The organism is Planctomycetia bacterium, assembly GCA_016795155.1.
Classification (GTDB): Bacteria; Planctomycetota; Planctomycetia; order Gemmatales; family HRBIN36; genus JAEUIE01.
On sequence record JAEUIE010000057.1, the window covers coordinates 1 to 54,080 of the forward strand.

Sequence of the window (54,080 nt, forward strand, 5' to 3'; positions counted from 1 at the left end):
GGGAGGCGGACTAACCTGCCTCCCCGCCTGGGTACGCGGCCACCGACGCGTCCATCGTTTTGTGCAAGCCAAACTTGTCCTTACAGCACTCAAACGGCACGGACAATTAAGGACTTACGTTGCATGACGCAAAAAGCTCTGAAGTCCTGGGCTGTAGCCGGTAATCCTTTCAGGATCATCTTCGCTATGGAAGCTCACGATAACCCTTCCAAATCACCTTTTAGTTCTTTTTGCGATCAACAGTTTGCTTGCCTGACACCCCCAAGTATGGCAACATAGAATAGATGCATCTCTCAATGGGTAATCTTCCATGAAATCTGCCTCGTTAACCTTAGTCGTGTGCCTGATGAGCATATCCGGTGAACTTTCCGCTCAACAGCCTCCAGCAGCAAACACGGGGGTTATTTCGGTGCAGGGCACAGCGGAGATAACCAAGGTTCCCGAAGTCATTCGCGTGATGATCAAGCAATATGGTAGAGGCAACGATCAGGAATCAGCCAAGGCTGCTCTGGTTGCTGCAGAGAAAAAGCTGATGACCAGGTTGAACGAAGCTGGTGTCGAAGTCATCGTCTCCCATGCCGGGCTTGCCATGTCGTCACAGAATCTGATGAACCGGTATCGCAACATGGCCAGCATGCTCATGCAGCGGCAGATGGCTGCAGGGGGCGGAAATGGTGTTCCAGCGGAAAAGCAGAACCTCAGTTACCTGGAACGCTATCTGACTATTGATCTGAAACCCAAGAACAAAACCAAGGAACCACTCGCACTTCTGGCGGACTTGCAGGAACGGTTCCGCAAAGATTATCAGGACGTCAGTGGCATGACCGATGCCTTGCCTAAGGATGACAACAACGATAACCGCAATGACATGAATCACTATCGCAATGACATGTCCATGTTCAGTAATGATGTCAGGTTCCAGATTGCAGCCCGCATCACCCGCGAAGACCGCATCAAACTGTATGCGGAAGCCATGAAGAAGGGAAAGTCGCTGGCACAGGATCTGGCCCAGGCAGCGGAAATGCAACTGGGTGGCATTCAGACCATCAGCAGCAACTTCAGTTCGGTCAATAACGTTTACTACACCGGTGGCGGTTCCATGCGCTATGTCAACTCCAGTGGTGAAACTGCCCGGTTCCCGTTCAATCTCAAGGAAGATGGATCGGAATCGGTAGCAGTGCGTGATGCCACCTCCAATTATCAGAATGCAACACTGGAACCACTGATCTATCAGATTTCGCTGAACATCAGTTTCAAGCTGGAGCCTTCGAAATAAGCTGCTGCAGGGCTTGTGAAGGTGTCAGGTTGAGCAGCAGTTTGCCTTCCGTTTGCCAGACTTGGTTGAGATAGAAAAACACGGCAGTTCCCATTTGTGTCTGCACTTCGCCTGGCTCGCACTCTACATCATCAAGCAGACAGTACCTGGCTGTCACTCCCACCAGAGCCATGGGAGGAGCGTTGCCAACTTCCGGCACATGCAAGACAGGTTCAGTAAGCCAATCGACATTCAGCCATTCACGGGCCTGGTGCAGATTTCCCGTCATGAGATGTGAAGTAAACAACTGATAGAGCAGCACTTCCTGTTGCATGAACTGTTCCCGCAGGCGTGACCGGAACAGATGCAGTCGAAATCGCGTCCATAGGTTCATGCTGGTTTATCTCGGAACTGCTTCAGTTCGTAAAATAGGTTCGTTCATTTGATCTGCCAAGGCGATAGAGAATGATACCACACAGTACGGAAAAGAAGCAGTTGATTGATATTAGTGCATTGTTCTACCAGAGGAACTGGTCGGTAGGCACTAGCAGCAATTACAGTTTGAAATTGCGTGACAAGCCACTTCGCATCCTGATTACTGCCAGTGGAAAAGATAAACGGGCTTTAACGATAGATGATTTTGTGGAAGTGAATGAATCCGGACAACCGGTGCAGGATGGCGCAGCCCGGCCTTCGGCAGAAACCATGCTGCATGTGGTTGCACTGCAACAGCCTAACATCCAGGCTGTGTTGCATACCCATTCAGTCTGGTCAACCATTCTGAGCACTCGATCTTTGAAGCAGGGCTTTGTTGAAATATCCGGCTTCGAAATGCTCAAAGGCTTGGAAGGAATTGCTACGCATGAAACATCAGTCCGCATCAGAATCTTTGAAAATACACAGGATATGAAAGCTCTTTCGGCTGAAGTGCAGAAGATACTGCTCGAATGTCCGGAGGAGTTGCGTTATGGATTTCTCCTTCATGGCCATGGTTTATATACTTGGGGTAAGGACCTCTTCAGTGCACGCAGGCACGTCGAGATACTGGAATTCCTCTTTGAAGTGCAAGGCCGCATGCTCTCGATGCAGTGAGGTGAACCTTGGCGGTGATAACCGTACCAGCACAATCCCGACGCATTGAAGGTGAAGACGCCGTTGCTTCATTCCTGATGCCTTACGGCATTCGTTATGAACGCTGGCCTCTGGAAGATCGCTGCGATCCCGATGCGAGTAGCGAAGATATCCTGGCAGCTTATCAGCCTGAGATCGACCGCCTAAAAACTGAGGGTGGTTTCGTGACAGCGGATGTCATCAATGTTACGCCCGATACACCGCACCTTGAAGAAATGATCAACAAGTTCAACAAGGAACACACGCATTCGGAAGATGAAGTGCGGTTCGTTGTCAAGGGCAGGGGGTTGTTTCACATCCATCCTCAGGATGGGAACGATGTATTCAGTATTGAAATGATTGCAGGCGACTGGATCAGTGTGCCTGCAGGTACGAGGCACTGGTTTGATTTCTGCAACGAGCGAACCATTCGTGCCATCAGGCTGTTTCAGGATAAATCAGGCTGGACGCCTCACTATGTTGAATCGGGCGTGCATGAGGCATATCTGCCTGTCTGCTGGGGACCACAGTTCGTTCCTTCCGAACAAACCAAGGTAAAATCTGTTCTAAGCTTATGATTTCATTTTCAGGCCGTGGAATTCTGCTCGACATTGAAGGAACGATCTCCTCGCTTTCTTTTGTACGGGATGTTCTCTTTCCCTATGCCCGAAAAAGGCTCGCATCATCGTTGCGCAATCTCTGGAACGATCCAGCCATGGAGCGCATCCGCCAGGAATTGGCAACACATTATGGGGCAACCGATTTCGATACGTGGACGGGTGGCCCCGGCATGCCGCCTGAGCATCGACTGGCTCATATGCGTTCTGCTATCTATGCACTGATGGATGCTGATGCCAAAGTCGGCCCCCTCAAAGAGTTGCAGGGCTTGATCTGGCGTTATGGCTACGTGGATGGAACTCTGCGATCCCATGTCTATGGCGAAGTGCCGCGTGTCCTGAAAGAATGGAAACAGCGGGGTATGGATGTTCGAATCTATTCTTCGGGTTCAATCGAAGCCCAGAAGGTCTTTTTTGAGCATGTTGATATCGGCAGAACGGAACCTGCAGATTTTACGGGCTATTTTTCCGGCTTTTACGATACCAGCACTGGTCCCAAAAAAGAAGCGGCCAGTTATTCCAGAATCGCTGCTGCCTTTGACTTGCCTGCCGCGCAGATTCTTTTTCTGAGTGATGTGACTGCTGAACTCGATGCAGCGCGTGAAGCAGGCATGAAAACCGCCTTGATGCTCAGACCTGAAAACGAGCCGGTTACCAGTACTCATGATCATCCGGTTTTGAATTCTTTCGATGATGTCAATCTTCTCTGATGCATGCTTACTCCGATTCAAGAAAGACTGAATCAGCCATGTCAGCATGTTTGGGCTTAAGTTCCTCGCAGGTTCATGTTTCTGCATCCCTGGGGCAGGATCTGGTACTGATCGACCAACTACTCGGTCAGGTAATAGCCCAGCAGCATGGCCGCGAACTGGTTCAACTCGCTCAGGCTCTCTACCAGGATCAGGGTGACCCTGCATCGATGGTGTCACGTTATCCCCAATTGGCTGATCCGCTAATAGTTCAGCGGATTCTGCGCCTCTATGCCTTGCTCTTTCAACTCTTTAATACCGCAGAACTGAAAGAGATTATCCGCGTTAACCGCGAACGCGAACTGCAGTCCTGCACCAAGCCTCGTGCTGAATCGATTCGTGATGCTGTCCAGCGGCTTAAAGCTGCCGGGCTATCAGCTCAACAAGTTCAGGAATTGCTCTTCAAGATCGAACTGGGCCTGACCCTGACGGCTCACCCAACCGAAGCTCGCCGCAGAGCCGTTCTCGATAAGCTGCACACCATTGCCGGTTGGTTGCTCGAACATGGTCAGCAGCACGCACCGCTCAATCGTCTCGATCTGCCCATGAACACTACCGGCCTGGCAGAGCGCGAAGTGCTGCGAAACCTCATGGAACTCTGGCAGACCGATGAGCTGCCCACCACCGATGTCACCGTGCAGGATGAAACCCGCAATGCACTCTACTTCCTGACGGAAACAATTCTCGAAGTAGTTCCCTGGCTGCACGATGATCTCAGAATAAACCTGACAGAAGCCTATCCCGGATATAACTTCCAGTTGCCTGCCTTCATCACCTATCGTTCCTGGGTGGGTGGCGACCGTGATGGCAATCCCAAAGTCACACCTGAAATCACCTGGCAGACGTTACTCCGACATCGCCGACGCATACTCGGTTGCTACCTGAAACAGGTTATCGAACTCCAGGGCGAATTGACTCAGAGCAGCAGGCTGGTGCCCTTTGGCGATGGTATCAGCCGATCGCTGCAGAAAGATGCACATTCACTGGCCATCAGTGAGCATGCTCCGTTTATCAAATCACTGCATGAACCACTGGTTCACAAGCTGAAGATCATGGAAAGACGGTTGCGCGCCACGCTGCGTCATGCCCGTTCCATTACCCGGGATTATCGAGGCGGTCCTGCGTATAAACCACCTGCTCCAGCTTATGGTTCGCCAGCAGCACTGTTGCATGATCTCGAAATCCTGCAACAGAGCCTGCGTGAAGTACGGGCAGACATGGTGGCGGATTTCGGCCCATTGTCACACCTGGTAACCCAGGTAAAAACCTTCGGCTTCCACCTGGCTGCACTCGATATTCGTCAACACAGCAGGGAACACGAGCAGGCGCTTGACGAATTGTTCACTGCTGCCCGGCTGCTTCCTGAAAAGCAGGTATACAGTTCCCTGAGTGAAGAAGCCAAGGTTGAACTCCTCACCAGAGAACTCAGCAGCACCCGCCCTTTGCTCGAAAGAAATTGGCGAGGTTCACCTGCCACCCATAAAACGCTGGAAACCTTTAGTGTCATCCGCCATGCACATCGCCGACTGGGGCCGGAAGTCATTCGATCTTATGTCATCAGCATGACACATGGCATCAGCGACATTCTGGAAGTGCTGTTGTTGGCAAAAGAGCAGGGTCTGGTGCGGTGGAAACAGGTTGGCGATGAATTGCAGTTTGAAAGCGACATTCATGTTGTGCCGCTATTTGAAACCATTGAAGATCTGGACCGTTCAGCGGAACTAATGCGCAGTTTGTTTGAACATCCGCTGTATCGGCAAAATTTAGCCGGGTGCGACTGGTTCCAGGAAATCATGCTCGGCTATTCAGACAGCAGCAAGGATGGCGGCTACCTGGCTGCCAATTGGGCATTGCATGCCACGCAATCAGCATTGGCACGAGTGTGTCATGAGGCTGGCGTCACTCTCAAACTGTTCCATGGCCGGGGTGGTACCGTAGGTCGTGGTGGTGGCAGGGCAAATCGTGCCATCCTGTCTCAACCACCAGGCAGCTTTGACGGAAAAATTCGTGTTACCGAACAGGGTGAAGTGATTTCATTCCGCTACGGATTGAAGCCCATCGCCCATCGGCATCTCGAACAACTGGTGCATGCAGCGCTGGTGGCCACCGAAGAACAGAAAATACAACCTTTGGCCCAGGGAGGCTGGGAGGAAGCCACTTCCCAGTTAGCCAAGGAATCAAGGCGTTGTTATCGTGAACTGGTTCATGAAGACCCAGACTTCTGGACGTTTTATTCTCAGGCAACGCCGATTGCACACATCAGTCGCTTGCCGATTGCCTCCAGGCCGGTCTCCCGTTCGAGTGCCACCCTGACCAGCTTGGATGAACTGCGAGCCATTCCCTGGGTCTTTGCGTGGGTGCAGAGCCGCATGGTGTTGCCAGGCTGGTACGGCTTGGGAACAGCACTCGAATGGTTTGCTGCACAAAAACCTGCTAATGAATCGCTGCTGAAGGAAATGTACCGCGAATGGTCTTTCTTCCGAACCGTCATTGACCATGCCCAGCACGAGTTGCTAAGAGCTCATCTGCAGACTGCTGCCTGGTATGCTGACCGTGTACAACCTCCGGAAGTCGGCCAGAGAGTATTCAACAAAATAGAGGAAGAATATCGTCGCACCAGGGACTGGGTGCTTAGGCTCGCCGAGAAGCGGGATCTTTCAGAATATGCCCCTGTCATGCGGCATGTTGTCGATTTTCGAAATCCTGCCGTGCTGCCGCTGAATAAACTACAGATACTGGCGATGAATGAATCGCTGCGTTATGCTGATTCGCCAGCCGAGCAGAAGCCCTGGCTCGATGCGGTACTTCTCAGCATTGCCGGGCTGGCTGCAGCCATGCAGAGCACAGGCTGATTCAAGGATGTCGTATGTACCTCATTTTCGGCACTTCCAACTACGGCAAAACGGATGAGCTTCCCGGGCTGTGTTACGTCGCGACCGAATTCTTTCACGTTTACTACGTTCCCATCATTCCGCTGCGCAGCCTGCTAATTGTGGAAGGTACCAATGAAAAGCAGTTCAAGAAAATTGAAATGAGTGGCAAATCGGTCATGCTGACCTACCTGCGTGGCATGGCCGGCGTCGGAGCGTTGATCTGCACTGTCATCTTTGTGGCTACCTATTTTCAGCTTTTCAACTGGCACAAGGACAAAGCCCTGGCTGATAACAAATGGTACTTCCTGGCCGCCGGCATCATTGGCTGGGTGTTACTGGTGCTTTCCTATCTGTGGATGAAGCCACACCCGGTTCGGGCATTGGAACTGGCAAACATTCTGGGCATACCCATGGACAAAGTCGTGGATCTCTACGTTAACGATCCACGAGTCGAAATGATGTTGAATGAGCCACAGGATGCCACTGCTCCGGTTGATGATTTTCAGCCACCTGGCCAGTCTAAATAACAACCGGCTTCCCCAGTTGCCTCCGCGCCACTGCAAACTGTCCGGCATGCATCATCGAATGGCTGGCGATCAGATTAAACATATCTCCCGTTGTCTTGAACATCTTCTGCCAGTTGGCTGGTGCAGGTTTGTCGAACTCTTCAGCAGACAGCTTGGCAACCGTATCCTTCACGTTCTGTCGGCTCTTCTTGTACAGATCGACATATTCCTGCTTGGTGTAAAACTGCTTGGGATCATTGTTTTCGATCTGCTTCTTGTCATGCTTCTCGTCAAATCCTTCAGGAAGTTTGATCCCGCTGCCGGGCACCAGTTGGTCCATCAGCCGTTGCTCTGAAGAAATCAGGTGCCCCAGTTGCCAGGCCAGATGGTTGCAACCGGGGCCGGGGCGTGTCATGAGATCAGCGTCGTTCAAATCGTTCAGATAGGCCTTCATGATCATGTCTGTCAGATCGACGTGCGAACAGATCGCTTGCTGTGCGGTCATGATATATTCCTTTTGTGAGAGGGTTAATAAAAGTGTATTTGATTCGGTGCACTGAACCAGACCGGCCATTCCCACTAAACTGTTGACCCTGAACCGTGCAAAGGTATCATCGGTAGTGACGGCTGTTCGTTCCCTCCTCTTCAAAGGGCCATGCACTCATGGGCAAGAAACTCTCGATTGGCAGTTGGGCTTTTGTCTTCAATCAGGAAACCGTGCTCGATTTTCACACAACTCTGCACAAGCTGCAGCACATGAAGTTCGATGGCATCGAACTGGGCAGTTTCGGCTCACACCCTACGCCTAAGTCGCATCCTACCAAAGCCGACAGGCTCGCGCTCAAGAAGGAAGTGGCAGATCACGGCCTGGAATTCTCCGGCATCGCTGCTGACCTCTGGTCGTTCAAGCCCATCAGCAATGAAGATGCAGGCCCCTATCTCTCAGCGTTCCTGGGCTATTGCGAATTCGCCCGCGACCTGGGCATGGACATGATCCGCGTGGATACCGGCGAAACTCCTGATGTCTTCGAGAAAAACAATCTCGATCCCAAGGTTGGCATGGAACGCCTGGCAAACACCTGGGACATTGCCTGCAAGATGGCTGCTGACCATGGCATGAAGGTCAGTTGGGAGTTTGAGCCGGGCTTTGCGTTCAACAAGCCTTCGGAAATCGTCAAACTGGTCGATGCGGTCCGTGCCAAAGGCCACAAGACCTTCGGCGTGATGTACGACAGTTGCCATGCCCACATGGTGGCAGAAAAAGCAGCGATGCAGCCCGGCGAAAAAGAAACTGTTCCAGGCGGAGCTTTGGGGCTTTTGAAAATGCTCGAAGGACGCATCAACCACATCCACCTGATTGATTCCGATGGTTCACTCAACGAGCACAAGACCAGCACTCATAATCCATTTGGCACCGGCCATCTGAATTTCGATGAACTGCTGCCCGCCATTGAGAAAGCAAATATTCCCACCAAGTGGTGGTCCATCGACCTCTGCTTCTGGCCCGATGCCTGGACTGTAACCGCCCAGTGCAAGAAGTATCTCGACAATATGCGTGCTAAGTACGCAGCTTGATTATTCTCCCTTCTCCCCTGGCGGGAGAGGGGCTGGGGGTGAGGGGGTAGATTGAGTTAGACGTTGCGTAAATTCTTTATGAGCCCACATCAATTCCATGAATCGATGTGGGTATTTTCATTCCCGAATGAATTCACCTTGACCAAAAATGACACTTAAGCTGAGATAGGCACGATGGATGGCCTCAAGGAGGAGGTTTCATGCTGCGCAGTGTTCTCGTCGTTCTGTTGCTGCTCACCCCGATTTTTTTCACCCGGGCCGAGGATGCTCCTGCTACCCCCGATGCTCCGCTGCGTGCAGTCTGCATGGTAAATGCCAAGGAAGGATGGGCCGCAGGTGATGATGGCCTGATCCTCCATACCCTGGACGGTTGGGAATCGTGGGAAACGCAGCACACCCATGTTCGAGCCTCGCTTCGAAGCATGTGCTTTGTCGATGCCTTTGTTGGATACGCCGTCGGTACCGAAGTGCTGCCTTATGGCCGAGGCACCGCAGGAGTGATTCTGGGAACCACCGATGGTGGTGTATCCTGGAAGAAGCTGGTTCACCGCGAAATGCCCGGCCTGTATGCTGTCAAATTCATCAATGCTGACGAAGGATTTGTCTTTGGCGATACCAATGGTGGCTACGTTGGCGGCATGTTCCGTACCGAGAACGGTGGTAAATCCTGGAAGTCTTGTGATTCTCTCGAAGTAACTCAGGGCTGGACTGCAGGCACCGTCGTACACGAAGTTCCCGTAGCAGTGGGGCCTGCCGGCAGCGTTGGCATTTTTGAAAAGAACAATGTTCTGCCCTTACCGGGGATAGCCCCAGGAACCAGTTGCCTGACTGCAATCACCGTTAAGGATCATGATACCTGGGTGGTAGGTACTCATGGCACGGTTCTGCTGAGCAGAAAAACCGGCGGCAAGAGTTTCGAGCCAGTGAAGTTGCCTGTTCCCGAATCGGTAGTCAACTGTCTCGATTTCAACACGGTATGTTGCTTGGGTGATCATATCTGGATTGCGGGCCGCCCTGGTTCGGTGGTCTTTCATTCATGGGATCAGGGTAAAACCTGGGAAGCCCAGCGAACTGGCCAGCCTATGCTCATACACTCAATGACATTCGTCGATGAAAAGACCGGTTTTGCCTGCGGTGAATTGGGAACCATGCTGTCCACAGTCGATGGTGGCAAAACATGGAAAGTCATGCGACGCGGTGGACATCGCTGTGCTGTGCTGTTTGTCACTTCTCAAGCCAAACAGTTGCCTTTGGGTTCCATAGCCCTGGTGGGTGGCGATCAGGGGTATTTAAGTGTTGCCCTGCAGGCCGCCAGCCAGCCTGGAAACTGGAATCGTGATCGAAATCGACTGGCGTATGCCACTCGGGCTGTAGGTGGTTCAGCCAGTGAAGTGCTGCCCCGCATGATTGTTGCTGACTTCCAGGAGTTCATGCCTGTAGAACAATTAGTCAAATTGTCAGATCAGCAGAAACTGAAAGAGCAGTTTGTGCTCGCGTTGCGCATGTGGCGGCCTTCGGTTGTTGTGTGTGATTCACCCGATGCCAGTTCCCCGGCTGGTCCACTCGGCTCAACGGTTGCGCTTGCTCTGCGCGAAGCCTGCGAAATATGCAGCAAAGCTGATGTGTATCCTGATCACGTAACTAAGCTCGATCTGCAACCCTGGCAGCCCATGCGACTGATGACCCGTCGCGTGCCAGCCAGCACTGCTGACTGTGTTCTCGATCTGGATTTGCCCAGGCCTGTACTCTTTGCCGCAGCCAACGATTTTGCCAACCTGGGCAGACCAGCTTTGTTGGAGAAATATACGCTTGGCCCTGCGATGGAAGAGTACACCTTATGGAAGACATGGACCGAGCCTGCCGATCTCAAAGCTGACATGATGGCAGGGCTTTCACTCGGTCATGGCGGACAGGCTCGACGTGAAAAAGTCGAAACCGATGAAGACCGATATCAACTGCTCTTGAAAGCTACCGAAAAGCAGCGAAACGATGCCAAGCCGTTTCAGGTGAAGATGTTCGATGCAGGCGAAAAGAAACAGTTCTTTGCCAACTTTGAGCATAGTCTGAAAGGCTTGGCGCCGCTTACCATTGGTGATCGCATCGTCGCCCAGGCTCAGGAGTTTGCAGATAAAGGCGAGTGGACCATGGCCCGTGAGTGCCATCTGATGCTGCTCGACTTGCTGCCCACGCATCGCCTGGCTCCCGAATCATGCAGGTTCATTACCACCATGATGGGAAGCAGTGAAATCAAGCGTCGATTCGATATGGGCAAAATGACTCATCGTGCAGATTACGTACTGCGTTCATTAAACAGCAAGCCTACTGAATCGGAGGAAACCCGCTTTGATCGTGTCATTCAGGGGCAACGCACTGTCCTGCAGCGTCGTCGACTTGAACTTCGTCGATGGTACGGCGGTGCATTGGCAGCGGGTGAAGTCTACTCCGTTCTGAATCCCCTGGGCTATGGCGACCCTGATCTACAACTCTGTCTCCTGGCGAATCAGCGACTCGATGGCCGAGGAGAGCAGACCCAACTCTGGCAGACTGCCTTACAATGGAAGCAGCCACAGGGCGTCTGGAATGATGCCGTGACGGCTGAGCAATGGATCTCTCAGAGAATAGGCAATGCTCCCAAACCCATTGTGCAGGCTAGTCGTGCTGCCTCTATGCCCAAACTTGATGGCAAACTGGATGATGAACTGTGGAAGAAGTCGCCTGTTCATGCCATGAAGAAAACAAGCGGTGTCAGTGAACAGAATGCATCCTTTCAGATGGCATTCGATGACAACTACCTGTACCTCGCGGTTCAATGCAAGCGAATGGAAAATATGCCTGTCCTGCAGCCTGTCAAACCCCGCAAGCGTGATGATGATCTGCGAGCGTTCGATCGTGTCAGCCTGATGCTCGATCTGGATCGCGATTATGGAAGTTATTTCCATCTGGAGTTTGATGCTCGAGGCTGCGTTGCGGAAGATTGCTGTGGCGACCGCTCCTGGAATCCACAGTGGTTCGTGGAAGTGAACCCAACTGCGGAAGGCTGGACTGCAGAAGTCGCGATTCCTCTGGTAGAGTTGACAGGCAACACCAAGCTGGAAAATGAAGTCTGGGCCATGAACGTTACCAGAATTGTTCCCGGCAAAGGTGTTTCAGCGTTTTCTACTCCCAGCGCGGTTCAACCTCTGCCACAAGGCATGGGTTTGCTGACTTTCAGCAATGTCGAAGTCAAAGCGGACAAGAAATAGGCAAATCAGGCAAATTGAGGGTTTTTGTTCCCCATCGGAGTTGCATTGACAAAACCAGCTAATCGGGTATGCAGCCCAGTTGGATTTGTCGATTTCGGTGGGAATGTTTGCATGTCGGATCGAGCTTGGATCTGGCGGGAAGATCAACCGATGGTGCCGTTGCGAAAACCTCGGCCGTCATCGCGTTATGGGCCGCTCCGTTCGACCGCACCTCATGTGCAAATCAGCCTGCCTGCCATTCCGAGTGCCTGGGAAAATCTGGCTCCTGATGATGCTGATGTCCTGACGCTGTTCAGGCGTGAAACGTTGAATCAACCTCGAAGTTCCAGAAGAAAAAAAACGCCAGCCTACCTGGTTGAGCCATTTTCGCTCCATTGGTTCCAGGCTGCAGAACGATTGCGATATGGTGGGCCTGGTCGCTGGCTTCCTCGCGTACTCGAATTCGCCAAGCATACCGGCGAAACGCTGCTATCATTGGGTAAAACGATTGGCACCGATGCTGCTCAGTTTGCCCGTTGTGGCTGCAAGGTTATTGTCTGCAACAACATGCAGGATGAACTGCAGTTGGTGAAACGCAATTTTTACTTGCGTAAGCTGCCAGTCAGAACTATCCATGCACCTTTTACTCAAATACCACTCGATAACGATTCTGTCGATGTGGTGCATCTCGATGGTCTCCTTCATGAGATGAACAATCCCTATGCAGTCGTCAAAGAAGTCTATCGAGTACTTAAGCCAGGTGGAAAAGTTGTTGCGGTGGTGCCAGCACGTCCACGCCGTTGGCAGACGGTTCGCAACCCTCGTCCATTTCATGCAGGGTTCGGAAGTGTGGAGTTGAAACGTCTGTTCCAACCTCATTTCATCGAACACCGTCGCCAGCGTCGGCATATGCGGCGAAGGGAAATCTGGTGGGGTTACCGCTGGATGCCCAGGCACTGGCTCGAACATTGCTTCGGTAGATATTGGGTACTGAAGGCTTTCAAGCCCGTACAGCCAATGCAGGATGCAGCCTTGGATCAGGCTGCCTAAGTGGCCAAGCATAAGAAGTCATACGAGTCGGGTGCCACGGTTTGCGTGTACTCACGCTAACCGTGCCAATCCACCGCATAGTTACTTTTTGCTGGGTTATTCTGTTTCATCCAGTCCACAATCTTCAGACTCATCACATTCCTGATCCAATTCAGGCGACTGAATTGGTAGTTGCTGTACGCCTTCCGGTTGCTCCGGAAAAATTGGCAGGAATGGTATCGGTGGTCCCCACCCCAATGCCAATGCAATCAGTGCAATGGTGCCCAGGCCTTTAGATGCCTGGAATACTCGATAAAAGACATTGCCGAACGCAAAGATTCCAGTGAGTGAATTGGCTGCAGTGCTTGCCGTGGTGGTAGCCATCACCACTGCAGGCAAAGCTGAAATCAAGCCTACCGTAGTCAGGCCCATACCCAAAGGCAATAGGAACTGGATGCCTCGCTGACTCAGCCTCGACTTTAATCGCTTCTTGGCTCGCTCCAGTTGCCCCTTGACCTGCCCGCGTGACCAGCCCAGTGTTTCTGCCATCTCATCCCGTGTTTGCCCTTGCCAGTAACACAGTTGCAAAGGCATGCGGTAATGATCTGGCATGCGCTCTACTTCTGCACGCAACAGATCCTGAAGCTCAATATCCGACAGCAATAACGTCGGCGATGCTAATACTGGTTCACGGGCACAATCCCGTTCACGGCGGGCTAAGCGTATTCGACGGCGATTCATCGATTTGGATACCCGAATTGCGACACCATGCAGCCAGCTACGCAGAGAATCCTGCTGCCGGATGGAGGATGCTCGTTGAGCAAGAATCAACAGCGTAGCCTGACAGGCATCTTCTACATCGTTGAGGTTATTCAACTGTTTCGCGCAAACCGAATAGATCAGCCGGGCATAACGTTTGACCAGAATTGAGAAGGCTGCTTCATCACGACGGGCAACATAGCGCTGCAGTATGCTCTCGTCCGTTTCGGGCTGCATCCAGGCGATGAACGCAGGTAATCTTCGGATATTGCGCGACATCATGTACTCCTGCGCCAGAATCTACCATCTAGATTAGTGTCCAACTCCAGATGAGTGGCATGCAATTCGTGTTTGATTTTTGTTTTTTGCAGATTATTCATCTAATGAGGCTGTAATGTTTGTGTCAGTATTGTCGTCAAACAACCCATAATTCCATGAATTACAGAACAAAACAGTAGCCTGCAGCCTCAAACCCCTTGCCCTACCGGACTTTATAGAAATATACTAGAGATGTAGATGTATTGTGATTTGATTCCTGCCTGCTCGCCGTTGTTCAAACACCACGAGCCTGCGTACTTGGAGGAGAGAGGCCATGTTTGCCTTCTTTGGTGGCCAGATTGGCTGGATGGAAATTCTGATTATCCTCGGCTTGGGTGTGCTGTTGTTCGGCCGACGCTTGCCCGAAGTTGGGCGCTACTTGGGTAAAGGCATTGTGGAATTCAAGAAGGGCCTCAAGGGCATTGAAGACGAAGTGGAAACGGTCAACACGGCTTCCAACAGTTATCAGGCCCCTGAACCTCCCAAGCCACCGCAGCGCATAGCAGCCACCGCACCGAAGTTCACTGATGCAACTGCATCGCCAGTTGACTCTGAAGGCCAACAGCGTTATCAGGCAAATAGCTGATAGTTGGACGGCGATAACTCCGGGCGTTTAACTCAGCGGCTAGAGTGCTATCCTCACACGGTAGAAGTCACTGGTTCGAATCCAGTAACGCCCATTGATTGATAATGAACGTAACCCTTTGGCTTATTGCAGTTTGCACACTGCTTCACGGATGAAGCATGAGGCCTGAAAGTGCCAGACAGGGAGTAGGACTACTCCCTGCTACTCCCTGGCACGGAGGCCATCGTGTGAAGATTGCATCCCTTCGTCGGCACCATTCCGGGCAATGGATGGTGAAATTAGCTGGCAAATGTCACTATCTGGGCGTTGTTCGGGAAACCGCTGAACGCCGTTATCGTGAGCTGATTGTTGAGCATTACGGGGCATTTTCCCGTCAGTTGCCCACTTTTGGTGGTGTTACAGTCGCTGAGTTGTTACAGCAACATGTTGCCGCACAGTTGCAATCCACGCCGGAAAGCTCAAGGGATACTCGAGCGCATTATTACCATCAGGTGACACGTCATGCGGTGGAGCTGTACGGATCACTTGATGCTGAATCGTTTGGACCGAAGGCGTTTAAGGCGGTTAGGCAGGCGATGTGTCTGCCTGGACGGCGGGTGAGCTATGTCAATCATCTTTGCATCAGACTGCGGGCGGCGTGGAAGTGGGGCGTTTCGGAAGAGCTGGTGAGCGAATCGAGCTATAGCCGGTTGCTGACGGTTAAGGGGCTCGTTGTAGGGGAAATGGGCCTGAAACCGGCGCGTGAAGTGGTTCCTGTGCCTGAAAAGCTGTTTCTGGCCACGTTGCCATTCCTGACCGAGGACATAGCCGATCTACTGCGGCTACTGTGGATTACCGGGGCCAGGCCAGGGGAGATTCTGAGCCTAACTCCCGCCGAGCTGGTGAAGGATGGTGCCTACCTGGTCTATCGTCCTAAAAATCACAAGACGGCCAAACTCAATAAACTGCGGGCCGTTGTCTTTGGCGCTGAAGCCCAGGGGATCCTGAAACGGTACTGGCCCGCTGAAAAAGATGGCCGTTTCTTTGTTCGTCATGCCAGTACGGGGTCTATTCGAAAAGCTGTGCAAAGGGCCTGTGATCGCGGCAAGTTGGAGCACTGGCATCCCTACCAGCTCCGACATGCTGCCGTGACCCGCATTGCTCTCGAGTATGGCAAAGAGGTTGCTACTGCCGTGGCCGGACATGCCAGGGTGCTGACCACAGAACGATACGACCACGGAGCGGTGGAGCGGGCCAAGAGAGCGGCTGGGTAGCCCGTCAAGTGTACATCCCCCTGGAATTTCCCAGGGGTATTATTTTTTATTTTTCCTACTGGTGAACAGAATGCCACTGGTGTATTGTACTCCTCACGCAAGAAGCAATAACTTTCCCGATCAGCACTCCCAGTTGGAGCATAGGGGCTGATCACTGTGAGGTTCTCATGGCTACCCTTCCCCCTGTCGTTACCCGCAAACTCAAGGCCTACTCTGCACTGAAGAAAATCGCAGCCCTGGTTGAAGTGGAATATCCCCATCTACGCAATGCTTCTCTTTCCAAGATCATCGCCAGGCTGTCCCCGCGTCGCCATTCCCCTGATTTTCGCAGCGTAGTCTGGGATGGAAAGCATTACATTTTCACGCCTGGACAGGCGGCAATCGTGGAAGTGCTCTGGAAGGCATTGAACCGTGGAACTCCGAAGGTGGGGGCCGGACCGCTGCTGCATGCGGCTGATCTGGTGAGCGATAAGGTTTCCAAGTTGTTCGCTGGGCATCCAGCCTGGGGCACGATGATCATGACCGACGGAGTGGGGGTTTACTGGCTGGCGGATTGAGCTCGACTACTGGTATAAATCGCCATGTTGGATAATGCTTCCTTTTGCTCGGATCATTCCAAGAACGTTTCAACGATTCCAGTGATGCCACCGTCTGTTGTGATGGCTGGATCGGTAATGGTGTGTCTCGCTCCGTGTTTGGCTGCATCACTCAATATCCTCTGGAATTCGTAATCGCTACTGATCAGCATGGGGACAAAGCCGTCTGGCATCATGCCCATTCTAATCAAGTCCAGACATAGGTCTTTATTGCTGAACAGAGGTATCGTTTTTCCATGCGGTGGAATTTCGATACTCACAACCCCATAGATGGGGTCTTTGTCGTCGTGGCGTGATTTATCGGTGATGGTGTAGACAGGGAATTGCATCGGTTACTCCAGGGTGTCCCGCCACTCTACCACCCTAGAAAACCGCCTCAAATCAGAATCCCGGTTTTGTCCCAAAAACGGCCCCTGAATCGGCCCGATGGATTATAGCCATTTTGCATACTGGCCTCATCACGCATATGGGGTGGGCCATGCAAGAGATACTTCCTGCTGATCTGATTACGTTGAACCAGGCGGCTGTGATACTGCCACCGAAGAAAACCGGCAAGCGGGTCTGCGTAAGCACTATTCGCCGCTGGGGACTACGCGGCAAGATCACGCTTTATCAGTGCAACGGGCTGAAGGTTTCGGAGACGGAGCTGCGGTCCAAATTCCGCGTCCGCGTCGTCAAGATGGGGGGTGCGGTGTGATAGGTTATTGTTTCTTCTTTCGCCTGCGGTTCCTTCCACCTGCAAGATCGCAATCTTTGAATTCGTCCATTGAAACCTGCAGTGCGTTACACAGTAATGCGAGCGTATGGGCATTAGGAGCTTTCGCCAAATCTTGTTTGATCTGGTTGATTGTTCCTACTGCAACTTCGCCATCCGTGGCTTCAGATAAAGATCTAGCGGTAAAGCCCTTTATTTCCATTAACTCGGTGAGTTTCTCACCGTAGGTCATTAGACCGGATTCCAAGGTAACCATGCTATTTCTCCTATTAGCTTCAGAATTTTAGTGGATTTTGTCCGTACTGTCTTGACAGTATACTGTCTCGACAGTATTGTACTGTCACTACAGTATACTGCCGCTCCAGCAGATTTACAACTTTCTTCTTTTCAAGGTGTCCACCATGCCCAAGCATCATCGAGTATCGCTTTCCAAATCATTGCTGATCCGCATTCGCGTCGATCTGGCGGGCCTCAGCCCTGCCAACAAGCTGGAAGTGCTGGAAGAGTTGTCCACACGCATTCACGAACTGCATCAGGAAATCACTGAAGACCTGATGCCTGAAGACATGGACGTGCCTGATCCTGACCTGGTGACGGCGTGAGACATGGATGGTGACATGGATGTGTCCGGGCCACGGATGGCCCCTTTTTCTCAGGAGGTGTGTCATGGAACGCAAGAACCTGAAACTGAGTTGCCCGCCTGGTGAAATCCTGCTTTTCACCGTGGATCAACCCTGCACGTTTGCGGTGCAGATTCTGGCTGGCACCCAGACGCCCGTGCTGGTGCATGCACCGCTGACGGTAAACGTGCAGCGTGGCCGTATTAGGCCGGAAATTGCGGACGAAATGGCGGCATCCATTGAACAGCGTAGGAGTGCTGCAGCTTGAACCAGACTCTCGAATTCAACCGGTATCAGATCGTAGGCATCCTGCCAGGTGGTGATGAGCTGCTGGTGACGCTGGGGTGCACGGAGACGGAAGTCCGCATGCTTTACGTCCAGCAGGTGGAACAGTTGCGGTGGATCAAATTGCTTGGTTTTTCCCTGCGGGAATGGGTCGCCCTGCAGGAAGGCGGGTACTGGCGACCCATTCGTTTCTGGAAACAGACTGGGAGTGATAAACATGCTGACTCTGCAGCAGACCGAAGTCCAGACACTCGCCGACGTGCTTGGGCTGATGCACGCGGGATGGACGTTGAGCCGGGATGATTCCGGCGAATGGATGGAACAGGGGCACCTGTGCGCGGTACTTCCGCCGGGCACGATTGAGCGGCTGGAAAAACGGTGTCTGGTGGAAATGCGGAAGGGGAAATACTGCCTCACGCCCCTGGGGGAATTCGGTGCTTCTCAGTCCGATGCCGACCAGGAGGTTCTGCCCTATGCCCAGGACCCGGATGACAGACCGGAAGCCGTGGTGCTGTGGTGCGTCATCGGCATGATCATGGTGGTGGTTTTCGCGGCCTTTTACACGAGGTGGTAGCCATGGGGGATCGTGACAAACTCTGGGAAGCGATGCTGGCGGTGGGACCCAACGTGATCCCGCTGTTTCTGCAGCAGCAGCCGAACCTGGCGGGTGGCGTCAACATGAATTTCGACATGAACGCCTGGGCGGGCATGGTGGCGAAGGTGGCGGAAACGCTGGTGAACACGCACCAGAAAGCCGTTGCCGTCACGAACGGAGTGCCCACGCCATGAAAATCCGTGCTTCCCGCTTACCCCTGGCGATGGTCTGCCCGGCGTCCATGCAGGCCGCCGAGTATGACCTGAACTCCGACAGTGAACCAGCCCGCCTGGGCACGGCGGTCCATGAGTGGCTTTCCACCAGGATCGCTCACCCGGAGCAACTGGAGTTCCTGGGCGATGAGGCTTTCGAGCAGCTCGCCGTCAAGTATTCCTTGCCAGTCGATGACGTGCGGGCCTTGTCGCTGCGAGCTGTCCACTTGTGGCGGGAGGTCCAGCAATGGTTTGTCAATCCCCGCATCGAAGTGGCCATGAAGAAAGACCTGGGCGGCCTGCAGCTCACCGGCCATGTGGACGTGCTGAGCTATCAGGAAGCCACGCGGACGGTTTTCGTCAATGACCACAAGACAGGCTGGCTTGATTCGGATCATGCTGACCAGGTGCGGGGTTACGGGCTGATGGCTTTGGACGAATACCCCGAAGCGGACCAGGTGCGAACCTGCATTACGCGGGTGCGGGACTTTGTCACCGATCACCACACCTATACCCGCATGGAACTGGTGGGCTGGTCGGAACGGGTGGTGCATCGCCTGGTCGAAGAGAAGGACACCTACCAGCCGGGCAGGCATTGCAGCTTCTGCCCTCGGCGGCTGACGTGCTCGGCTTTCCGCGATTGGGTGAAGTGGGCCCTGGAGATTCTATCCGGCTCGGCTGTGGTTGACCTGCAGGAAGCCGTTTCCGCTGACCTCATCACGCGGGTGTATGACGCCAAGGCCGCTATCGGTCGCATGCTTGATGATGCCCAGGAAGTGCTCAAGACGCTGGCTATGGCGAACGGTGGCGTGTTGCCTAGGGAAGATGACTTTCAGTTGCAGCTTACCAGCCAGATTCGCCAGCAGATTCTTTTCCGCGAAGCGTGGCCGCTGCTGGCGGATCGCGTGGGCCAGGAACGCTGGAACCAGATTTTCAAAGTCTCCAAGACCGAGCTGCTCAACGCGGTGCGGTCTGATGTGGGTCGTGGGGAAAAAGGTAAAGCCGCTCAAGAACTGATGGCCCAGCTTGAGGAAGCCGGGGCATTGGCGGAAACGACGATTGAGCGGCTGGAGTTACGCAAGAAACAGAAAGGGGTGATCGGTGGAAATTCAGATCAAAGCTACTGACCAGATAACCAAGCTGGACGGGGTGGAATGCCGCCTGTGGGAAGGCGTGACATCGCAAGGTGTGCCCTGCAAGGTCTTTGTTCACCGCGTAGCGGTGCACAACAGCCAGGACAGTAATCAATTTGAGCAGGAGCTGCATGAGCATATGCCTCCTGGGCGTTTCGTTCCTCTTTCTCAAGTTCTGTGAGGCACCATGAGTACGACAACTTTAGCGCCGTCCACCAATGGGCAGGCACCTGAACAACTTACCAGCAGCCCTACCAAGTCTCTGTTGTCTCGCCTGGGCGAACGCTTTGGCGTCGATGCCGAGAAGATGCTCGGCACCTTGAAACAGACGGCTTTCCGCCAGCGGGCTGACAAATCTGGGCAGATTAAGGATGTGACCACGGAGCAGATGATGGCGCTGCTGATCGTTGCTGATCAGTACCACCTCAACCCGTGGACGCGGGAAATCTACGCCTTCCCCCAGGATGGCGGGATCGTGCCTATCGTCGGGGTGGATGGCTGGATTCGCATGATGAACGAACACCCGCAGTTCGACGGGGTGCAATTTGTGGACGGCCCGGAAGTGGGGGATAAGCCCAACCTGGTCAACGAATGGATCGAGTGCCAGATTTTTCGCAAGGATCGCTCTCATCCGATTGTGGTGCGGGAATACATCGTGGAATGCCGGAAAGACACCGGGCCCTGGCGAAGCCACCCTCGCCGCATGCTCAGGCATAAGGCTCTCATCCAAGCGTGTCGCATCGCATTCGGTTTCGCGGGCATTCACGATGAGGATGAGGGACTGACCGTTACCGATGGCATCGCCACGGTGAAGAAAGCGGAACCACAATGGCCAACGGGCCGCGTCAATCATCGCCTCACGCATTCAGTGAAGACAACTCCGCCTGATGTGGTGGATGCCACTGCCACGGTATCAGAAGAGTTGGAAGAAGAAACGGCCTTCGACCAGGAAAAGGAAATCCGTCGCCAGGAACTGATCTCCTGGCTCAATGACCAGCTCAACAGCGACGTTTCCGATTCGGTGCTGGATGAGGTTGCAGCAAAGCTGCGGGACTCTCACACGATGTTGGGGGCGGACATCATCCACGACATGCAGCAACGGCTGAACGCCAAGCGGGCGGGTGGTGTTGCTCCGAAGGTGAAACGAAACTTTTGATCTAAGCAGCCGCCGGCTGTCCACCAGAACGGTTCTGGAGGGCCTTTCGACTTTTAACAGATGCCGGCGGCTGCTTTCTTTTTTCTCTTGGGGTGGGCCATGTATATTCGCAAACTTCAGATCCAGAACTTCATGCGGCTGGAAGGCGTCAGCATCGACGCCGAAGGCAAGCATGTCATCATTCGCGGGGAAAACGGCATCGGGAAATCGTCCGTGGTGGATGCCATCTATGAGGCATTGCACGGGACCAGCTCGAAAGACAGGCCGGAACCGGTGCACCAGGGGGCCAACAAAGCCCTGATCTCGCTCGATCTAGGTGATTACCTGGTCGAAAAGCACATCGCACTGGATGGCAAGTCGCGTCTGGTGGTCAAGGCGGCTGACGGATCACGGATCAACAGCCCGCAGAAATTACTCGACGGACTCCTGAGCGAATACAGTCTGGACCCGGTGGCGTTCCTCGATCGCCGTCCCCAGGATCAGATCGACGATGTATTGCGGGTGTGCGGGGTTGAACCGCCTGTAGCACAGGTAGAAATGATCACCGGCGAGAAGTGCCCCGCCAGGCCGGGCGAATCGGCGGACCAGTACATGGAGCGGCTGTCGGCTGACGAGGTCGGAGAATGGTACCGGCGCCGGCGGGAACAGCATCGCGTGGTGGAAACGAACCGGGGTGCGGTGGAGAAGCAGAAACAGAAGGTGGACAGCTATTGCACGCAAAGCCCAGCGCGTGATGCTGCGGTGATTTTGGAAGAGCTGAATGCTGCCCAGGCGAAGCAGGATGCCTACCAGAAGTGCAAGCAGGCGAAAGCGGAAACACAGCGGGAATACGAACGTCTTTCTGATCTGTGGAACCAGGTTGACACGGAACGCCTGGCTCTGGGTAAACAGAAGGCCGAACTGGAAGCGAAGCTGAAAGAGGTCAACGCCAAGATCGCTGCCAATGCTGATCGCCTAGAGAAAGGCATGCAGATGGTGTCTGAGGCACGGCTGGAGAACGAAGCGGCTGGTCAGGCTCTCGCCCAATGCTGGGACAACACCAAACAGGTGCAGGAACTCCGCATGGAGCTTTCTTCCAGCCAGGCCGCCCAGAAACACATCATCGAAATGAACCAGGCCACCGAGCGCCTTAGCGAGTTGCAGGCAGAGCTGGTCGCCAGCCAGAACGAACACGGGCGGCTGGATCGGGTGCTCGAAGATCTCCGCTCGCTCCGCAAGGGGCTACTCGAAGGCCTTGACCTGGGCGTTGACGGCCTAGAAGTCGGTAAGGGCGAACTGCGGCTGCACGGGGTGAGCTTCAAGCAGGCCAGCCTGGCTCAGAAGCTGCGCGTAGCCTGTGCGGTAGCCATGAAGGGCAACGGGGCACTGAGACTGCTACGAATCGATGACGGGGAACATTTAGACAGCGAGAGCCGGGCATTTCTTCTGAAGCTGGCATCCGAAAACGGCTGGCAGGTGATCATGACTTGCGTCGCGGATTATGACCAGCTCCAGGTGGAAATCGTGGACCAGGAACCGGTGGAAGTGAAGCCAGCTCGCAAGGCTCCACGTGGCAAGTTGTTTGACACCAGTAAAGATGCAGCGATGGCTTAATCTTCAACTCTTTTATGAAAGGGCAGCTATGAGCTTAGACAAGGGGCTTTCGGCACTACGGAAATCTGTTGAACAATTGTTCAAACGGACGCCGGAAGTCAGGCCGTTCTCAGCCAAAGAATACAAGGAATTCAAACAGGCCATCGCCCAGGCTCGCCGAGAACGACGCCGGGCACGCAAGCAACGGAAGCTGGCGAGGAGACAACATGGACGGGCTACCACTGTTCAGTCACACGTTTGAACGCCGTGATCCTGCACACCGCAAGCACGGCGGCAACGAATCATCGAACCTGGCTCACCGCAAGGCGCTGGGTAAGAAGCGGTATTTCTACAGCCGCATTCTGATCCTGCTCAGACAGGCGGGATCAACAGGCAGGACGGCCAAAGAACTGGCCCGAATGCTGGGAGTGGGTTTCAACCAGATCAGCGGGCGCTGCACGGAGCTGGTGCAAATGGGTTTTGTGCGGCGGCTGGCGATCAGGCGGGATGGTTCAGCGGTTTTGATTCATCGCAAATATTGATTGGAGCGTCAGGAAGATGCAAGACAGTTCACGCCATCAGTTTCTGCAGGTGACGGGCAACAGAACAGCCGCCCTCATCCTGGAGTACTTCCTGGTGCTACACAACGGCAAGCGAGCGCGTAACCCCGACGAACCAGAAGACTCCCCGAAACTGTGGATCGACTTCACCCAAGATGCTCTGGCCAAGCACTTTCTGGTTTCCGTGGACACAGTAAGTCGTGCCATGAAAATTTTGCAGGCGAAGCGATTCATTCACATACACCAGTTCGGCTACGACAGAACCTACCGCTACGAACTGAAAATTGCGGTTATCAATTCAGTGCGTGACGAAATGCCATTGTTTGAAGGGGAGAATTGCCATCCCCGCAAAATGCGGGCTTCCATCCCCGCAAAATGCGGGCATGCATCCCCGCAAAATGCGGGCTTCCATCCCCGCAAAATGCCAGATTGTTATCCTTCCATTCCTTCCTTTGTTCCTTCCTCATCATCAGGAGTTGAAGAAGATGAAACTGACGATTGCTCAAAAGAAACGCCTGCTGTCGTACTCCCTGTTCCCGACGATGCGACGGACCCCGAACGTCAAGACCTCCTCGACCAGTGTGAAGCCGTCGGCATCCACCCAGAGCACACCGAAGCCCTCCTGCTCGCCCGTACGACGCGCCAGACAGTGAAAGCGGCATTTGCTCACCTGGCGGTGAGATTGCGGCGTGGTGACCGTATCCCGCAGCCGTACGGCGGATTTATCATCGACTTCTGCCGCGATCCGAAGCGGTGGGAACATGGGGTAGACGAACATGGCTGCTGGGTGCCGCTGCGGGTGCTGGCAGAAAAGAAGAAACAACGGCGCCAGGCCAAGGCACGTGACAGACCGGACCAGCTGGAAGATGCCAGGCGGGCGGCGTTTGTGGCCTGGGACAGGCTCAGCTACGCCGAGCAAACCAAGATCAAAGAGCAGATAGAAGCCGAGCACCCGGAGCTTTCAGCGGGAAAGCGTATCGAGATGTGCCGGCAGGAAGCCTTAAACAGGAGTAAGCATGCCGACGACCAAGCAGCAGATGACACCAGACCAGAGCAAAGAGCACCTCGACCAGCTTTTGGAGCTGCGACTCGAAGCCAGTGAGCTGGGGGTGAAGGCGTCCAAGGCCCACGAGGTCTACAAAGACGCCAAGGAAAAATTCGAGCTGAAAGAAAAAGAAATCCAGCAGCACCTCGAGGAGTTGAACCAGGAACTGCCACTCTTCGACAAGCCCGAAGAAGTGCCGTTTCCGTTCCCGTTGCCTGATGGTGTTGCCGACGCCACGCTGGCGAACGTCGCCGCAGATCCAGTGGTGCTGGGGCTCTCGATCGGCATAGTGAAAACAGTGCGGGATGAAATCAACTGTTTCACCCTAGGCCAACTGCAGCACTTCCTGAACGCCAAAGAGACGTTGAGCCCGGACAAGCAGAAAGAAGCCAAACTGAAGCTGGGGAAACGCATCGGTCCGAACGCGGCGTGGAAGTTGTTCAGGGCGGTGGCCAGCTACACCGGCTCACGCAAGAAGACGACCGGTAAGAAAGCGGACCCAGTGCCAGCTGCGGCGCCCGCGAAATCCGCAGCCAAAACCACCACCAGCGATGAAATCGCCATGGGGCGCGATACCCTTTGCGCCGACGTGGAAGAGTTGACGCCCACACAAGCTCAGTTCCTGGCTCAATTCAAGATGACCAAAGTGGGCGAGGTGCTTGATTGGTTCGACCGGATGAACAAGGAACGGCCCGACAACCCACCCAAGGACTACCTGGTCAAGCGGGTGGCCTCTGCCTGTTCGATCACTGACAAAACCGCGAAAGCGTTGATCGATAGCATTTACAAGTTTGAAGAGAAGTATCTGACAGGGGGTAACTAGCCGTGGACCGCTCCGCCTGGCTCAAGACGCCGTACGCCAACACCTCCGCGAAAGACCCGGATAGCGCCATCACGGCGCTGCTGCAGAAATATCAGGTTGTGCACTTCAGCACCACGCACGCACCTGGGCCGGGTGGCAACCCCGGCTATGGCGTACGCTTCGAGCTGGGCGGCCTCTGGTACGTCGTGGCGTTCGAATCGCTGTCGGTGAAAGGTGTTGATCCCCGGCAGCTCCTGAACCAGGTGAAGCGGGTCGTTTACTACACACTGAAGACTTTGCTGGAAGCCAGCGAGGTCTTTGTCAGTCGTCAGAAACTCCTGCTGCCATTTCTGGAAGTCGGCGGCATGAACCTGTACGAACAGATGAAGCCATTTCTGGCAGACTTCCAGGCTACACCAGGGCGGCTGGCTTTGTTGGGATTGGAGTAGGTTATGGAACTTAACATCAACGGATTGTTGAAAGGTTTGAGTGAGCTGTCTCAGCAACATGTAAGGCTCATCGACCGCGAGATCGAGGTTGCTGAGGAACGGCTGGTGATGCTGAACAAGCTGCGGGGCATGTGCCCGCAAGGTAAGAAGTACACCAGCCGTCCAATCGGGAAGATGCTGGAGGACATGAAAACGAAACGACGCAAGAAACCGGATGCAGCCAGGCCCAAAAAGAAGCCTGGCGAACCGCTGAACCTGGAAGGCGATCTGATCCCGCACGACACACGGTGCAAGATGATTGCCGGCCTGATCGATGCACAAGGAGCCATGACTACAGGTGTTCTCGCGGAATTGATGAAGTGCTCTGTCAAAACGATTTACAACGACATCTATCGACACGAAGAGTGGTTTGGCCGTGACAGCAATGGCGTCACCCTCACGATTCAAGGGAGAAAGGATTTACTGCAATGAACCTGAACACCATTCCCATACAGCAGATCGATACGGAACTGATCCGCCTGCGTGATAATAACCGCGATGAAGGCAACGCGGTAGGTGGCCTGCAGGAGATGGCCACGTCGATGCAGAATCACGGCCTTCTGCACCCTGTGCTACTCAGGCCAGTGAACGACAGCGAATACACCTACGAATGCATTTCAGGCGAACGCCGTCTCCGGGCCGCCTGGGACCTGAACTGGGAAGAGATCCCCGCCCGTGTCGTGAGTGCTGACCTATCTGTCGAAGAGATCGACGAGCTGCACCTGGTCGAAAACCTGCAGCGGTCTGACCTGACTCCCTGGGAAGAAGCCCGGCAACTCGCTGACCTGCAAGCGCGTGACCCCGATCAGCGGCTGGAAGACCTGGCCGACAGGGTGGGCAAGTCGCCGACGTGGGTGGCGCAACGCCTGGCGTTCCACAAGTTGCACCCTGGTTTGCGGGCAATGCTGGTCAAGGAAGAGTGGCCGCTGGTGCAGGTGCAGATGCTGGCCAGAATGCCGCTGCAGTTCCAGGCGGATTTTCTGGATGGGGTATCCCAAGAGCGTAAAGAGGGGTGGGGTGATTATGGCTCTACCGCTTTACCAGAAGTCCCTGATACTCAATCATTGGCCCGATCTATCAACGATGCACTTATGCTGCTCAGTCACGCGCCCTGGAAGCGTGATGACGCCAAGCTGCTGCCCGAAGCGGGTGCCTGCAACCAGTGCCCCAAGCGGTCGCTGGCCCAGAAGTTTCTATTTCCAGAGGTGACTGACAGCAAGAAAGACACCTGCCTGGATAAGGATTGCTGGAGCCGTAAGCAGGCTGCCCTGGTGATGCTGCAGGTGGAGAAGCTGACCAAAAAGAAAACGCCGCCGGTGCTGCTGTCGGATTATTCCGAAGTGCCCCAGGCGACGAAAGAACGTCTCGGCGATGTTGAGATCAGGGGGGTACATGATTTCAACGAAGTCACCCAGAAAGACAAAGACGCCCGGCCTGCGGTGCTGGTGAGCGGGCCCGAAGCGGGGAAGGTGACCTGGGTGAAGGAATGGGCGAAGCCGGTGGCACAGACCAGCCGCCGGCAGGTGGATCAGGCGACGGGAAAACCGGTACCCAAGACGGACAAAGAGAAGCTGCATGAGCTGCTCTGTAAGCGGCTGTGTGCTGCCGTGGAATTCTGGCGAACAGAATCCCTGAACAGCATCAAGCCGACGCTGGAACGGCTGGTGCGACTGGTGGCCGTCATGGGCACCAGGTGGAGTCACCGCATGTGCTCTGATCGCGAATGGAAGGATTACGAAGGCATCGTTGACAACGACCAGAAGCTGGCAGACAAGCTCTGGGATGCAATACGGGAAGTGCTGCAGGATCGGGTGAAGCGGACATTACCGATAGTCAATTGTGCGGAAAGCCTCTGGAAGGAAGCAAGGCTACAGGCTGAAGCACTGCAGGGGTTTGCTTCCTTTGAGGATTGCTGGAAATCTGCCGTGGATGAAGTGAAGTTTCCCGTGGGGCTGCAGAAGGCAGGGTTGACTGATCCGCACACGGTGTTTCCTGAAGCCATTACCTGCCACAAGCCCCTCAATACACCCAAGAAACCACAACCAGCCAAGAAAGGGAAGGGTGCGAAGTGATCGACCAGACCACAGCCAGCTTTGCCGAAATGCTCCGCAGTCGTGGCCATGAACACGCAGCCATCGCAGTCGTGACGGACGCGATCGCCATCAGCATGGGCGACTTAATGGCGAATTTCGGCAAGGCTCTCACCAAACTAAACCTCGACCCAGGTTCGATGTTGAAGATCGGTGCCGTCACCGTCACCCACATGGCCAGACTGCAAGTTCTGGTCGGTGAGCTGAAGTCCGAAGGCAACAAGCTCAAGAAATCTCTGGAGGGTAAACTGTGAGCCAGCCAACTGTAGGCAGCGAAATCCTAAATGAAATTGAACGCTGCAGCGAACTGATCGGCCTTTACGAATCGCTCCGAGGGCCTGGCGTGTACGTTGATTTCGCCATCAACTCGATTCGGCGGACGATTAGCGATGCAAAGGAGGCCATCACTGGTGATGACCCCGTCGCCTGCATCCGGGTACTTGAACGATTGAGGGACCACAAATGAGTCTCCCCGTCTCCCAATGCCGTTCCTGCGGTGCCCAGATTTACTGGGTGCAAACAGTCCTCGGGCGCAACATGCCGGTTGATGCCATACCGGTGGATGATGGCAATGTCATCTTTATTGACCAGAAAGCCCATGTGATCCGGGCCGGGGAAGAAGTCCCCGAAGATGCCCGGCGGTACGTGAGTCACTTTTCGACTTGTGCTCAGGCGAAGAAACACAGGAAGGGGCGAAAGTGATGGCCAAGATCGGCCCCAACACCTGGATTCAGAAAGAGATGCAATGCACGTGCGGCGGCTATTTGAAGATGATCGAACAGTTCAAGGTGGTGCAGCACGTCGAGAAATCATTCTGGAATTACCACAGCCGCAAAAAGTGCGGGGTGCAACGGTCAGTTATCACTTACACCAGGAAGGGGAAGAAGTATGCCAGCAGCTAGAAGCCCAATCATCGATAAGTGGGTTGAAGAAAACCAAGGGAAGCATCTGTGCGGGTGTGGATGTGGAAAAGTAATCGTTATCATCCGTAACCATTATCATGTTGGCATTCCGCCGCGCCGTCGTGGGCACAACAAACCTAACATCAACGAGTGGATTAGGCAACAAGACGGACGGCATGTTTGTCAGTGTGGATGTGGCGGCTTGATCCGTGCGACCATCGACCACCGATGGAAGGGCATTCCTAGGTTTATTCATGGGCATAGCGGCAAAGTACAGTTTGCGGACAGGAGAACATTATTCTTCGCTAAAGTCACCAAGACTGATCAGTGCTGGTTGTGGACGGGGAGCAAGAATAAACGTGGCTACGGAAATATGCATACGAAAGGAAAGTCTGGTAAGGCTCATCGCGTTTCTTGGGAACTACATAAAGGCCCTGTCCCGGTGGGGATGCACGTTTTGCATAGGTGCGACAATCCCGCTTGTGTAAATCCCGATCATCTGTTTCTAGGAACGCACCAAGACAACATGGCTGACATGGTGATGAAAAAGAGATACGCCAAAGGCGAGACGGTTGGGTGTTCAAAGTTCACAGACTCAGAAATAAGGGCCATACGTAACAGGGCCGCCTCGGGCGAATCACTGTCATCGATAGCGAGAGACAAAGAAACTAACTCAGGCCATGTGAGCAGAATTGTCAGGAAGATCAGGTGGAAGCACATATGATTTCGTTCATTGTTTATACGGTACCTGTTGCGATGCCACGCCAGAGAAATCGCATCATGTACATCGGCGGCAAGCCGATCAGCCAAAACTACACCCCTGGCAAGCACCCCGTGAACGCTTTCAAGTCAGCGGTGCAGCTCTCAGCTCGAGTGGCTTACGACGGCCCGCCCCTGGAAGGCCCTGTTTACCTGCAGGCCACCTTCGTGCTGCCCAGGCCACAGAAGTACTGCCGCAAGAAAGACGACCCAGGGCGGCTGTGGTGTATTGCCAAGCCAGACATGGACAACCTGGTCAAGGCGCTCAAGGACGCATTATCGAAGCTGGTGTTTAAGGATGATTCCCAGGTATGTCGTACTATGCAGGGGAAGTTCTACGCCGCCCGTGATGAACAGCCATGCGTGGAAGTGCAGATTGGAGTTATTGATTGACAGACTTCCCTATTCCCCTGGCCGACGTTCTCAAGATAGCCGATCAGGCTGCCTGGTGGATGTTCAGCAAGACCAAGGGGAAGCTGGCTTTCGCTGATCTGAAGCAGGAAGCGATGCTGGGGCTGATCGGTGCCGTGCGAACGTGGAACCCTATCAAATCATCTTTTAAGACTTACGGGAGCACGCGGGCACGGTTTCACCTGATGGACTATCTCCGCAGGCAGGATCACCTGACACGGGTGCATCGCAAGAAATCCAAAGGGCACCTGCCGAATGTGTTTTCTTTTCACGCACTAAATGAGGTGGTAACTGATCGGTTGCAAGTCATGGTGGACGAGACTGTGGCCGTCCCAGGCAAGTCCACTCTGGAATCAGACTACGCCGAAAGCCTGATCTTGATGGTGAGCAACTACCGGCTGCGGGACATCCTTTACCTGCACTATTTTCGCGGCCTGACGTTCAAAGCGATTGGCAAGATCATGGGGATTACAGAAAGCCGCATCAGCCAACTGCACAGGGCGGCGATTGAAACTATTCGAAGGAAGGCGGGGTGAACGATGGAAGGGCTTTATTTCGTATCGTTTACGAAAGATCACAAGCTGCATTATTGCGGCCAGATCATTAAACAACTTGAACTGGGATATTGGCTGGTGAGTCTAGTCAACTTTCTTAATGGCAACATGGACTGCGGCATGGTGTACCACCTGCGAGAAATGCAGGGCAATTGGAAAATCTACGACACGAAGGAAGAGTGGGTGCAGAAGGTGGAATACTTTCAGCGCCAGGCATCTCGGCAATCTTCTAAACCGGCTTCTCCCCCTGTCCATCCCACTGTTTCGAGTGGCCCGCCTTCACCATCTGATCATTGATACTGGCGGCTCCCGGTTCGGCGTAAGCCTTCCCAAAGATGCGGCCATACTTTTCGGTGACATCGCGGTCGGTGACAATCATGATCCAGCTATCAACCGGGGTCAGATACTGCAGGTAGCTCTTGGCCGCCAGTCCCCGTTTCTTTTCGGCGGCGTTGGAAGTGCGACTCTCCGGAGCATTCACCCCGGAGAGTCTAAAGATTTTCGGGCTTTGCTTGATGCACATGCCCATGTCCAAGTCAACCCGCAGCGTGTCGCCGTCGATCACTTCCAGTACCTGGGCGACGTACCGGAAGATGTGACCATAAAAGGCTTTCTTGGACTCGGCCATCATTACCTCAACTGAGGCTTACGGTCAGTTTCAGCGGCTTCCACGTCTGCCCCGGGTGATGATGCCACCGGGTTGCCAGGTGCCGGTGGAACAATTGCCGCCGGAGCAACTGGAATAGCTATTGGTCACCACTTCACCGGTCCGAACAGGAGCTGTGGTCGCTGCCTCGTTTCTCACGAATAAATGCATGTAGCGCTTCCCATCGCTGCCACGCACCCAGGCAGCACCGGCGTGGGTGTAGTTGTCATAGGTGCAACACGTGCCCCATCCCCAACTATCGTCTAAGGCACCGCAGCCTGCAGCGTCAGCATGAGCACCAGCGGGCAGGCAGTCGAAGTCGCTGGCCAGATGGCCTGCAATGCCCTGACTGGCACGCTGGCGGGCAGCTTCCTGGGCGGCCTGGGTCAGCAGTGGATCTTGCTGGAAAGGTGGCAGGCCGCGTTTGGAGCGTGCAGCGTTTACTTCAGCTAGGGCATCCGTTATTCCTGGATCAGCTGTTTTTATTCGTGAATCGGCTGATTTTATTCCAGAAACAGGCGGTTCTATAACCGTTTTTGGTGATTCGATTGCTTGGCAGTTCCCCGCCCAGGCCCAGGCGGATCGCCCGCGTCCTTTGCGGTCGCTGGCATCGGCACTGATAACCATCACTGACACGAACAGCAGACAAAGCAGACTTCGCATAGCTCATTCCTCATACAGGTAAGGCGGCGGGACCTCCCCGCCGCCGAGACTCAAAGCGTTGTTATTAGCTGCTGAATTTCTTCAGCAGAAACAGAAACAGAATCGGCAACAGCGTCTGCAGCGCGAGCAGTAGGAGCGGATTGCCGACAATCTTTTCCTGATCGGCCTGGCTGAATTTCTCCAGCCGTTTCACCAGACGCGGGTTGCGTCTCAGTATCGCCTTGGATTCTTCAGGGGCACTGGCGAAACGTCCCATGTATTCGTTGAGATCAGCCTGACTGACTTCGCCGTCTGAACTGGAGCCAACTTCGCCATGGTCGCCGACAATCAGCGTGCCGCCTTCCTTGCTGATCTGGTCGATCAGGTTGGCAGCCAGCCAGTCGATGTTATCGAACAGCATCTTGTCGATGTTGCCCGGGGTGATGACAGCCGGTTCCAGCAGTTGAGCGCCAGACACCAGCCATTTACGCAGCGCGACCTTGTCGATCTTGCTGCTGTCGAAACTGATCAGACTTCCGAGATTCAAAGGCATGTTGCCCTCCGTGTAAAACTCTCTGATGAAATCAGCCAGCATGGCGAGAGCCATGATGGCGAGTGTGGCCATAAGCCACAGCAGCCCGCTGGGGAACTGATCCATTGCTAGACCCCTAACAGCCAGTTGATGTCGCCGGGGTAACCTTCGAAATTGTCGATGGCGAATACTTCGCCGGTGCGAGCCTGGTAGTCCACGTCGGAAGGTGGAGTCCAGTATCCACCAGGTGGTTCGTTGTTGGTAACTTCGCCGTGGATCGGGATGGCGATACCGTTATTCAGGTAATACCACTGGTTCTGCCAGCGGTAGATTTCGCCCAGAGTGGGGTGCTGCCAGAAACCCCAGATAGATTGTTGATGATTCCACGATGATCGTTGCGTGTTCCACAGCACACGGGGTTCGCCCTTGTATTCAAGATTCTGGGTTCTGCCGCCCCAGTCGCCTGCAGCCAGGCAGGGACGGCCACGGCGGAGTTCACGTTTGACTTCATCGGCTGAACGGCAACGGATGAACTGCAGCTTGTGTTTCTTGGCCGCCTGCAGCCATTCGGGCTTGTGGTTGCGATTAGTGCTGAAAAACAATTCATACTCGGACACCTTGCGGTTATTGCTGCCGAGCCGTTCGATTTCTGCCACGGTGGCCGGGCTATAGACCAGCACTGCAGCGTCCTGTTCTCTGCCTTTAATCGGGACAATGTGAGGCTGAGGCAGGCCGGGCGTGCTCTGGGGGGGTGTGCCCACTTCGTTGAGCATACGGGCAAACACGGTCCCACTGGCCCCGTCGCCTTCGCTGCGGTTGGGCTGGCCTATACCGGTGCTGCGGGCCTGGCCATAAGGAATCAGGGTGAATGGAATTTCGCCGACTTCGTGGGTAGCTCCGTGCAACACTTCCAGGGCAATGCGGGCCATGAGGCCGTTCTGCCCGCCGCCGTTGACACAAGAGCCGATGAGCTGCCAGTTGAGAAGGAATCGCTTGTAAACCTTCTGCATGGCTTCCCAGAGAAAGACCTTGTCCCCTTTGATTTCTGGGACATCTTCTCGCTCGTTGTGATCACGGACCAGGCCGGACCTATAGGCTTCCTGCATGCCAGCATCGTCAGTGCGTTCGAATCCGAAATCCCAGATGCCACCAACCAGCTTTCCGCCAAGTGATTCAAGAGCCGTCATTATTTGAGTGCCTCCAGGAGTGCCGTGCCGATGCGTTCATAGACCTTGCTGGCCTTCTCGCGGTCCAAGGTGGCGTTCGCATCCTTGCCGAGTTCGCTTTCGATGATCTGGGCCGCCTTGGTTCGGGTGTAGGTGAGAAAGGGGAGCACGGGCACCTCGTCTGCGATCCACGCCGCCTTGTGCTTGGCGTACAGGTCTGCCAGCGTCCTGGGGGCAATGGCGGGATCATTGAGCTTCAGGAGCTTGCTCGAGTCGATAAACGATTCCGCCCAGTCCTTGGCTTTGGGCCAGGTATTCCCATCCGTCGCCGCCCGGTCTTTTGTCAGCAGCTCCTTGAATTCCTTCACCAGGGCGGTGTCCGCGTCTGGCGTGGGGATCGGTACCGGCTTGGGGTTCGGTGGCGGTGTTGGCGCCGGGTTGCCTACGGTGGCTTCAATGCTGTCGATGATCACCGGGGCCTTGTCGAGCGAATCCCCGTTGCGGACGATGTGCGTGTTGCCGGTGCCTTCTTTCTTGGCTACCAGAATCACCCAGGGCAAGTCTTTCGCTTCGAACAGGTGAAGCCGGGCGACGGTTTCCCCACGCCTGACGCCCCAGATGGCAAACGGTTGCTTGGCGGGTACTGTGATGCGTTCCAGCAGGCTTTCGTCCTGTACTACCCAGAGCAGTGGCGTGGTGACATCCTTGTGGGGGTGCACCACTTCGAATTCGCCGACTTGAATCTGCAGCTTCTTGGGCTTCAGCTTTTCGATGATGTCTTTGGCTTTGGCCACTTCGGGCGTGGTGAACTGACTGCCGACGGTGAGCGTGCCGGGTGTCGATTTGTCCAGGCGTTCCATCGTCTGCCTGGCTTCGAGAATTTCCAGGTCAGTGTGTCGGTGCCCGATAACGATTTGAGCGTGCAGCGTTGACGCGAAGCACAAGAGTGCAGTAAGCAACCAGAGTTTCATCATCACCCCTTCAAAGAATTACCGCCGGTACCCTGCCACGTAGTCACCGACTCTTTCGCTGACGGTTCGCCGATTCTTCCACCACGGACACTGAGCCACCCAGCGGACTATGAGCACCAGGGACAACACTGCAATCACGCAGCGTGTGACGGTCATGATCACGTAGCCGATCAGTTTGGCCTGGAACACCATGTACGGGTCATAGATGCCGACAATGCGGTGCAGGCTGGCACCCAGCAGGGTGGCAAAGACCATCCACAGAAGCAACCGTTCGGTGAACGGGCGGTTGCTGGCAGGTCCGGCCACAATACAGAAAACCCCCAGTGCAGCCGCCATGGTGGACCAGGCAAGAGCATCCAGCAGGATCATGGCTTAGTTTCCCCCTTCAGGAGGTGGGCGGAACTTATCAGGCAATGCGTTGGTGGGATCGATTGACCCCACTCGCTTTTCGGTGCGGTCAAACATCACCACGATGCCGAAGATTAGCAGGCCGATGCCCATGGCGATGGCTACGCCGATGGAAAACGGCAGCTTGAAATAATCCGTGACAACATAAGGCACAATGGAACCGATCACGCTGGCCATGGCGATGTGGATGAGGGCCTGGAACATGGTGACGGTTCGCCGCAAGGCAGACAGGCTGGCGCATAGCACCGCCACCAGAATCCAGGTAACAAACGAGCCTAGCGAGGCAACGGCGTGATGGTCGGGCGGCGGTTGAGGCATCCTTTATCCCCTTGCTAAAGCCATCAGCAGTATGGCTTTGCTGGGTGGATAGCTCAAAATCGAAGCAACCAGACAGCCTTGTGCAGATAGTTCGCCAGCAGCTCTGGCTGGAACAGGCTCCAGGGCTTCATTGCCCCGGAAAGTGCCCGGTAGCCCCCCATTTCGCAATCGGTGGTCTTTTCGTCCTGGTAGCGGTCCTGGGTGGCAATCATAACGCCCATCTGCTGGCACTGCAGGTACTGGACCAGGTTGATGATGTTGGCCGTGGGCCAGTGGTGGAAAACGTCTTTGCACAGATACACGTCAGCATCGGGAATCTGGTCGAAATCGTGCAATGTGGTGAGCTGGTTGTGATGCCAGTGATGGTGGGGTAAGACGTTTCGCAGATGGTTGATCAGGTGGCTGCAGCAATCGAGGCCGTGGAACGTGACACCGGGACAGTCTACCGCCAGGCTGGCCAGGATACGCCCGTCACCACAGCCGAGATCCACGACAGTCTTGGCCTCGAGAGTTTTAATTAATGCGGGAACCAGGAATCCGTAGGGTGATCCTTCCTTGCTGGGGTCGGAGCCGGTGCCGCTGTTCCACTTGGTGGTGCTCCATAAGCCGTTCTGGTAAATCTCACTAAAGATGGCTTCGGGATTTCTGGCGGTACTCTTGTGCGTATCCATGCACCTTATCCTCGTCATACCAGCGCACGCGCTTGTGTTGGTCTGGGGAGTATCCAACCTCGTCCCAGAAGTTCCGCTGGAACATCTTATCCGTAATGCGGTGCTGAATCACAAAACCGCCCTGGTCGTCCCACGCGCGAAGGCAGCCCATGAACGGCTGGGTGAACACTTCCTGGCCACGAAAAGTATAGGCATGGTGCGGCGTGCTGGTAGCCTGCCAGGCCAGCCGCAAGTTATCCTGGTCACCGTAGCCGTAGCGGTAGGTGTAGTCTGACCAGTCATCGAGCCAACGATAGAGATTCAGTGCTTTCCAGCATTTCGATTTATCGATGAGCCACTGGCCACCTTGCCATCCCCGGCCTGAATCGGGGGTGATGCCGTAGACATCCCAGCGCAGGTTGCTGGCCATGCCGGGCAGGTCATACCATACCAGGGTGCCGGCGCGATTGTCGAAAAGCCTATCGATAGGTGCCACGGGGTAAGCGTCGGCATCGAGGTAGAGCACTTCACGGAAGGGACTATGCAAAACCGCGTAACTCTTGAGCCCCCAACTGAGCCAGCGGTTGTCGGGATCGCCCCATTTGTCCATACCCCAGCGCCTGCAGGGGTGACTCTCGCGGAACTGATTGGCGTCTATCAGCTCAGCCCCCAATTGCTCGAAGATACCAGCGGGCAGCGGTTCGCTCACCCCCCGATGCCAGATTTGTATCCCCTCTTTCCATCCGTGGTGCCGTAGCATTTTTGTTGCTACATAAACCCCCACGCCATAGCGTTCGCCGCCGCCAAGGATGACGACGCCACGGCCTTGAAAGTAACCCGGGGATTCGTTGTTTTCGCTGATTTTCTCTTTTAAGACATTACGGAAAGCCTGCTGTGTCTCCGGTTGTGCCCACCAGCTCGACGGCCAGCCATCGTCTGGCACCATATTGCGGAAAATCTTCTCCCAGAAGTTGACGGCGGACGGTTTCCACACGCCCCACTTCGGCGGGTTCATGTCGCATGATTCGGTTGCACGCCGGAGCTTGTCGCCGATCAGGGTAGGTTTCGTGGGGCAGCCGCATTCGATACATTCATTGTTGACGTTGCTGGGGCACTCTTTGCAGATAGCCGCTCGCTGGTCGTGGATTTCGTCGGGGACGGTTTTAAAGCCGCTGAGGATGTGGCGGAAGGTGGAGCCGGTGTAGTGGCCGAGTTTCTGCAGGAAGCTGGGGCGGTCTTTTTCGAGGAGCTGATCCCATAGGTGCCGCATCTGGCGGGAGTTCTCATCGGTGCCCAGTGCCCATTTTTTTTGGTGTCCGGTGTGGTATCGCTGGTGATGGCTGCACCAGTCTGGCAGTTCTTTATGAGTGGTAAGGGTGCAGGGTTCGCTCATTATTCATCCGCGTCGAATTGGAATGCGGCTCCGTCAAGACTGAGAACTGGCGTCTTTATGCCGACTGGGGAAGGGTCAAAATGACTACCGCAATTTTCTACAAGCACAACAGTGCTTACAATATCAGAGTCGCAATCAACGGTGCTGCTATCAGTAAACGAAAGCGGATCGCAAGAAACCAAAGTCAGATGTCGCCCTCCTGTCACATACTTGTACTGAAATGATTCACGTTTTAACCAGTCAAAAACCATTGGCCAGAAAAAATCTGAATTTTCCATTGGCGAGCCGCATGTTGCACAGAAGTGGCAAGCCACGGTGCACCTGAAGAGTTCTCCATCACCGCCAAAATCGCCGATAGATGGAACACCTTGGCAATTCTCAAACCCGTAAAAGCCATCGCCATCTGTCAATGTGTTTTCTACATAGGTATATTTAACGCTAAAATATGGATCACTTGGTGTTAATGGCCTACATGTAGAGTCTCGAAAATCTTCGTTTTTTGTAAGAGTAAACGTCTTACTACCCATGCCTGTAACAGACAGCGTGGCATCAAGTGTTTCCGGAAAAGGATCACTGGTTTCATCTGAGCAGGAAAACCGCGTACATCCGCAGCAGTAGCCAGGGCCTGTGGTCGTGTAATACGCCCCACCGCAACACGGGCATGCTTTCGTTCGTGTCCGCATCAGGAGAACCTCAGCGGCCTTGATCCCCACGCAGTCAACAGCGTTTCCTGCACATCGTTACCCACGCACTGAACCTCTGTCACCAGCTCACCCACGCCATGCAGATAGGCGGGCCAGTCAACCGGCGGCAACGGTTCCGCCTCGACCACGGTGTGAACACCTTCGCCGATGTCCTGAAAGCTGACCTGGCTGCAGAGTGAGCCTATCCACACGTCCGAAACGGTGCCCACACCGCGATAGTGGCGATACAGCCGGGCGTTGAAGTTCTCAACAATGCGGGCGTAATCCTCAGCCCGTTCATCGGCCCGGTTGTCTAGATCGGTGCTATTGGAACCGGTGTGAATGAGATCGTCCCAGACGATGGCTCTGGTTCCACTTTTGGAATAGCTGTATGGCTCAGGGTTTGGATAGGTGATGTCTTTGGTGTAGTAAGGGTTTCCATCGGCTTCCGCGAGAAGCCGCCGGAAAATCACCCTTACCTTTTCAGGGATGACTGGCTTGAACGGTTCCCGCCAGTCTTCATCCCACAGAATGTCCGCCACGCGCATGGACTCTTCGGAGGCGGTGAACGCTGGATCATCTTCGCCCAGGCGGACGATGTCGAATGCCGCCGTGTAGGGGTTCATACGCAAGCTGCAGCCCAGGCGCCGGGCGACGGCCTGGAATGCGACGATGGCAGGTACTTGCCAGAAGTGCCAGCTTTCCGGGGTGCCATGCGGGGTAAAGGGCCAGCCGGGCCAACTGGTAAGCCCCATCGACCCCCAGAGTTCCTCGCCGAGTTCATCCCATGTGAAAGCGGTGCCGCCGTTTGTGGTTTCTTCGATGTAGTCCGTGGCTCCGGTGTGATCCGGAGCACGTTTGACGTTGTAGCTGGCCGCGTGGTAGCGCTGGTACATGTAATAGCGTTTGTCAACGATTTCGACGGCATAGACGCGGTTGGGGTCGTTGTGGTGGCCGGGGGTGATGCACCAGCACTTCACGGGGGAGATTTCGCTGCAGGTGATCCTGCGCAACTGGTCGGTGATCACCAGGTCGAAAGATTCGATGTCGTCGAACGTCAGCTCGTCAATCTGGGATTTCTTCAGGAGGATAACACCCCGGCCTGGCTCGGCGCCCAGTGGAAAGCTCATGCGATTGGCGTGGCCGTACCAGTCACGTGCGATCGTGAACGCGGTGTCCTTCCCCAGATAGCGTGCGATGGCTTTGGGGCACTGCACCGGTAAGCCGCCGAAGCTCATTCCCATTACGCGGCCCTCCGGTAGCGTGGGTTCGGCAGGATCAGCTTGCCGTTGTAACTGGGCCAGGGGACGTGCTCAGGGTCGGTAGGTGGCGTGCGGAACTCCAGCCACTGCTTGGCCTCACTGACACCCTTGTTGGCGGCCTGGCGAACGGTGAGCGGCCCCCATCCGCACCGGCAAGAAAAATCCCAAGGCGGACGAAAGGTCTGGAACACGGGATCATCAACACGAAAGACATTCGTGCCGTTCAAGCCGCATTTTGCCAGGGCCCGGTGCTCGGCTCTGACACGGTCGTCGCCAATAGGATCGATGGTGGCATAGGGGAAGGCATCAGCAACGAATGGTGATTCCACGACGGCCATTTTGCCGTCACTGTAGGCCTGGTGCAGGTTGGTACGGAATACATTCTCCGCGTGCGCTTCGCTCAGGAAAGAATTCTTCCCGACAGCCACCTTGAATTCATCCAGCGTCCAGCCTTCCTGCAGGGTGTTGTGGATGGCATCGCGGACGCGGGCGATAGCTCCCTCAGTCTCCAGGCCGGCGACGGTGAACGCCTGTTTGACTTCCTCGTCTTCCAGTTCGTCCCACTGCTCGCGCGTGACCAGGTGACGGTCTGCGAGATCCCGCAATGCCCACTCGTAGCTGGGCATGCGAATGTTGAATAGCTCGCCGCCATCATCGCTCAACACCAGGTCACTGGGTGGGATTGGTGGTGGTAAGCCAAGCCAGGGCCGCAAGAGCACCTGTTCCTGCGGCTCAAATTCTGCCAGCACCAGTTCTTTGTCTTCGGGTGGTAGATTGATCTGCTGAACCTGCAGAATCAGCTCTTCCTGTTCCTCGGGTGTCACATCGAACGGTAGTTCATCCCAGGCATCGACCATACCGTCTGCGATGGAGGCCAGGCGGGTGTAGGCATAGACTTCGGCCCAGGGCTTGGTGTAGGTGCGGATAATCTCATCCGCGGTGCGCTCACTGGGCGACGTGCGGAGCCGCCGGGCGAGATCATCGAGCATCCGGCGGCTGAGAGTGGTCAATACCTGGGTGGCTTGGTCGAGCATTTATTCAGCCACCGTATTCTGGTAGTGTTACAGTTTGACCGCTAAAGGAGTGCGTGCAATCTCCGCAGAATTCAATGTTGCCGTTCTTGATGAAGTAATGGCAGCAGAAGGGTTTTATTTCTCCCTTGTAGCCACGGTGAAAATGTTTCACTGATGGACTAATAGTTGGGTTTTCTAGGCTGCCGTTCCACTCCCAATGCATGGCGTGTTTCACTCCTACTTTCACAGGGATGGCATGGCTTCCACAGGCAGGGCACTTATACTCCAGGTAGCCATCTTGTCGCAGGATTGCTTTGCTCATCATCTACCTCTTACTGCAAGAGCGGACTGGTTTTGATTTTACGGTGGCCGTACTCGGTGCCCATGAGTTTAGGCCGCTGCGGCTGCTGTATCGTGGGCAGGCTGAATCGGCTGGTGGGCTGATTCATGTTGCCAACGGGACGCTGGCCACCTTGACCAGGCTGCTGTCCCTGGAGCGGGGTTCCCGGTTGCTCCATGCCGGGTTGCATACGGCTTTCGTTCAGCCCTTTCATCTTCAGGGCAAAGCTGGCATCGGGGCCGAAATGGAACTTGGCCAATGCCTCCCCGATCTGGGTGTACCAACTGAAGAGAATCTGGCGACCGATGCGCTCCTGGGTGCGCAGAAAGGTTTCCATGGTGATGTTGCGACCGGCCCAGCCGCCGGTGTCCACTGATTCCATGAGCTCGCGCGGGGTGCCGATGCCGTAACAGATGCGGCTTTCGTAGTGCTTGATCACAGATAACATACCGTCAGCGTTCAAAGTGGCGGTAGGCCATTTCACCTCCCAGAGTGGATTGCCTTTGTCGTCGCGTTCGCTGGGCATCAGCATCGACATGCCAGACAGCCAGTCGTCGACGATTTTGCGGGCGGCGTTGCGGGCGGGTGTGTAGTCCAGTTCGCCATTGGTGCGGCGAATCACGTTGCCACTGGTGGGAAATCTCACTTCAGGGCCAGGCACTCCGGTGCGGGTGATGGCAATATCCAGCATTTCTTCGGTGCCGCGCTGTTCAGCTAATCGCTTCCAGTCCTGATGGGCTGCATGGAACTGGCTCACGCCGTAAAAGCGATCATAGGCAACTTCGTGGCCGTGCCAGAACGCCTTGCCAGGCCAGCGGCCTGCACAGCGGAGCACCTTGGCTCCTTTTTCCGCCAGGTTGCGAACTCGTATGCCGGCATAGGCCTGTCCTGCCTTCACGGGGCGTGTGTCGGCTGGGTGGAACACTTTCAACCCTACCTGGGACAGCATCTCCCCTTCTTCGCGGTAGAGAATTTCGCAGCCCTGCCAGCCGTAACGGTAACTGAGCTGCACCTGGTGCAGGTCGTTTTCCCAGAAGCGTTCGATGGATTTCAAAGCCCAGTCTCCCACCTGGGAGCTGCTCGCCTTGATAACTTCAAATTCTGCTGACGCCAGGCCGCCTTCAAAGATACGCATGGCTTCAGCGCACACGGGGTGCTTCGCCATGCGGTCGATGTCGTTGTACAGGTGAATGTCGAGGGAACCATCGCTGTTGACGTTGGTATTCCGTCCACGGTAGTCCAGCGTGAGAGCCTCACACAGTTCCTGGCTGATCTGTTCCGGAGACTTATCCATGTCATTCCGCCTTGAGTCCTGCCCGCATGCGGGCGTCCATCAGTTGCACCATCCGATCTTCTGCCAGCTCCTCATCTCCGGTGGCCAGGATGGTGAGCCGCCGTAACTCTTCCGGACTGGTGATGACTTCCGTGGCCAGAGTCTTTTCCGCCCTTACCGAGTCAAGATTCAGGAGCAGGGCCGCACGCTGCCAGGGCTTCAGCTCGAAGGGGTTGATTCCTGGGAAGTTGAAGGCAATGCGGGCGGCCCACCGAGTTTTTTTCGGATAGCGTCCACACGGTCAAAGATGTAGTCCATGACCTTGACCACGACAGCCAGGCTGGGGGGCGTATCCAGATGCAGCAGGTCTTTCAGCCAGATTGCTATGGCTAAGTTTGCCTTATTCTGATCGTTGCCCGCTTCCTTGATGATGTCGCAGAGTTTGTTGTTGGCTTCAAAGGCGTCAAGCCTGACGGTATTCCCTGCCAGGCTGATCTCAAAGAAGCCCGGATCGTCCCCGATCTCCAGCCGTTCCATAGAGTGTTGCTCCCGTCTTGGAAGGCTACAGAATAATGGAAAAGGCTGGTTAGTCTGAAAAATGGCCGCTAAACTGGTGCCATCGGGAAGCCGGAGTAATTAACCGGCTCGCCTGTCCGTGGTGGGCGGCTTTACTCCCCACCTATCACGGGCGGGCATCACCCGTCAGGAGTAAAGCCGATGGTGCAAGTCTCACTGCCGCTATGGTTCGTTTCAGTTCATGATGGTAATAAGAATCCTTTAGATTTGCAGTTGACCAGACAGATTGTCACGCCGACCACACGAGTTGGGCATGGGATTTGTGCTCCCATGTTCTCTTCCGAGAGGGCTGCAAAGATGTTTGCTGGTAGAATTGGATGCAAACATTATGATCTTGTCGAGGTCAGAACATATGTACATCTACGCCAAGTCGCTTTGGAATTTCGGGGAATGGGTGCTACGCGGGTTAGCTTCGATCCCGAAGAACAAGGAGCCGAGAGCACAGACATTGAAGATGTCTTCGATGCCATCGAAGAATGCCTGTGAATCATGCGGGTTGCTACTCACCAAAGGGAAACTATGCAACATCAATGGGAAAGAGGTACTTTGTCTGCCGACTGAACGTGATGAAGGGCATCATAAGTGGGAGGTGGACTTGCATCGCCTCGAAAATATGCGGCAAGCACATCTTCAAAAAATGCTGGCATCCCAAACCCCCACCCGATAACATCGAATTATTCTGGGGGGTTGAATCCATGATCGAATTTGCGTGCTGGGGTTGCGGGAAGTCCCTGAAGGCCAAGCCGGAGCTGGCGGGAAGGAAGTGTAAATGTTCAAAATGCAGCCGTGATAACACCATCCCCAAAGCACCAGTGGTTGTTGATTACCAAGAACAGCCACCGCCAGTAGTGAGTCCACCTGTACCTGCCATCATTCAACAGCCGGAAAGAAAGATTACAGTTCCGCCTATTGGATCAGTCTTTTGCTTCAAATGTGGATCAATTATCTTTCAGGAAGCCGAGATATGCCCCCACTGCGGTGTTAGGCAACACAACGTCAAAAAGAAGAAGAATCCAAGCGGAATTCTCTTCTTCTTCCTGGTGGTATGCATTCTTGGAATGCTGTTTATTCACACCTTTGGCTTTGGCATTTTAGCAGCAATAGTCACTGTGTTTATGGTGATCGACATGACCTCTTAAACCTGTCCATGCCGTGAAACAGGCGGCCTGATTGGTGCTACTGGGCGAAGTTCGACGACGTACTTGAAACGCCATTCGGCATAGTAGATAGGCGTTCCCACGCCCAGGTTCGCCATAGTCTTAGTTCGGAAAAAGCAACCATCTGCAATTGTTGAGACTTCTTTCACCTGTAACCCGTTCCATGAAACAATCTTGGGGCGGGGAATCGGGAACCAGGCACGCATCGCTTCCCCTGCAATGTAGATGATCAACGTGGAAGGCGCTCTGTATTGCACCTGATCGGTAAGTTCTGCTGGTTTTTCATCGGGCACATAGCCTTCGGCATAGAGATCGCCGGGTGATTGTTCGTAAGGGTTGTAAGGCTCCTCGATCAAACTGCTGGTGACAATAGCGTGGCTGTCTTCGTAAATTTCTATTTCAGGGTTGTAATAAAACCAACTAGCATCTACGTCAGGCGATGGCTGCAGGTCAGTGATGTCGCCGAGTTCAATTCCGAGATCACCACCAGTAAAGTCTGCATCCTGTTGAGGTGGTGGTACTAAACTATTCAAGCATAGATCAACAATTATTTCATTGGCAGGATCAAGTTGAAGGTTTGCCAGGCCGCGTGGTCGCAATACCTCTGGGACGCTGGAAACCCACAACTGCCAGGCAGCCGGTCCTTCATAGGGATAGTGCCACAAGCCAGCCTTCAGGAATCCGTCTTTTAGAACTTCTTCAAGGCTGCACACCTGCACATATGTCACCTCGAAGCCAACAGTGTTCATACCATAGATTTCAGGTTCTGACATGCGCAAGCTAAGAATGAAGCTCTGGCTGTCTTGCTTTGGTTTTTGCTGTTCAATTACCTCATCAGCACTCCCACCAATAAATGCCAACTTGGCTACTTGCATTCGATGTGCAACAAGCTCGTAGAACGCTGCCCACGCTGCTTCTGGTTTGTAGCTTGGTGATAAAACGTAGTTTGCCGTGATAGTACCATACCATGAAGCAAAGCCAGATTTTTCCGAGAACAGTTCGTGAGAAGCTGTAGCGGCTGTGCACCCGACAGGAAGAGCCCGACTTCCCATCTGCTCATCGACCACTGTAAAGTCGGTGCGTTTTTTGTCAAAGCTGTGGTCGTAATCCCTGGCCAGCCGTTTAAACATTTCAGGAACGGCGGGGATTACATCATCCAGGAACTGGTCCGAAACAACTATGTCATGGTCATCATAAACCTTGGGGATCGCAATGTGTCCCATGTAGGTTCGGGATGAGTAGCCATGCTCATTGATGCCGATTCTGAGTTTGTAGTTGAATGTCATCAGTACGCCGTAAATGCTGAACGCCGCACAATTGCTCGGCACACACACTTCGACGGTCCAGGAGCATTGGGCCGCCCGGTTGCCCCCCAGCGGCTTAAAACTGAAATTAGTGGGGACAGGCCCGCCGTTCACATCGGTGAAGGTGCCGCCGTCGTTAATGCTCCAATCAGCTCCAAAACCTCTGTTCTGGTACACAAACGGCTGCCCCCGCTGCATAAGCACGGTGCGGATCGAAGCCATCGCGGAATCAATGTTGTTGCCGAGGTCAGCTACCACTTTCCATTGCAGTGTGACCCGGTGTCGAACGTAGAGCACTGTGCGGTTAGCTTCATCCATAACAGGATCGCACTCAAACCCAGTGGTTTCGACTGATGTTGGGAAAGTGTAGCTCCCGTACTCAGGCGGGTTCGGATCGGTGAGAAATGGCATAATTAACCCCCCGGCATGGCGGCGTTGTCCATGCCGCGAGCTTTTACCATTGGTATCTTCAACTGGCCTTGAGGGTTGGCCTGCCAGTTCACGCGCTGTGCTCGAAATTCAGGACGTAAAGGGATGTCACCAGCAGCAACACGGCCTGGAGCTTGCTTTCCTGCTGCAGCTTCCAACTGTTTAAATTCATCAACAGCCTTGTCGAACTTTCCCTTCAGTTCATCAATGGGGTTGCCTGGTAAACGTTTCTCAAGCCAATCAAGCAGTTTTCCTATTGCTAAGTCCACTTTAGACAAAACAAGGCCCATTTTTTCACTAAAGGTGCCGAACTTCATTTGTTCTCGCTGAACTGATCGCCTTTCTTTTTCTAAAGCAGAACGCTGGGCCCCCTGTTCCTTGGCTAGCTCAATCATGAAGCGAATATCTTTTGCATTTTCCTCTGCTTGGGCTTTTGCTAGTGTTCCTGAAAATGGTGTCAGCCGTTGCGTGACAGCGCGAAAATCAGCCGAATTTTGTTTGATTGCATTAGCAACCTGCCCGATAGCAGTACCTATTGCGTTCGTGACAGGATGTGCAGACATTGCGTTCTGCGCAAGGCCGACAGCGTTTCCCCGCATCGCGTTGGATGCCACATTCCCGGCATACTCTATCCCTTGACCTGTTCTTTTCTGTTGCTCCGCCTGTGCCTCCTCCCTCGCCACATCCTCCGGGCTCACCCCCCGTTTCGTCGCTTCAATCTGCAGCCTGGTCTGTTCCCTGATCCGCTCCATTTCCAAGTATCGTTGTGCCAGTACCACGGGATTTGTATCGTCGGCTTCGCGCTGCTTTCGGGCTTGTTCCTGGCGTTCTTTCTCGGCTGCAGCTTCCCGTTCACGGCGTTGGCGGAGTTCATCACGGGCTAACCAGTCTTCATCCCGTTCCTGGCGTTCCTCGTCGCGGAGCCGCTGCATGCGCTGCTTCTCGGCTTCCGCTTCCTGCTCTTTCTGCTGGCGGAGCTGGTCGCGGTAATACCAGTCTTCGTCACGGGCCTGCATCTCCTCAGCCCGGATGCGTTGCCGGTTTCTTTCCTCTTCCTGGCGTTCCTGTTGCTTGCGGATTTGTTCTTTGCGTGCTTCGTTCTCGGCTTCCCACTTGTCGAGCTTGGCCTGGTGGTCTTCTTCCTCGATCTTGCTGATGCCGACTCCACGCTTGATGGCACGATAGGCCATGTCGGACATTTCCGCCTGGCGTTCGCGTTCGATGCGTTGCCGGGCAGCGGCGAAAGCGGCGGTGGTTTCATCGACTTCCTGCTGGGAACGTTTGCCACGTGGCGTAGATTGTCCGCTGCCAGTCTGTTCGTCCTGGCCGTCGAGCACCAGACGGTAGACTAATTCATCAGCCATGAGATTCCGTTAGGCCTGAACGAAGTGCTTGTACCCTGTGGCGTCGTAAGGTAACAGCACGAACCGGATAGGCACCTTACGGAGCGTAGGCCCGTAGAGGAGCCGGATCGGGTTATTGGGTGCTGGCAGGGCATAGGTGGCCGTGATCGACGCCGGGGCGGACGCTGCCGTGGTGCCAGCAATCGCGGTAAGCACCAGAGGCTTGGCGTAGCTGTCACCCATCATCAACCCGGAAGTCAGAAAGACTCCCCAGGTGCCGTAAGGCCAGGCGGCGCCGATGGAGCCTGCCTTGTATTCCTTGCAGATGAGCTGGGCGAAGGCATCGCTGCCACGGCTCACGAAATCAATGGTGGCATCACCCCAGCCATCCGTCTGGTTGACGGCTTCCGCCAGGGGGATGAGTTCGACGGATGGATCGCTGGAGCCGTTGGATTCCAGGTAACCCAAAGCCACGCTGTTAAATGTCACCGAATAGCGCCCAGCTACCAGGGTGAGTCCTTGAGGTTGTGCCATGGGTTAATTATCCTTCAGGGGTGTCAGAAGGGGCCGGAGCCGGGGGGATCGTCGGCGGGCTCGGCTCCGGCCCTGGGGTGGAATCATCGTTATCGGTGACACTGGAAGGCATCACCAGGCCGCCACTCTGGTAAAACCGCCGCATTTCTTCTTTGGCCATCAGGTCCTTGTACTCTTTGGTGCGCTTGCAGGCGGGGTTGGTGACGGCCAGGACTTCAGTGGTGCAGCCTTCCAGAATGCCGTCGAACGTCTTTTTCTGGTGGTCGCCTGCACAGTAATAGCGGCCTTCGCGTCCGTGAATCGGGCCGTTGGGGTCTTTCACCAAAAGGTAGATTTTCGAGAGGGGGATCAGTTGTGTATTGCCACACAGTGGGCAGTGCACGGGGGTTTTTTGACTGGGCACCTTATCGGTCACGAAGTCGTGAGGTTGTCCGTTGTGGTTCGATGCGCAGCGTAACAGTAATTCCATGGCAGCCCGTCTCCCTCTCTGGCAACAGGGGACAGTATGACGGGAGGGGTCGATATTCCCAAAACTTGACGATAAAATGGGGGTGCCTAAGCTAGTGCGGGGTTTATGCAGAAACATCAGCGGCTGGTGCACCCTGTCGGTCTGCCAACTTTACTTCCCACGGGTCGGGTGCGGGTAAGGCTGCTGGCAGCTCGTCAGGACGTTGGGGCGGCTCTTTTCAATCCTGAAGATCACAACATCACACCTGAGCACCTGAGCCGTAAACCATTCACCACGCCAGAACGTTTTCTGGTTCTGGGCACGGTGGCCTGGGATGAAATCTATGGTGAGCTGACGTTTAACATAGTCGATGGCTGTTTGGCCAGAACTACGGAGGGGTGGCCTGTGATCCTGAAACTGTCCAAGACGGTGTTTTTCAACGTCACCAGCGGTACGGTGATGGAATTCGACGCCAGCCGCGAAGATGTGACGATACACCAGAACGGCTCCATCAAGGGACCGCCGGCCACGCGACTCTACCGGATGCTGGATGAACTCGTCATCCGTGATCGGCAAAAGTGGCGTCGGATGTTCCCGCCTGATCCTGATACGCGGGATAGTGAAAACAGAACCCTGTGCAATCGTTGCCAGGGTTCGTGCATTGTCAGAGTGGGGGATAGGGAAATAGAATGCCGCGACTGCGAAGGGTCTGGGATGAAGATCTAACTCACCTCTCCAATCCCCTGAGCAAACAACGTCTCCTGAATGCGACGCGCCCCGGTAAAGCGAATAACTTTGATCCAGCCGCAATCGGTGTGACCTGCATCGATGTGACCATGGAACCAGGCTGGCCCCACTTCTTTGGCAATGTCCGTTCCTGCGTATCGCAGCGGTTCGACGAATCCCTGTTTGGCGTAGCCTTCGGCTGGTACTTCCAGCTCGTCCAGGGCGTTGGCTGCATTGATCACCCGATGGTCGTAGGTATCGCGGTGGATCAGTGCCGCGATCTGGTCGCACCGTGATTCCAGGCTGGGGAATGGCCCGTAGAGTTCTTTCTGCACGTGCCGGTCCCAGGGTGTGCCTCGCAGCCGAATGGTGACGGTGACATTGACGGAAAATATCTCGTTGAATGCGGCATAGTCAACTTCTCCGCCTATGCTGCTGCCTTCGTGGACGGTGACAAAGCAGGGCCCGCAATTCGGCGGCGGTTGACCGTTGGGTGGTCCCAGCTCGCACTGGTTGATGGGATAAGCCAGGCCGGTAGGCTTCTCAGCTCGAATGAAATTGCGGACGGCTAACAGCAGGGCGTGCATACTCATGGCTAATTCCGTGGCTCGGGTCGAAACAAGATTTTATCCAGCAGGTTGGTTTCACCGGAAATATCCAGCACCACCACCTTTTCCGCGTTTTCTCTGGCGGGGCACGTCTCAACGTAGACGTGCTGTTCCTCTTTATTCCAGTGGTTGTGAGCACGGGTGAAGTGGCACTTGATTTGCGGTTGCTGACGGTTGCCCACCACGAACCACTGCTGGATGCCCTGATCAATCCAGACGTGTTCAAGGCTTATCTGGGTACCGTTGACGACGGCTACCAGTGCTCGGGAGTTTTCTGCAGTGAGCTTTTCCCGCACGCTGACCTGGTTGGAGCTGTTCAGGGTGATGATGGCGTTATCTGCTTTACCCAATCCACTGGCATCCAGATTGTTAAACGTCCAATTGGCAGATTGATTTCCTTCGATCACCACCGGGTGATAGGCGGCCATCTGGAGATCGGTGAAGACTGGCTCGCTGCAGGAATGGTCACCGCGAACCGTGGTATTGCGTGAATCTGCCAGGCACCCGACGCCGTAGGCTTCCTGAACGTGGCCGCTGTTTGGGTTGTACAGATCGATGCGGATGCGTTCGCCGCGAAAGTGCATGGCACCATCGCCCACGGTGTCGATGAAATCAATACCAGCGCAGGCTGTTGCCGATCGCATCCAGCACCCCACCAGGCGGGTACGCTGGTTGCCTTCCAGCCAGATCGGGCCGTTGTGCAGGGCTTTCAATATCCACTGCGCCCCATTGCGGGCACTGATCGTGCGGTAAAAGTTGTTCTGGTTGTAAGGCACGACGATGGGGGACGTGGCTATCTGGTGGTCGGTGACCTCGATGTGCCCGAAAAGTTCTCCCTGGCTGGCCTCGATGTCGAGCTGAAGCTGGCAGAGTTCGGAGCGGCCACCGCCTGTAGGCTCTTGACCGTCACTATCGTCACCCTGAATCGTGAAGCTATTGCAGCTCAGCGGCCACAGGGGAGAGAGGTTAGGGGCGAGAAGCCGTTTCCACGGCTTGGTGCTCGATTCCTGTACGTACAAATATCGCCCGTGGTACCCGTTACGTGGTGGATTGTTGCAGGCAATCCTTACCTCGAGCCGCTCATCCTGGGCGGCTGGTTCGATGTCGATCACCGGGCTGCATTCGGTTTCACCCTCGTCACAAGCCCATGACCACTTGGCACGAAAGCCGTGCTTCGGTGGATACATGACCTTCACCTGCAGGGGAAGTGCCGGGGCCGGGATCTTGCTGCCCTTGAGCCAGTAGCTGTTTGCCCACGTGGGCCACTCGTCAGCCAGCCAGACCAGGTGCCCGCGATGCTGGTAGCTACTCCAGCCGGTGAATGGCAGGTAGGGCGTGGCGACGTTCTTTTGTGTCTGGCAGTATTGCTGGCCGCCCATGATCTTCCAGGAGCGGCTGCCCTTGGCTTTCCACCACACGCAAAAGCAAACGGCTGGGTGAAAGCGTTCGGTGAAGATGGGGCGGACGATAGCCCACCAGTGACGGTCGAACGTGAAAGACACCGGGGGCGACATGGCTGAATGCCGGTTGTCCTTATCGACGTAGGTATAGGCAATCTCGTAAGTGCCCAGGGGAGCGGGTGCGATCGTGCCACTGCCGACGGTGGCCAGGGTGGGGGCAACGGTGGGGCCGGGGAGCTGAATCATTTAATCACTTCAAGGGGGAACTGACCTGTTCGCAGCTCTGGGTCGGCATTCCCGTCGTCGCAGTAGATTTCAGCGGTGTAGATGCCTGTGGCGGGGAATACGCCCGCGGTGCCGTCGAGCATCAGAGAGGTGGAATCGCCTGGGACTGCCTCGAGCGCGTATTCTTCCAGGTCACCCTCGTCGCCGTCGGGTGGAATGAGTGTCAGGTAGATCGCGTTAAAATCGGCGATTTCGATGCCAGCCGCAGCCCATCGGCTCAGTATACCTTCAAACGTTAGTCGCAGATCGTTCTGTTTCCAGACAATGGGTCCGCCTTCAATGCTAAGCTGCATGGGTTCTCACTCTCCCAGGGACAACCCATTTATAACTATTTCGGGCCGTAACTCTAAACCGCCGATGGTGATGCGTGGCGTGAGAGACAGGCCTTGAACGGTGACCACTGGCGTCAGGGACAGGCCACGGATGATGATGGGAAGGTTGACTTGAATCTGAAAGGATACATTAGGGGCGTAGGTGGTTATCACCAGGTTGGCGGTAGCTGGTGTGATGGTCTTGGGGTTACTGATCGCTGGTGCATAGCCCGTTGTGACCAGGTTGGCGGTGCCAGGTGTCACTGTTCTGGGTGTCTGAACCGTGGGGGGATAAGTTGTGATGGTGAAGTTGGCGGTGCCAGGTGTTACTGTGCGCGGTGTCTGCACGGTGGGCGGCATACCCGTAATCACCAGCGCCAGGGTGCTCGGCGTGACGGTGCGGGGCGTCTGTATCGTTGGGGCATAGGGAGTTATCACCAGGCTGGCGGTGGAGGGGGTCACCGTCAGCGACGACTGCACAGTCGGGGCGTATGGCGTCAGGGTCAGCGTGGCGGTTGTCGGGGTGACTGTTCTCGGAGTTTGAACGGTGGGAGCGTTGGGGGTGAGCGTGAGCGTTGCCGTCGTGGGCGTGACGGTTCGCGGGGTCTGGATCGTCGGAGCGAGGAAACTGAGCGTGAGGGATGCGGTTGTGGGGGTGACAGGCGAACCACCACTCGGCTTGCTCGGAATCCATAGCCGCCTTCGCCGGAAAGTGTAGCGGCGTCTAGCGACTATGTGCGGCATTATTCTTCCTCAACCCAGAGTGTTCCGCAGAAGGTTACATCGTCTGCCACTGTCGAAATCAATCGGACTACCAACGCTGCCGCTTGCCGTGCTGTTGGTGCAAAATCCTTATCTGGATACCAGACTTCAAACGGGCTTTGCCTCAGGTTCCATGCCATTGATTCAATGACAGTTGATGTGGTACTGGACGATGATACCGTCGCACCATTTATCTCTGCCGCGAAACCCGCCGCCACATTAACGCCTGCATCAACAGGTACAGGAGTGACTGACGAGCCGTTAGAACTGGTAACTGTTGCGGCGTGATGGATAATCTGAACCTCAACCGATTCCTCAGCAGCGTCCCCCACTTCAGAAGTCTGGCCTAGCCGAATGCCCCGAATGCGAACGGGCTTATCGTCTGCCGGTGTGATTTCCCACAAGTCGGCATTGCCGCCTGCGTTCGTCACGGTTCCCGCCACAAATGGCACAGTGTAAATTCTTCCCATTATCGAGGTCTCCAGAAATATGTTCGGCGTTGGAATGGTGGAGGAGCCTTGCCAGGCAATTCCTCAGCCCCGTAAGTGATGTAAGTCGCCGGAGCGTTTTGAATCGTGTACTCAGTGGTCAACCAGTTAGAGTCACGCCGCAAGGTACAGATGCGAAATTCTTCCAGCCTACCGACGAAATAGTTGGTTCGTTCGGCACCAAACGAAAGCGTTGATGTCGCAGCACCTGCGTCAAGACCGGCTGACATGGCGTAGGTAGTGCTTCCAGCCGTGCCATTTTTGAAGCCCGTCAATGCGTTACTGCCATCAAAACTGAAAGCCCAATAGTTCCAGGTGTTTGTGCTACCTGTGAGGTTGAACGAGCCGCCTATCTGCGTATCAGTCTGACGAACCACGAACCCTTGAAACGCTGTGCCATTAAATCGCATCAGGTATTTGGCGGTGGTAGTGGTTCCATCCCAATTGCCGCTCATACCGTAGTTGGTAGCCGCAGTCAGCGTTGTAGGGTAAGCCCAGCATGAAACGGTGATAGCCGAGAAACTGGAGATATTCACACCGCTGGCCATCGTTACCGCAGCCGCACTTGGCACTATAGCTTTGTGAATCTTACCATCAATCTGTGATGGATTAAGCGTGCCTACGCTTGGCTCGGTCAGCGTCGGCGTGAAGCTGCCACCAGTACCCGCTACATGGTCAAGTCTCAGCGAATTGGTTCGCAATGACCGGCCATGAATCACCAGCGTGTAATCAGAGAAACAGTTGACAGCATCTTCACCATCACTCGCTGCGCTGTTCCCGTAGTACATGTATATTTCAGTATCGGTACTGTTGGTAATCGTGGGGACTTTCACCCACGCAACTAGCTTCCCCTGCCCAGGTGTGCTAGGGTATGTTCGCAGGCAGGTGTTGTAGTCCGTGAAACTGGTGTACGTCCCGCACCACCAAGCTAACTTGTAATCCGTATCGCCGCTACGAACGTATCGAGGTCGAGCGTTGACCACGCCGGAGGGTGAGCCCGTTGTTATTTCTGTACTGGCAGACCAACTCGCCCCACTGTCAGCAGTCGTATACAGACGAATATCCCAGCCGCCGCTACTGTTCTTGCGGCTTACCGCACATTCATTAACGTTGGACGGATTGATAGCGATACCACCACTGTATTCAGCTTCTCCGGAGTACAGGTAATGCGGAACTGAAGTTCCACCGTCGGCAACGCTAATTGACGTTACTGATTGCCACGAAGAACCATTCCACCGCGATTGCCGATAAGTATGCGTATCTCTCGTCGTGCTAGTCGTGGTATAGGTCGTAAAGGCTGCAACAGGATAGCCACTGCCATCAATTGCAATGTCGTTACCCCATGCCCTTGTGCTTGAACCATCCCAGACCTGCGTTGCCGCAGATGGAGCGAAAGCGGGAGTCAGTGTTGAGCCAGCAGAGTTGTAGTATGTAACTGTGCCGCCAGTGGACGAATGGTAAAAGTGATAAAGGCTATTGGCTACTTCGTTCGGCTGACCTGTGGAGATTAGAAAGTCAATTCGCGTCGTACCATTCTGAACGGCATGGAAATACGGCCTCTCAGTTGAGTTGTCAACAATCTCAGTTCGGCTTCCCCATGTAGCCCCATCATCAGTAGATACAAGCCTGAAAAGTGAACGATTCGTGGAGGCATCGCCACTCTTCGCTTCCATGTAGTACAGGTAAATCCTGTCGCCATCACCCGACAACTGGAAGATAGCCGGATAATTGTAGCCGGTTGCCCCCGACGCCGCATTGACTCGACTCGCCCATGATGCTGCACTGCCCGCACTGGACGATGTTCGTGAATAAAGCGTTGTACCGTTGTGCAGACAGTAGCTCACCAACAGTTTGCCGCTGGCCAGAATCTTAATGCACGGCTGGCTATGGTCATCACTATTAACAGCGTAATCAATGTAGTAAGGTGTTGCTGTGCCGGTTGCATGGTCGTATTCGACCACCCCTACATCACCAGCCGCATTAACAAAAGTTGTCCATGTCTTATCGTAAGTGGAACTGTACTCGGCAACATGGCCACCAAACCAAGTCCATATGCCGTTTTCATG

Annotated in this window: 68 protein-coding genes and 1 tRNA gene (1 of these 69 running past the window's edge); 40 read left to right on the plus strand and 29 right to left on the minus strand. The window is 54.8% G+C overall.

All coding sequences use genetic code 11. The annotated features are described in order from the left end of the window. Positions 1-310: 310 nt before the first annotated feature. On the plus strand, positions 311-1,276 hold the full coding sequence (locus tag JNJ77_19765; GenBank protein ID MBL8824834.1) for an SIMPL domain-containing protein: 966 nt from the start codon (positions 311-313) through the stop codon (positions 1,274-1,276). On the opposite strand, the gene JNJ77_19770 is transcribed toward JNJ77_19765, so the two are convergent. Beyond that, positions 1,254-1,649 (minus strand): hypothetical protein, encoded by a 396-nt coding sequence (locus JNJ77_19770; protein ID MBL8824835.1) that lies wholly within the window; start codon positions 1,647-1,649, stop codon positions 1,254-1,256. The two genes, JNJ77_19765 and JNJ77_19770, sit on opposite strands and share 23 nt — an antisense overlap. A gap of 71 nt (positions 1,650-1,720) precedes the next feature. Between JNJ77_19770 and mtnB the strand changes: the two genes are divergently transcribed. Genes mtnB through JNJ77_19795 form a run of 5 tightly spaced genes read left to right on the plus strand, consistent with a single transcriptional unit; the run spans position 1,721 to position 7,131 of the window. Next, entirely contained in the window at positions 1,721-2,347 is a 627-nt protein-coding gene (gene mtnB, locus JNJ77_19775; protein MBL8824836.1) for a methylthioribulose 1-phosphate dehydratase, read from the plus strand. An 8-nt stretch (positions 2,348-2,355) separates the two neighbouring features. Further along, on the plus strand, positions 2,356-2,943 hold the full coding sequence (locus JNJ77_19780; protein MBL8824837.1) for a cupin domain-containing protein: 588 nt from the start codon (positions 2,356-2,358) through the stop codon (positions 2,941-2,943). Beyond that, the gene (gene mtnC / locus JNJ77_19785; protein ID MBL8824838.1) at positions 2,940-3,692 is read left to right on the plus strand and encodes an acireductone synthase; all 753 of its coding nucleotides are present in this window, start codon (positions 2,940-2,942) and stop codon (positions 3,690-3,692) included. Before JNJ77_19780 ends, mtnC begins: the two co-directional genes overlap by 4 nt. Positions 3,693-3,730: 38 nt before the next feature. Then, complete coding sequence (gene ppc, locus JNJ77_19790) at positions 3,731-6,583, plus strand: phosphoenolpyruvate carboxylase (protein MBL8824839.1); 2,853 nt, start codon at positions 3,731-3,733, stop codon at positions 6,581-6,583. 14 nt (positions 6,584-6,597) lie between these two features. Next, positions 6,598-7,131, plus strand: a complete 534-nt coding sequence (locus JNJ77_19795; protein MBL8824840.1) for a hypothetical protein — start codon at positions 6,598-6,600, stop codon at positions 7,129-7,131. Here the strand turns inward: JNJ77_19795 and JNJ77_19800 are convergent. Continuing rightward, a complete protein-coding gene (locus tag JNJ77_19800) occupies positions 7,124-7,615 on the minus strand; it encodes a DinB family protein (protein ID MBL8824841.1) in 492 nt (163 codons plus the stop codon). The genes JNJ77_19795 and JNJ77_19800 overlap by 8 nt on opposite strands. A gap of 158 nt (positions 7,616-7,773) precedes the next feature. On the opposite strand from JNJ77_19800, the gene JNJ77_19805 reads away from it, so the two are divergent. From JNJ77_19805 to JNJ77_19815, 3 genes are all read left to right on the plus strand, one after another. Further along, positions 7,774-8,685 carry a sugar phosphate isomerase/epimerase gene (locus JNJ77_19805; GenBank protein ID MBL8824842.1) on the plus strand — a complete coding sequence of 304 codons (912 nt, stop codon included), beginning with the start codon at positions 7,774-7,776 and terminating at the stop codon, positions 8,683-8,685. 200 nt (positions 8,686-8,885) lie between these two features. Then, a complete protein-coding gene (locus JNJ77_19810) occupies positions 8,886-11,927 on the plus strand; it encodes a hypothetical protein (protein MBL8824843.1) in 3,042 nt (1,013 codons plus the stop codon). Between the two features lie 111 nt (positions 11,928-12,038). Continuing rightward, on the plus strand, positions 12,039-12,956 hold the full coding sequence (locus JNJ77_19815) for a class I SAM-dependent methyltransferase (GenBank protein ID MBL8824844.1): 918 nt from the start codon (positions 12,039-12,041) through the stop codon (positions 12,954-12,956). 96 nt (positions 12,957-13,052) lie between these two features. On the opposite strand, the gene JNJ77_19820 is transcribed toward JNJ77_19815, so the two are convergent. After that, entirely contained in the window at positions 13,053-13,976 is a 924-nt protein-coding gene (locus JNJ77_19820) for a sigma-70 family RNA polymerase sigma factor (GenBank protein MBL8824845.1), read from the minus strand. 310 nt (positions 13,977-14,286) lie between these two features. Between JNJ77_19820 and JNJ77_19825 the strand changes: the two genes are divergently transcribed. From JNJ77_19825 to JNJ77_19840, 4 genes are all read left to right on the plus strand, one after another. Continuing rightward, positions 14,287-14,598: a twin-arginine translocase TatA/TatE family subunit gene (locus JNJ77_19825; GenBank protein MBL8824846.1), complete on the plus strand. Its 312-nt coding sequence runs from the start codon at positions 14,287-14,289 to the stop codon at positions 14,596-14,598. Positions 14,599-14,619: 21 nt separating this feature from the next. Then, positions 14,620-14,692 (plus strand) — tRNA-Val (locus tag JNJ77_19830). Positions 14,693-14,756: 64 nt separating this feature from the next. Then, positions 14,757-15,851, plus strand: coding sequence for a tyrosine-type recombinase/integrase (locus JNJ77_19835; GenBank protein MBL8824847.1), 1,095 nt, complete (start codon positions 14,757-14,759; stop codon positions 15,849-15,851). A 167-nt stretch (positions 15,852-16,018) separates the two neighbouring features. After that, positions 16,019-16,408, plus strand: coding sequence for a hypothetical protein (locus tag JNJ77_19840; protein MBL8824848.1), 390 nt, complete (start codon positions 16,019-16,021; stop codon positions 16,406-16,408). A gap of 53 nt (positions 16,409-16,461) precedes the next feature. Here JNJ77_19840 and JNJ77_19845 read toward each other — a convergent pair whose 3' ends face one another. Then, positions 16,462-16,776, minus strand: a complete 315-nt coding sequence (locus tag JNJ77_19845) for a hypothetical protein (protein MBL8824849.1) — start codon at positions 16,774-16,776, stop codon at positions 16,462-16,464. 149 nt (positions 16,777-16,925) lie between these two features. Here JNJ77_19845 and JNJ77_19850 point away from each other — a divergent pair, with 149 nt between their 5' ends. Then, entirely contained in the window at positions 16,926-17,144 is a 219-nt protein-coding gene (locus JNJ77_19850; GenBank protein MBL8824850.1) for a hypothetical protein, read from the plus strand. Positions 17,145-17,148: 4 nt separating this feature from the next. On the opposite strand, the gene JNJ77_19855 is transcribed toward JNJ77_19850, so the two are convergent. After that, positions 17,149-17,418 (minus strand): helix-turn-helix transcriptional regulator, encoded by a 270-nt coding sequence (locus tag JNJ77_19855; protein ID MBL8824851.1) that lies wholly within the window; start codon positions 17,416-17,418, stop codon positions 17,149-17,151. 145 nt (positions 17,419-17,563) lie between these two features. Here JNJ77_19855 and JNJ77_19860 point away from each other — a divergent pair, with 145 nt between their 5' ends. The 23 genes from JNJ77_19860 to JNJ77_19970 all read left to right on the plus strand — a co-directional run bounded on the left by JNJ77_19860 (position 17,564) and on the right by JNJ77_19970 (position 30,328). Further along, positions 17,564-17,764, plus strand: coding sequence for a hypothetical protein (locus JNJ77_19860; GenBank protein MBL8824852.1), 201 nt, complete (start codon positions 17,564-17,566; stop codon positions 17,762-17,764). 64 nt (positions 17,765-17,828) lie between these two features. Beyond that, on the plus strand, positions 17,829-18,050 hold the full coding sequence (locus JNJ77_19865) for a hypothetical protein (protein ID MBL8824853.1): 222 nt from the start codon (positions 17,829-17,831) through the stop codon (positions 18,048-18,050). Continuing rightward, positions 18,047-18,370, plus strand: coding sequence for a hypothetical protein (locus JNJ77_19870; GenBank protein ID MBL8824854.1), 324 nt, complete (start codon positions 18,047-18,049; stop codon positions 18,368-18,370). The genes JNJ77_19865 and JNJ77_19870 overlap by 4 nt, the downstream gene beginning before the upstream one ends. Continuing rightward, positions 18,285-18,641 carry a hypothetical protein gene (locus JNJ77_19875; protein ID MBL8824855.1) on the plus strand — a complete coding sequence of 119 codons (357 nt, stop codon included), beginning with the start codon at positions 18,285-18,287 and terminating at the stop codon, positions 18,639-18,641. Before JNJ77_19870 ends, JNJ77_19875 begins: the two co-directional genes overlap by 86 nt. 2 nt (positions 18,642-18,643) lie before the next feature. Continuing rightward, on the plus strand, positions 18,644-18,856 hold the full coding sequence (locus JNJ77_19880; protein MBL8824856.1) for a hypothetical protein: 213 nt from the start codon (positions 18,644-18,646) through the stop codon (positions 18,854-18,856). After that, entirely contained in the window at positions 18,853-20,001 is a 1,149-nt protein-coding gene (locus tag JNJ77_19885) for a DUF2800 domain-containing protein (GenBank protein ID MBL8824857.1), read from the plus strand. The genes JNJ77_19880 and JNJ77_19885 overlap by 4 nt, the downstream gene beginning before the upstream one ends. Continuing rightward, positions 19,976-20,188, plus strand: a complete 213-nt coding sequence (locus JNJ77_19890) for a hypothetical protein (protein MBL8824858.1) — start codon at positions 19,976-19,978, stop codon at positions 20,186-20,188. The genes JNJ77_19885 and JNJ77_19890 overlap by 26 nt, the downstream gene beginning before the upstream one ends. A gap of 6 nt (positions 20,189-20,194) precedes the next feature. Further along, positions 20,195-21,163 carry a recombinase RecT gene (locus tag JNJ77_19895; GenBank protein MBL8824859.1) on the plus strand — a complete coding sequence of 323 codons (969 nt, stop codon included), beginning with the start codon at positions 20,195-20,197 and terminating at the stop codon, positions 21,161-21,163. Positions 21,164-21,262: 99 nt separating this feature from the next. Further along, positions 21,263-22,756, plus strand: coding sequence for an AAA family ATPase (locus tag JNJ77_19900; GenBank protein ID MBL8824860.1), 1,494 nt, complete (start codon positions 21,263-21,265; stop codon positions 22,754-22,756). Positions 22,757-22,784: 28 nt separating this feature from the next. Beyond that, on the plus strand, positions 22,785-22,997 hold the full coding sequence (locus JNJ77_19905) for a hypothetical protein (protein ID MBL8824861.1): 213 nt from the start codon (positions 22,785-22,787) through the stop codon (positions 22,995-22,997). Next, a complete protein-coding gene (locus JNJ77_19910) occupies positions 22,963-23,277 on the plus strand; it encodes a hypothetical protein (GenBank protein MBL8824862.1) in 315 nt (104 codons plus the stop codon). Before JNJ77_19905 ends, JNJ77_19910 begins: the two co-directional genes overlap by 35 nt. Positions 23,278-23,293: 16 nt before the next feature. Then, positions 23,294-24,397, plus strand: a complete 1,104-nt coding sequence (locus tag JNJ77_19915; GenBank protein ID MBL8824863.1) for a hypothetical protein — start codon at positions 23,294-23,296, stop codon at positions 24,395-24,397. Then, positions 24,312-25,163, plus strand: a complete 852-nt coding sequence (locus tag JNJ77_19920) for a hypothetical protein (GenBank protein MBL8824864.1) — start codon at positions 24,312-24,314, stop codon at positions 25,161-25,163. Before JNJ77_19915 ends, JNJ77_19920 begins: the two co-directional genes overlap by 86 nt. A 2-nt stretch (positions 25,164-25,165) precedes the next feature. After that, a complete protein-coding gene (locus JNJ77_19925; GenBank protein MBL8824865.1) occupies positions 25,166-25,591 on the plus strand; it encodes a hypothetical protein in 426 nt (141 codons plus the stop codon). Between the two features lie 3 nt (positions 25,592-25,594). Beyond that, on the plus strand, positions 25,595-26,062 hold the full coding sequence (locus JNJ77_19930) for a hypothetical protein (protein MBL8824866.1): 468 nt from the start codon (positions 25,595-25,597) through the stop codon (positions 26,060-26,062). Then, positions 26,059-27,702, plus strand: a complete 1,644-nt coding sequence (locus tag JNJ77_19935; protein MBL8824867.1) for a ParB/RepB/Spo0J family partition protein — start codon at positions 26,059-26,061, stop codon at positions 27,700-27,702. Before JNJ77_19930 ends, JNJ77_19935 begins: the two co-directional genes overlap by 4 nt. Next, the gene (locus JNJ77_19940; protein ID MBL8824868.1) at positions 27,699-27,974 is read left to right on the plus strand and encodes a hypothetical protein; all 276 of its coding nucleotides are present in this window, start codon (positions 27,699-27,701) and stop codon (positions 27,972-27,974) included. The genes JNJ77_19935 and JNJ77_19940 overlap by 4 nt, the downstream gene beginning before the upstream one ends. Beyond that, positions 27,971-28,186, plus strand: a complete 216-nt coding sequence (locus JNJ77_19945; GenBank protein MBL8824869.1) for a hypothetical protein — start codon at positions 27,971-27,973, stop codon at positions 28,184-28,186. The genes JNJ77_19940 and JNJ77_19945 overlap by 4 nt, the downstream gene beginning before the upstream one ends. Beyond that, positions 28,183-28,422: a hypothetical protein gene (locus JNJ77_19950; protein ID MBL8824870.1), complete on the plus strand. Its 240-nt coding sequence runs from the start codon at positions 28,183-28,185 to the stop codon at positions 28,420-28,422. The genes JNJ77_19945 and JNJ77_19950 overlap by 4 nt, the downstream gene beginning before the upstream one ends. Further along, on the plus strand, positions 28,422-28,622 hold the full coding sequence (locus JNJ77_19955; GenBank protein MBL8824871.1) for a hypothetical protein: 201 nt from the start codon (positions 28,422-28,424) through the stop codon (positions 28,620-28,622). The genes JNJ77_19950 and JNJ77_19955 overlap by 1 nt, the downstream gene beginning before the upstream one ends. Positions 28,623-28,995: 373 nt before the next feature. Next, positions 28,996-29,346 carry an HNH endonuclease gene (locus JNJ77_19960; protein ID MBL8824872.1) on the plus strand — a complete coding sequence of 117 codons (351 nt, stop codon included), beginning with the start codon at positions 28,996-28,998 and terminating at the stop codon, positions 29,344-29,346. Then, positions 29,343-29,774: a RusA family crossover junction endodeoxyribonuclease gene (locus tag JNJ77_19965; protein MBL8824873.1), complete on the plus strand. Its 432-nt coding sequence runs from the start codon at positions 29,343-29,345 to the stop codon at positions 29,772-29,774. Before JNJ77_19960 ends, JNJ77_19965 begins: the two co-directional genes overlap by 4 nt. Continuing rightward, positions 29,771-30,328 (plus strand): sigma-70 family RNA polymerase sigma factor, encoded by a 558-nt coding sequence (locus JNJ77_19970; protein MBL8824874.1) that lies wholly within the window; start codon positions 29,771-29,773, stop codon positions 30,326-30,328. The genes JNJ77_19965 and JNJ77_19970 overlap by 4 nt, the downstream gene beginning before the upstream one ends. Positions 30,329-30,575: 247 nt before the next feature. Here JNJ77_19970 and JNJ77_19975 read toward each other — a convergent pair whose 3' ends face one another. The 14 genes from JNJ77_19975 to JNJ77_20040 all read right to left on the minus strand — a co-directional run bounded on the left by JNJ77_19975 (position 30,576) and on the right by JNJ77_20040 (position 42,180). Beyond that, positions 30,576-30,974: a thermonuclease family protein gene (locus JNJ77_19975; protein ID MBL8824875.1), complete on the minus strand. Its 399-nt coding sequence runs from the start codon at positions 30,972-30,974 to the stop codon at positions 30,576-30,578. A 30-nt stretch (positions 30,975-31,004) separates the two neighbouring features. Continuing rightward, entirely contained in the window at positions 31,005-31,655 is a 651-nt protein-coding gene (locus tag JNJ77_19980; GenBank protein MBL8824876.1) for a hypothetical protein, read from the minus strand. A gap of 64 nt (positions 31,656-31,719) precedes the next feature. Further along, complete coding sequence (locus JNJ77_19985) at positions 31,720-32,292, minus strand: hypothetical protein (protein MBL8824877.1); 573 nt, start codon at positions 32,290-32,292, stop codon at positions 31,720-31,722. 2 nt (positions 32,293-32,294) lie between these two features. Continuing rightward, positions 32,295-33,353, minus strand: coding sequence for a hypothetical protein (locus tag JNJ77_19990; protein ID MBL8824878.1), 1,059 nt, complete (start codon positions 33,351-33,353; stop codon positions 32,295-32,297). Then, the gene (locus tag JNJ77_19995) at positions 33,353-34,306 is read right to left on the minus strand and encodes a hypothetical protein (GenBank protein ID MBL8824879.1); all 954 of its coding nucleotides are present in this window, start codon (positions 34,304-34,306) and stop codon (positions 33,353-33,355) included. The genes JNJ77_19990 and JNJ77_19995 overlap by 1 nt, the downstream gene beginning before the upstream one ends. A gap of 15 nt (positions 34,307-34,321) precedes the next feature. Continuing rightward, the gene (locus tag JNJ77_20000) at positions 34,322-34,672 is read right to left on the minus strand and encodes a hypothetical protein (GenBank protein ID MBL8824880.1); all 351 of its coding nucleotides are present in this window, start codon (positions 34,670-34,672) and stop codon (positions 34,322-34,324) included. 3 nt (positions 34,673-34,675) lie between these two features. Further along, a complete protein-coding gene (locus JNJ77_20005; protein ID MBL8824881.1) occupies positions 34,676-35,029 on the minus strand; it encodes a hypothetical protein in 354 nt (117 codons plus the stop codon). A gap of 53 nt (positions 35,030-35,082) precedes the next feature. Next, entirely contained in the window at positions 35,083-35,700 is a 618-nt protein-coding gene (locus JNJ77_20010; GenBank protein MBL8824882.1) for a class I SAM-dependent methyltransferase, read from the minus strand. Beyond that, complete coding sequence (locus JNJ77_20015) at positions 35,654-37,072, minus strand: hypothetical protein (GenBank protein ID MBL8824883.1); 1,419 nt, start codon at positions 37,070-37,072, stop codon at positions 35,654-35,656. Before JNJ77_20015 ends, JNJ77_20010 begins: the two co-directional genes overlap by 47 nt. Then, a complete protein-coding gene (locus JNJ77_20020) occupies positions 37,072-37,599 on the minus strand; it encodes a hypothetical protein (protein ID MBL8824884.1) in 528 nt (175 codons plus the stop codon). Before JNJ77_20020 ends, JNJ77_20015 begins: the two co-directional genes overlap by 1 nt. Positions 37,600-37,754: 155 nt before the next feature. Continuing rightward, a complete protein-coding gene (locus JNJ77_20025) occupies positions 37,755-38,999 on the minus strand; it encodes a hypothetical protein (GenBank protein ID MBL8824885.1) in 1,245 nt (414 codons plus the stop codon). After that, positions 38,999-40,027 carry a hypothetical protein gene (locus tag JNJ77_20030; protein ID MBL8824886.1) on the minus strand — a complete coding sequence of 343 codons (1,029 nt, stop codon included), beginning with the start codon at positions 40,025-40,027 and terminating at the stop codon, positions 38,999-39,001. Before JNJ77_20030 ends, JNJ77_20025 begins: the two co-directional genes overlap by 1 nt. A gap of 335 nt (positions 40,028-40,362) precedes the next feature. Next, positions 40,363-41,664: a hypothetical protein gene (locus JNJ77_20035; protein ID MBL8824887.1), complete on the minus strand. Its 1,302-nt coding sequence runs from the start codon at positions 41,662-41,664 to the stop codon at positions 40,363-40,365. Positions 41,665-41,862: 198 nt separating this feature from the next. Then, a complete protein-coding gene (locus JNJ77_20040) occupies positions 41,863-42,180 on the minus strand; it encodes a hypothetical protein (GenBank protein ID MBL8824888.1) in 318 nt (105 codons plus the stop codon). Positions 42,181-42,360: 180 nt separating this feature from the next. Between JNJ77_20040 and JNJ77_20045 the strand changes: the two genes are divergently transcribed. Then, on the plus strand, positions 42,361-42,705 hold the full coding sequence (locus tag JNJ77_20045) for a hypothetical protein (protein ID MBL8824889.1): 345 nt from the start codon (positions 42,361-42,363) through the stop codon (positions 42,703-42,705). Next, complete coding sequence (locus JNJ77_20050) at positions 42,696-43,358, plus strand: hypothetical protein (GenBank protein MBL8824890.1); 663 nt, start codon at positions 42,696-42,698, stop codon at positions 43,356-43,358. The genes JNJ77_20045 and JNJ77_20050 overlap by 10 nt, the downstream gene beginning before the upstream one ends. Here JNJ77_20050 and JNJ77_20055 read toward each other — a convergent pair. Genes JNJ77_20055 through JNJ77_20070 form a run of 4 tightly spaced genes read right to left on the minus strand, consistent with a single transcriptional unit; the run spans position 43,355 to position 47,368 of the window. Continuing rightward, positions 43,355-45,091 carry a hypothetical protein gene (locus tag JNJ77_20055; GenBank protein ID MBL8824891.1) on the minus strand — a complete coding sequence of 579 codons (1,737 nt, stop codon included), beginning with the start codon at positions 45,089-45,091 and terminating at the stop codon, positions 43,355-43,357. The genes JNJ77_20050 and JNJ77_20055 overlap by 4 nt on opposite strands. Before the next feature lie 2 nt (positions 45,092-45,093). Beyond that, the gene (locus JNJ77_20060; protein MBL8824892.1) at positions 45,094-46,473 is read right to left on the minus strand and encodes a hypothetical protein; all 1,380 of its coding nucleotides are present in this window, start codon (positions 46,471-46,473) and stop codon (positions 45,094-45,096) included. A 9-nt stretch (positions 46,474-46,482) separates the two neighbouring features. Continuing rightward, positions 46,483-46,986 (minus strand): hypothetical protein, encoded by a 504-nt coding sequence (locus tag JNJ77_20065; protein MBL8824893.1) that lies wholly within the window; start codon positions 46,984-46,986, stop codon positions 46,483-46,485. A 7-nt stretch (positions 46,987-46,993) separates the two neighbouring features. After that, positions 46,994-47,368, minus strand: coding sequence for a hypothetical protein (locus JNJ77_20070; GenBank protein ID MBL8824894.1), 375 nt, complete (start codon positions 47,366-47,368; stop codon positions 46,994-46,996). 192 nt (positions 47,369-47,560) lie between these two features. Between JNJ77_20070 and JNJ77_20075 the strand changes: the two genes are divergently transcribed. Next, complete coding sequence (locus tag JNJ77_20075; protein MBL8824895.1) at positions 47,561-48,160, plus strand: hypothetical protein; 600 nt, start codon at positions 47,561-47,563, stop codon at positions 48,158-48,160. Here JNJ77_20075 and JNJ77_20080 read toward each other — a convergent pair. The 6 genes in view from JNJ77_20080 to JNJ77_20105 are tightly spaced (at most 6 nt apart) and all read right to left on the minus strand, a layout consistent with a single transcriptional unit that may run on beyond the window. Beyond that, positions 48,157-48,753 carry a hypothetical protein gene (locus JNJ77_20080; GenBank protein MBL8824896.1) on the minus strand — a complete coding sequence of 199 codons (597 nt, stop codon included), beginning with the start codon at positions 48,751-48,753 and terminating at the stop codon, positions 48,157-48,159. The two genes, JNJ77_20075 and JNJ77_20080, sit on opposite strands and share 4 nt — an antisense overlap. Positions 48,754-48,755: 2 nt before the next feature. Further along, positions 48,756-50,414: a hypothetical protein gene (locus JNJ77_20085; GenBank protein ID MBL8824897.1), complete on the minus strand. Its 1,659-nt coding sequence runs from the start codon at positions 50,412-50,414 to the stop codon at positions 48,756-48,758. Beyond that, a complete protein-coding gene (locus JNJ77_20090; protein MBL8824898.1) occupies positions 50,411-50,746 on the minus strand; it encodes a hypothetical protein in 336 nt (111 codons plus the stop codon). The genes JNJ77_20085 and JNJ77_20090 overlap by 4 nt, the downstream gene beginning before the upstream one ends. A gap of 6 nt (positions 50,747-50,752) precedes the next feature. Further along, positions 50,753-51,508 (minus strand): hypothetical protein, encoded by a 756-nt coding sequence (locus JNJ77_20095; GenBank protein ID MBL8824899.1) that lies wholly within the window; start codon positions 51,506-51,508, stop codon positions 50,753-50,755. Next, entirely contained in the window at positions 51,508-51,996 is a 489-nt protein-coding gene (locus tag JNJ77_20100) for a hypothetical protein (protein MBL8824900.1), read from the minus strand. The genes JNJ77_20095 and JNJ77_20100 overlap by 1 nt, the downstream gene beginning before the upstream one ends. Continuing rightward, positions 51,996-54,080: the 3' portion of a DUF2341 domain-containing protein gene (locus JNJ77_20105; GenBank protein MBL8824901.1), read on the minus strand. 222 nt of this gene lie beyond the right edge of the window; only the last 2,085 of its 2,307 coding nucleotides appear in the window; its start codon lies beyond the right edge, outside the window — the gene reads right to left on this strand; it ends in the stop codon at positions 51,996-51,998. Before JNJ77_20105 ends, JNJ77_20100 begins: the two co-directional genes overlap by 1 nt.

Excerpts from the sequence above, each read along its gene's own strand:
- JNJ77_20085 (MBL8824897.1), bottom strand. The coding sequence starts at position 50,414 with ATGATTCAGCTCCCCGGCCCCACCGTTGCCCCCACCCTGGCCACCGTC.
- JNJ77_19995 (MBL8824879.1), bottom strand. The coding sequence starts at position 34,306 with ATGATGAAACTCTGGTTGCTTACTGCACTCTTGTGCTTCGCGTCAACG.
- JNJ77_19860 (MBL8824852.1), top strand. The coding sequence starts at position 17,564 with ATGCCCAAGCATCATCGAGTATCGCTTTCCAAATCATTGCTGATCCGC.
- JNJ77_19825 (MBL8824846.1), top strand. The coding sequence starts at position 14,287 with ATGTTTGCCTTCTTTGGTGGCCAGATTGGCTGGATGGAAATTCTGATT.
- JNJ77_19960 (MBL8824872.1), top strand. The coding sequence starts at position 28,996 with ATGCATACGAAAGGAAAGTCTGGTAAGGCTCATCGCGTTTCTTGGGAA.
- JNJ77_20010 (MBL8824882.1), bottom strand. The coding sequence starts at position 35,700 with ATGGATACGCACAAGAGTACCGCCAGAAATCCCGAAGCCATCTTTAGT.
- JNJ77_19795 (MBL8824840.1), top strand. The coding sequence starts at position 6,598 with ATGTACCTCATTTTCGGCACTTCCAACTACGGCAAAACGGATGAGCTT.
- JNJ77_19935 (MBL8824867.1), top strand. The coding sequence starts at position 26,059 with ATGAACCTGAACACCATTCCCATACAGCAGATCGATACGGAACTGATC.
- JNJ77_19880 (MBL8824856.1), top strand. The coding sequence starts at position 18,644 with ATGGGGGATCGTGACAAACTCTGGGAAGCGATGCTGGCGGTGGGACCC.
- JNJ77_20020 (MBL8824884.1), bottom strand. The coding sequence starts at position 37,599 with ATGGGTAGTAAGACGTTTACTCTTACAAAAAACGAAGATTTTCGAGAC.
- JNJ77_20060 (MBL8824892.1), bottom strand. The coding sequence starts at position 46,473 with ATGGCTGATGAATTAGTCTACCGTCTGGTGCTCGACGGCCAGGACGAA.
- JNJ77_19845 (MBL8824849.1), bottom strand. The coding sequence starts at position 16,776 with ATGCAATTCCCTGTCTACACCATCACCGATAAATCACGCCACGACGAC.
- JNJ77_19805 (MBL8824842.1), top strand. The coding sequence starts at position 7,774 with ATGGGCAAGAAACTCTCGATTGGCAGTTGGGCTTTTGTCTTCAATCAG.
- JNJ77_19800 (MBL8824841.1), bottom strand. The coding sequence starts at position 7,615 with ATGACCGCACAGCAAGCGATCTGTTCGCACGTCGATCTGACAGACATG.
- JNJ77_20040 (MBL8824888.1), bottom strand. The coding sequence starts at position 42,180 with ATGGAACGGCTGGAGATCGGGGACGATCCGGGCTTCTTTGAGATCAGC.
- JNJ77_19950 (MBL8824870.1), top strand. The coding sequence starts at position 28,183 with ATGAGTCTCCCCGTCTCCCAATGCCGTTCCTGCGGTGCCCAGATTTAC.
- JNJ77_20050 (MBL8824890.1), top strand. The coding sequence starts at position 42,696 with ATGCCTGTGAATCATGCGGGTTGCTACTCACCAAAGGGAAACTATGCA.
- JNJ77_20045 (MBL8824889.1), top strand. The coding sequence starts at position 42,361 with ATGGTGCAAGTCTCACTGCCGCTATGGTTCGTTTCAGTTCATGATGGT.
- JNJ77_19985 (MBL8824877.1), bottom strand. The coding sequence starts at position 32,292 with ATGGATCAGTTCCCCAGCGGGCTGCTGTGGCTTATGGCCACACTCGCC.
- JNJ77_20095 (MBL8824899.1), bottom strand. The coding sequence starts at position 51,508 with ATGCCGCACATAGTCGCTAGACGCCGCTACACTTTCCGGCGAAGGCGG.
- JNJ77_19900 (MBL8824860.1), top strand. The coding sequence starts at position 21,263 with ATGTATATTCGCAAACTTCAGATCCAGAACTTCATGCGGCTGGAAGGC.
- JNJ77_20000 (MBL8824880.1), bottom strand. The coding sequence starts at position 34,672 with ATGATCCTGCTGGATGCTCTTGCCTGGTCCACCATGGCGGCTGCACTG.
- JNJ77_20075 (MBL8824895.1), top strand. The coding sequence starts at position 47,561 with ATGCAGAAACATCAGCGGCTGGTGCACCCTGTCGGTCTGCCAACTTTA.
- JNJ77_19865 (MBL8824853.1), top strand. The coding sequence starts at position 17,829 with ATGGAACGCAAGAACCTGAAACTGAGTTGCCCGCCTGGTGAAATCCTG.
- JNJ77_19980 (MBL8824876.1), bottom strand. The coding sequence starts at position 31,655 with ATGCGAAGTCTGCTTTGTCTGCTGTTCGTGTCAGTGATGGTTATCAGT.
- JNJ77_19905 (MBL8824861.1), top strand. The coding sequence starts at position 22,785 with ATGAGCTTAGACAAGGGGCTTTCGGCACTACGGAAATCTGTTGAACAA.
- JNJ77_20090 (MBL8824898.1), bottom strand. The coding sequence starts at position 50,746 with ATGCAGCTTAGCATTGAAGGCGGACCCATTGTCTGGAAACAGAACGAT.
- JNJ77_19850 (MBL8824850.1), top strand. The coding sequence starts at position 16,926 with ATGCAAGAGATACTTCCTGCTGATCTGATTACGTTGAACCAGGCGGCT.
- JNJ77_20080 (MBL8824896.1), bottom strand. The coding sequence starts at position 48,753 with ATGAGTATGCACGCCCTGCTGTTAGCCGTCCGCAATTTCATTCGAGCT.
- mtnC (MBL8824838.1), top strand. The coding sequence starts at position 2,940 with ATGATTTCATTTTCAGGCCGTGGAATTCTGCTCGACATTGAAGGAACG.
- mtnB (MBL8824836.1), top strand. The coding sequence starts at position 1,721 with ATGATACCACACAGTACGGAAAAGAAGCAGTTGATTGATATTAGTGCA.
- JNJ77_19765 (MBL8824834.1), top strand. The coding sequence starts at position 311 with ATGAAATCTGCCTCGTTAACCTTAGTCGTGTGCCTGATGAGCATATCC.
- ppc (MBL8824839.1), top strand. The coding sequence starts at position 3,731 with ATGTCAGCATGTTTGGGCTTAAGTTCCTCGCAGGTTCATGTTTCTGCA.
- JNJ77_20015 (MBL8824883.1), bottom strand. The coding sequence starts at position 37,072 with ATGAGCGAACCCTGCACCCTTACCACTCATAAAGAACTGCCAGACTGG.
- JNJ77_19975 (MBL8824875.1), bottom strand. The coding sequence starts at position 30,974 with ATGGCCGAGTCCAAGAAAGCCTTTTATGGTCACATCTTCCGGTACGTC.
- JNJ77_20055 (MBL8824891.1), bottom strand. The coding sequence starts at position 45,091 with ATGCCATTTCTCACCGATCCGAACCCGCCTGAGTACGGGAGCTACACT.
- JNJ77_19885 (MBL8824857.1), top strand. The coding sequence starts at position 18,853 with ATGAAAATCCGTGCTTCCCGCTTACCCCTGGCGATGGTCTGCCCGGCG.
- JNJ77_19895 (MBL8824859.1), top strand. The coding sequence starts at position 20,195 with ATGAGTACGACAACTTTAGCGCCGTCCACCAATGGGCAGGCACCTGAA.
- JNJ77_20005 (MBL8824881.1), bottom strand. The coding sequence starts at position 35,029 with ATGCCTCAACCGCCGCCCGACCATCACGCCGTTGCCTCGCTAGGCTCG.
- JNJ77_20035 (MBL8824887.1), bottom strand. The coding sequence starts at position 41,664 with ATGGATAAGTCTCCGGAACAGATCAGCCAGGAACTGTGTGAGGCTCTC.
- JNJ77_19855 (MBL8824851.1), bottom strand. The coding sequence starts at position 17,418 with ATGGTTACCTTGGAATCCGGTCTAATGACCTACGGTGAGAAACTCACC.
- JNJ77_19915 (MBL8824863.1), top strand. The coding sequence starts at position 23,294 with ATGCAAGACAGTTCACGCCATCAGTTTCTGCAGGTGACGGGCAACAGA.
- JNJ77_19955 (MBL8824871.1), top strand. The coding sequence starts at position 28,422 with ATGGCCAAGATCGGCCCCAACACCTGGATTCAGAAAGAGATGCAATGC.
- JNJ77_19910 (MBL8824862.1), top strand. The coding sequence starts at position 22,963 with ATGGACGGGCTACCACTGTTCAGTCACACGTTTGAACGCCGTGATCCT.
- JNJ77_19875 (MBL8824855.1), top strand. The coding sequence starts at position 18,285 with ATGCTGACTCTGCAGCAGACCGAAGTCCAGACACTCGCCGACGTGCTT.
- JNJ77_19990 (MBL8824878.1), bottom strand. The coding sequence starts at position 33,353 with ATGACGGCTCTTGAATCACTTGGCGGAAAGCTGGTTGGTGGCATCTGG.
- JNJ77_19920 (MBL8824864.1), top strand. The coding sequence starts at position 24,312 with ATGCCGACGACCAAGCAGCAGATGACACCAGACCAGAGCAAAGAGCAC.
- JNJ77_19820 (MBL8824845.1), bottom strand. The coding sequence starts at position 13,976 with ATGATGTCGCGCAATATCCGAAGATTACCTGCGTTCATCGCCTGGATG.
- JNJ77_19815 (MBL8824844.1), top strand. The coding sequence starts at position 12,039 with ATGTCGGATCGAGCTTGGATCTGGCGGGAAGATCAACCGATGGTGCCG.
- JNJ77_20025 (MBL8824885.1), bottom strand. The coding sequence starts at position 38,999 with ATGGGAATGAGCTTCGGCGGCTTACCGGTGCAGTGCCCCAAAGCCATC.
- JNJ77_19770 (MBL8824835.1), bottom strand. The coding sequence starts at position 1,649 with ATGAACCTATGGACGCGATTTCGACTGCATCTGTTCCGGTCACGCCTG.
- JNJ77_19840 (MBL8824848.1), top strand. The coding sequence starts at position 16,019 with ATGGCTACCCTTCCCCCTGTCGTTACCCGCAAACTCAAGGCCTACTCT.
- JNJ77_19810 (MBL8824843.1), top strand. The coding sequence starts at position 8,886 with ATGCTGCGCAGTGTTCTCGTCGTTCTGTTGCTGCTCACCCCGATTTTT.
- JNJ77_20065 (MBL8824893.1), bottom strand. The coding sequence starts at position 46,986 with ATGGCACAACCTCAAGGACTCACCCTGGTAGCTGGGCGCTATTCGGTG.
- JNJ77_19965 (MBL8824873.1), top strand. The coding sequence starts at position 29,343 with ATGATTTCGTTCATTGTTTATACGGTACCTGTTGCGATGCCACGCCAG.
- JNJ77_20100 (MBL8824900.1), bottom strand. The coding sequence starts at position 51,996 with ATGGGAAGAATTTACACTGTGCCATTTGTGGCGGGAACCGTGACGAAC.
- JNJ77_19835 (MBL8824847.1), top strand. The coding sequence starts at position 14,757 with ATGAGGCCTGAAAGTGCCAGACAGGGAGTAGGACTACTCCCTGCTACT.
- JNJ77_19930 (MBL8824866.1), top strand. The coding sequence starts at position 25,595 with ATGGAACTTAACATCAACGGATTGTTGAAAGGTTTGAGTGAGCTGTCT.